Genomic DNA, 57671 nt, shown 5'->3' with positions numbered 1-57671 from the left:
CCCGGGCGAGGCGGTCGTGCTGCGCATGTACGGCCGGCTGGCCCTGCACGCGGAGTCCGTCGTCCTCCCCCTGCTCGCCGCCGACGCGCCCGTCGTCGCCTGGTGGCACGACGCGGCCCCTGCCCGGCTGGCCACCGACGCGTTGGCCGTCTTCGCCAACCGCCGGATCACCGACAGCTCGCTGACCGACGACCCGCAGGCCGCGCTGCGCATCCGCGCCGAGGACTACGTCCCCGGCGACACCGACCTGACCTGGACGCGCAGCACCGCCTGGCGAGCGACCCTGGCCTCCACCGTCGACTCCGTCGCCGGCCGCCGCGGTGACGCCGTGCGGATCTCCGGCGGCCGGATCGAGGGCGATCCGCACAACGCCACCGCGCAGCTGCTGGCCGGGTGGATCTCCTCCCGGACCGGCTGCCCCGTCGAGGTCGTGGCCAGTGCCCGCCACGCCGGGCCGAGCGGGGTCGACGCCGTGTTCCTCCACCTCGACGAGGGCGAGGAGCTGCGGATCGCCGCCGACCGCCGGGGCGGTGCGGTCATCTCCCAGCCCAACCGGCCCGACGGGACGGTGGCGCTGCCCGACCGGTCCCTCGGTGACCTGCTCAGCGAGGAGCTGCGCCGACTGGACCCGGACGAGCCCTACAGCGACGCGCTCGAGGCGGCGACCGGGCTCGCTGGGCTCACCGAGCGCCCCGCGGAGCGCGAGCACGTGTGGGTCGACCCGGCGGACGACGGCGACCGGGCACCCACCGTGCCCCGCGACCCCGGCGACGAGGGAGCCCCCAGCGGTGAGGACGGCAGCTCGTCCGACGAGGCCCCGCCGAGGGTTCGCTGAGGTCGTGAGCCTCTCCCCCGGTGACCGCGTGGCCGGCGAGCTGGCCGACTCCGGCGTGCCCGTACCCGACATCGTCATCGAGCCCGACGCCGACCAGCTGGCGCGCGCCGTGGCCGAGGCGCTGGTCGCCCGGCTGGCCGCGGCGCAGACGCTCCGGGGGACGGCGTCGGTCGTCCTCACCGGGGGCACCATCGGCATCGCGGTGCTGGAGCGGGTCGCCGGTCTGGCTGCCGAGCCGGTGCGCGAGACGGTGGACTGGTCAGCGGTGGACGTCTGGTGGGGCGACGAGCGCTTCGTCCCCGCCGACGACGACGACCGCAACGAGAAGGCGGCACGGCGGGCGCTGCTGGACGCCGTCGGGGTGGACCCGGCGCGGGTGCACGCCATGCCGGCGTCCGACAGCGGGTTCGCCACCCCCGAGGACGCCGCGGCCCGGTACGCCGACGAGCTGGCGGCCGCGGCGGGCGACGGCGGCACCGTGCCGCGCTTCGACGTCCTGCTGCTCGGCATGGGTCCCGAGGGCCACGTGGCCTCGATCTTCCCGGACTCCCCCGCCATCGACGACGAGCGCCCGGTGTTCGCCGTCCGCGACTGCCCGAAGCCGCCGCCGACGCGGATCAGCCTCGGGTTCGGCGCCATCGCCGCGGCCGACGAGGTGTGGCTGGTCGTCTCCGGCGAGGGCAAAGCCGAGGCGGTCGCCCGGGCGGTGTCCGGGGCCGACCCGCGGGAGCTGCCGGCCGCCGGCGTGCACGGCACCCGGGCGACGCGCTGGCTGCTCGACGCCGCCGCGGCCGCCGACCTGCCCGGCCCGGGTGCCGGGACCTAGCGGGGGTCCTTCCTACATCCCGCGGCGGGCCCGCAGGCGGGTGAGCGCCTCCTCGAGGAGGGCGTCACCGTCGGCGTCGGTGCGGCGCTCCCGCACGTAGGCCAGGTGCGTCTTGTACGGCTCGGTGCGCGGCGCCGGCGGGGGGTTGGTCCGGTCCTGACCGGCGGGCAGCCCGCAGCGGGGGCAGTCCCACAGCTCGGGGACGTCGGCGTCGCTGGCGAAGGCGATCCGCGTCTCGTGCCCGTTGGTGCACCAGTACGGCAGCCGGAGCCGCGGGGCGGTGTCGCCGCGCTCCGCCTCGCCCACCGGACCTGCGCCGACCCTGCTGCCCCGGATCGCGTTGCCACCAGCCACGAGCACTCCCTGATATCCGCGCGTCAGACGTGTGGCAGATCACCACAGCGCGCGAAGTCTAGAGCCTCGAAGGACCTCGTGCGGTCACGATTCGTGCGCCACTTCGTGACGTACTGGAACGGCCCTCCTGCAGGGACCCGCCGCGAGCTCGCGAGCGGTGTCGACGGCCTCGGCGCAGGGTCCCGTCGCGAGCGTGCGAGCGGCGGGGGGCGGCGAGGTCCTTCTCGGGTCCTTGTTCAGCCGACCTTGACGAGGATGCCCAGGCCGACGATGCAGACGGTCCAGATCAGCGCCGTGAAGATGGTGAGCCGGTTGAGGTTCTTCTCGACCACCGAGGAGCCGGACAGCGATGCCGAGGCGGCGCCACCGAACATCGAGGAGAGGCCGCCACCCTTGCCGCGGTGCAGCAGGATCAGCACCACGAGCAGCGTGCTGGTGAGCACCAGCAGCACGTTCAGGACAACCTCGATCATGACCTCTCCAGCCTCACGCCCAGCGCCGGGCGCCGGATCTCGTGCACGAGCCTATCCGACCGGTCAGCCGATCCCGGCCGTGGCGAGGTCGTAGCCGCTGTAGGGCCGCATCACCACGCCGTTGCGCAGCCGCTGCCCGGCGATCAGCTGCACCCGGGTCTCGGCCAGGGGCACGTACGCCGCCGTCCCCTGCACGGCGGAGGCCACCGCGGCCCACGCCTCGCGCGCCTCGTCGCCGGTGCCGGCGGCCCGGGCGGCGTCGATGAGGCCGTTGATCTCCCCGTCGTCGAGCCGCGCGTAGTTGGTGTTGCCCACCGCGCGGATGCCGCGGCCGTCTGCGAGCGGGGCCAGCAGCGACGCAGGGGTCGGGAAGTCGGGGGTCGTGGTGGCGAGCACGAGCCCGTACCCGTTGGCGGCGACGCTGTCGGGGTTGCCGACCTCGGTGGCGTAGAAGCTGGCCGCCTCCAGCGGGCGCACCTCCACCTCGATGCCGATCTCCGCCAGCTGCTCGGCCACCACCGCGGCGACCTCCACCCCGGCCCCGCCCTCGGGCACCGCGAGCACGGTGGCGAACCCGTCGGGCTGCCCGCACTCCTCCAGGTGCTCGCGGGCGGCGTCCAGGTCGCGACCGGGGTCGGTGTCCTCGGGCCCCCCGCCCAGCGGCCGGGTCCACAACCGGGCGGTGCGCAGGGCGTCGCCCGCGCCGCCGAGCGCGTCCTGCACCGGGTGCCGGTCGATGGCCGCCGCGACGGCGGCCCGGCACGCGGCGTCGTCGAGCGGCGGCACGTCGGTGGGCAGCGCCAGCAGCCGGAGCGCGCCGGTGGAGACGTCGTCCACCCGGTTGCGCAGCTCCTCGCTGCCCTCCCCCTCCAGCCGCGCGCTGGTGGGTGCCTGCGCCCCGGACCCGGAGATGTCGACGTCGGCCGACCCGGCGAGCAGCGCCTGGTCCCGCTCCACGCCGGACAGGCCGGTGCGCACCACGACGCGGTCGGGCAGGGCCGTCCGCACGTCGTCGGTGGCCGGGTCCCACTCGGGGTTGCGGTCCAGCTGGATGCCCATCGCGGCGTCGACGGAGGTGATCGCGTACGGCCCCGAGGAGACCGGGTCGATGGCGTAGTCGCCGCCGGTGTCGGCCTCCGCGGGCACCGGGCTGCTCGAGGGCAGCGCCAGCACGTAGGGCAGGTCGGGCTCGGGCGCGCGCAGCCGGAAGACGATGGTGCGGTCGTCCGGGGTCTCCACGGAGGTGAGCTCGGGGTCGTCCTCCTCGGTCGAGTACGGCCCCGGGTAGCGGTTGACCGGGTCGTCGAACAGGTCGACGACGTAGGTCGGCCCGCCGACGACGACCTGCGCGTCGAAGGACCGGGAGATGCCGTACTTGACGTCCTGGGACGTGATCGGCCGGCCGTTCTCGAAGCGCACGCCCTCGCGCAGGGTGAACGTCCAGCTCAGCCCGTCCTCCGACGGCGTCCCCAGGTCGGTGGCCAGGTCCGGGACGAGCTCGTCGGTGCGGCCCGGCTCGGACGAGTAGGTGACCAGGGTGCGGGTGTACAGCCGCATCAGGTTCCAGACGCCGGGCAGGTAGGAGCGCTGGGGGTCCAGGCTGTCGATCTCCGGCGCGACGACGCGCAGGGTGCCGCCAGTCGCGTCGGAGGGCGCTCGGACGCCCTCGATGCCCGCGTCGGGCTCCCCCTCGACGACCGGCACGTCGGCGCGGCCACCGGCGCCGCCGAGACAGCTGACCGCGAGGACCAGGACGACGACGGCCAGCGCCACGGCGGCGAGGATCCGCCGCCCCTGGCGCCCCTGCGCCCACGCCGGCAGTCGCCGGCCGAGCCGTTCGAGCGTCTCGTTCACGACGTGCTGTTCAGCCCCCGGTGATGCGGCCGGCGGCGGTCAGCAGGAACTAGCTGGCCTCGGCGGCGGTCCGACAGATCTGCGCGAACTCGTCGGCGTCCAGGCTGGCGCCACCGACGAGCGCACCGTCGACATCAGGCCCGGCCAGGATCCCGGCCGTGTTCGCGGCCTTCACCGACCCGCCGTAGAGGATACGGACGCTCGAGCCCGTCTCGGGTCCGAACCGCTCGGCGAGCCGCGCCCGGAGTGCGCCGCAGACCTCCTGCGCGTCCTCGGGGGTGGCCACCTCGCCGGTGCCGATGGCCCACACCGGCTCGTAGGCGACGACGATCCCGCCGCCGGCACCGGGCTCGCCGGCCACCTGCTCGGCGCTGAGCCCCTCGAGTGCGGCGTCCAGCTGGGCGGTGCAGTGCGCCACGTGCTCGCCCGCCTTGCGCACCTCCAGCCCCTCCCCCACGCAGAGGATCGGCACCAGCCCGTGGCGCAGGCTCGCGCGCACCTTCGCGGCCACGACCTCGTCGGTCTCCGCGTGGTAGGCGCGCCGCTCGGAGTGGCCGACGACCGCGTACGTGCAGGCCAGAGCGCTGAGCATCGCGCCGCTGACCTCGCCGGTGTAGGCGCCGGAGTCCTGCGCGGAGACGTCCTGGGCGCCGTACCCGACGGCCAGCTTGTCGCCGGCGACCAGCGTCTGCACGCTGCGCAGCGCCGTGAACGGCGGCACGACGACGACCTCGGCCGCGTCGAGCTCAGCCGGCTTGAGCGAGAAGACGATCTTCTGCACCAGCCCGATGGCCTCGAGGTGGGTCAGGTGCATCTTCCAGTTGCCGGCGATGAGCGGCCGGCGACCGGACTGCTGGGTGGCTGCCATGCGTCGTCCCCTGCTCAGTCGGTCAGCACCGCGAGACCCGGGAGCTCCCGGCCCTCGAGGTACTCCAGCGACGCCCCGCCGCCGGTGCTGATGTGTCCGTAGGCGTCCTCGTCCAGGCCCAGCTGGCGGACGGCGGCGGCGGAGTCGCCCCCACCGACCACCGACAGGCCGTCCACGGCGGCGACGGCCTGCGCCACGCCCCGGGTGCCGGCCTGGAAGGGAGCCAGCTCGAACACGCCCATCGGCCCGTTCCAGAACACCGTGCGGGCGGCGCCCAGCTCGGTGCCGAAGATCTCCACCGTGCGCGGGCCGACGTCCAGGCCCATCAGGTCGTCGGGGATCTCGGTCACGGGCACCACGCTGACCTCGGCGTCGGCGCTGAACGCCGTCGCCGCCACCACGTCGACCGGCAGGACGATGCGGTCACCGGCAGCCGCGAGCAGCCGCCGGCAGGTGTCGACCTGGTCGGCCTCGAGCAGCGAGCTGCCCACGCCGTGGCCCTGGGCGGCGAGGAAGGTGAAGCACATCCCCCCGCCGACGAGCAGGCGGTCGACCTTCGGCAGCAGCGCCTCGATGACCGCCAGCTTGTCGCTGACCTTGGAGCCGCCGAGCACGACCACGTAGGGCCGCTCCGGGTCCGACGTCAGCCGGGTGAGCACCTCGAGCTCGCGGGCGACCAGCCGGCCGGCCACGTGCGGGAGCCGCTGCGCCACGTCGAACACCGAGGCGTGCTTGCGGTGCACCGCGCCGAACGCGTCGTCGACGTAGACGTCGGCGAGCGCGGCGAACCGGTCGGCCAGCTCGCCCCGCTCGGCGTCGTCCTTGCTCGTCTCGGCTGCCTCGAAACGCACGTTCTCCAGCAGGAGGACGTCGCCGTCGCCGAGGGCGTCCGCCTTGGCGCGGGCGTCGTCCCCGGCGACGTCCGCGGCCAGCGGCACCGGCGTCATCAGCAGCTCGCTCAGCCGCGCCGCGACCGGCGCGAGGGAGAACTGCGGGTCCGGCGCGCCCTTGGGGCGGCCGAGGTGCGCGGCGACGACCACGCGCGCTCCGGCGTCCCGCAGGGCCTGCAACGTGGGCAGGCTGGCGCGGATCCGGCCGTCGTCGGTGATCGTGCCCGAGAGCTTGTCCAGCGGGACGTTCAGGTCGGCGCGCAGGAACACGCGCCGACCCGAGACGCCCTCGCTGATGAGGTCGTCGACGGAGCGCATCAGAGCTTGTTGCCGACCAGCGAGACGAGGTCGACGAGGCGGTTGGAGTAGCCCCACTCGTTGTCGTACCAGCCCAGCACCTTGGCCATCGGGCCGAACACCTTGGTGAGCTTGGCGTCGTAGATGCACGACGACGGGTCGGTGACGATGTCGGAGGAGACGATCTCGTCGGACGTGTAGGTCAGGTACTTGCCCAGCGGGCCGGCCGCGGCCTCGCGGTAGGCGGCGTCGATCTCCTCGGCGGTGGCCTCCCGGCTGAGCTGCACGGTGAGGTCGGTGGCCGAGCCGGTCGGGACGGGGACGCGGATGGCGTAGCCGTCGAGCTTGCCCTTGAGCTCGGGCAGCACCAGGCCGATGGCCTTGGCCGCACCGGTGGAGGTCGGCACCATGTTCAGCGCCGCGGCGCGGGCGCGGCGCAGGTCCTTGTGCGGCCCGTCCTGCAGGTTCTGGTCGGCGGTGTAGGCGTGGATGGTGGTCATCAGGCCGCGCTCGATGCCGAACGCGTCGTTGAGCACCTTCGCCAGGGGCGCCAGGCAGTTGGTCGTGCAGGACGCGTTGCTGATGACGGTCTGCGAGCCGTCGTAGAGCTCGTCGTTGACGCCCATGACGATCGTGATGTCGTCGTCGGTGGCGGGCGCGGAGATGATGACCTTCTTGGCCCCGCCGGCGTCGACGTGCTTGCGGGCGTCGGCGGCCTTGGTGAAGAAGCCGGTGGACTCGACGACGACGTCGACACCCAGGTCGGCCCACGGCAGGTTCGCCGGATCGCGCTCGGAGAGCACCTTCATCTTGGTGCCGCCGATGGTGATGCCGTCGCCGTCGGCGACGACCTCCTGCGGCAGCCGGCCCAGGATGCTGTCGTACTTGAGCAGGTGGGCCAGGGCCTCGTTGCTGGTGAGGTCGTTGACCGCCACGATCTCGATGTCCTGACCACTGGCGGCGGCCGCGCGCCAGAAGTTCCGGCCGATCCGGCCGAATCCGTTGATGCCTACCCGGACCGTCACTGCAGACCTCCACGTCGAGTTGCTGTCGCGCCAACCGGACCGCGCGCAGCGCGCGGCCTTCCTGCCGCAGACCCTAGCGGGCGCGGCCGTGCCCGGCTGCCGGTCACCCGCCCGGGCGTCACACCGCGGGTGCGGGCTCCGGCACCGGGGCGTCCGCCGGACCCGGCAGCGCGTCGTCGGCGGCCACGACCCGGTCGCGGCCGGTCGCCTTGGCGACGTAGAGGGCCCGGTCGGCGGCCTCGAGCAGCGTGCCGGCCGTCGGCCCGGCACCGGACCGGACGGCGACCCCGGCGCTGACCGTCACCCGGATGCGCTCGCCGCCGAAGGCGTGCACGACGGCCGCGACACCGCGTCGCATCTCCTCCGCCCGCAGCACCGCCTGCTCCCGGTCCGCGCCCGGCAGCAGCACGAGGAACTCCTCGCCGCCGAGCCGGACGGCCGTGTCGCCGTCACGGACCGATGCCTGCAGCAGCCGGGCCACCGCGGTGAGGACGGTGTCCCCGGCCGCGTGCCCGAACCGGTCGTTGACCGCCTTGAAGTGGTCGATGTCGAGGGTGATCACCGCCAGCCCGTGGTCGGCGCCCGCGGTGTCGAGGCCGCCGGCCAGCACCTGGTCGAGGTGACGGCGGTTGTGCAACCCGGTGAGCGGGTCCCGGACGGCCTCCTCGGCCAGCTCGGCACGCAGCCGGTCGATCACCCGCACCTGCTCCGCCAGCTGCCGGTTCAGCTCCTCGACCGCCGCCTGCCGCGCCTGCTGCTCGCTCACGTCCCGGACGACCAGGATCCGCCCGAGGGCGCGACCCCGGGAGTCCTCGACGGGGGTGTCCCGGATGTCGATCCACACGCCGTCGTCGACCTCGGCGAGGCGGTGCCCGTCGAGCTCCTCGGCCCGGGCGAACCCGGCCCGCGCGCGGTCGCCGGCGATCTCGGCCAGGGGCCGGCCGACCAGGTCGCCCGCATCCAGCTCCGGCCGGAGGAGCGCCACCAGCCGACGGCCCGCCGGGTTCAGGTCGATGAGCACGTCGGCCGGGTCCACGACCAGGACCGCGTCGGGCACCGTGTCCACGACCTGCTCCCGCGCGACGGGCACCAGCCGGAGGAAGCCCAGCCGCAGCACCGCCCAGCAGTCGACCAGGCCGGTGACCAGGAAGAACAGCGGCGTGAAGTCGGCGCCGTGCCCGTCGAGCTGCTGCACGATGGTGATCACGTTGCCGACCGTCGCGACCACCGCGGAGAGCAGCAGCACACCGAGCTGCCGCCGGAACAGGCCGACGGCGGTCCGCCACCGGCGGGCCAGGCGCAGGTAGGAGACGCCGATGACGGCGTAGCTGTACAGCGTGTGGACGCCGAAGGCCGGCCCAAGGGTGGCCTGGTGGTCGACGCCCATGCCACCGGCGCCGTGACCGTCCAGCACCAGGTCCCGGGTGGCCGGCAGGGCCCCCAGCACCACCATGACGACCGGCTCCACGGCCAGCAGCCCGAGCAGGCGGGGGCGGGGACGCCAGGACGGGTCGACGACGCCCCGGGCGAGCGCGTAGGTGCCGGCGACGGCCAGGCCGACCGCGGCCATGAGCACCGCGGGGTAGCCGTCGTGGACCACGACGGAGGCGGACGAGTTGACCAGCGCGCTGGAGGCCGACCACAACGCGACGCCGGACATGGTGACCGCGAGCCCGGTTGCCGCCGGGGTGCGCTCCCGCCGGCGCCACACGAGCAGGGCGGTGACGACGCCGATGACGGCGGCTCCCGCGAACAGGACCACCCATCCCTCTGGCGTCATGCCGACTCCTCCGCCGTGGGCCGGACGTCGTCGTCGGCCGCTCCCGAGGAGATCGGGTGGAGGGGTGCCCCCCTGTAGCCGTCGCTCCCCCCGAAGGGGGAGCGACGGCGGGCAGCGCTACTGCGTGAGCATGTCGTCGGTGACGACGGACTCCGTGTCCGGGATGCCGAGGTCCTTGGCGCGCTTGTCGGCCATCGCCAGCAGCCGCCGGATGCGCCCGGCGACGGCGTCCTTGGTCATCGGCGGGTCGGCCCGCTGGCCGAGCTCCTCCAGGGAGGCCTGGCCGAACTCCAGGCGCAGCCGCCCGGCCACGAGCAGGTGCTCGGGGGCGTCGTTGGCAAGGATCTCCATGGCCCGCTCCACGCGGGCGCTGGCGGCCACGGCGGCGCGGGCCGAGCGGCGCAGGTTCGCGTCGTCGAAGTTGGCCAGCCGGTTGGCCGTGGCCCGGACCTCGCGGCGCATCCGCCGCTCCTCCCAGGCCATGACGGCGTCGTGGGCGCCCATGCGGGTCAGCAGCGCGCTGATGGCGTCGCCGTCGCGGACCACGACCCGGTCGGCCCCGCGGACCTCGCGCGCCTTCGCGGCGATGCCGAGCCGGCGGGCGGCGCCGACGAGCGCCATCGCCGCCTCGGGGCCGGGACAGGTCACCTCGAGGGAGGACGACCGGCCGGGCTCGGTGAGCGACCCGTGGGCGAGGAACGCGCCACGCCAGGCCGCCTCGGCGTCGTTGATGCTGCCCGACACGACGGCGGGCGGCAGGCCGCGCACGGGGCGGCCGCGCTGGTCGACCAGGCCGGTCTGCCGGGCCAGGCCCTCGCCGTGCTTGGCGATGCGCACGAGGTAGCGCACGCCGCGGCGGATGTTCCCGCCGGCGAGCACGCTGACCCCGCTCGTGTAGCCGTAGACCTCGCTGATGTCCCGCCGCAGCCGCCGGGCGACCGAGCCGGTGTCCAGCTCCGCCTCGATGACCACCCGGCCACCGACGATGTGCAGGCCACCGGAGAACCGCAGCAGCGCGGTCACCTCCGCCTTGCGCTCGGAGGTCTTCGTGCACTCGACCCTCGAGAGCTCGTCCTTGACCATCGCGGTCATCGCCACGTCGTCCACCCCCATGTAGCTACGGGGCTACCTGTCGTCGTCCGGGTCATCGCCATGCGCGGCGTCCCCTCTTCCCCCTCGTACCGGCCAGCTCTGCTGGTTCGGATACCCGGCCTGAGCCCTTCACTCGTTCAGCGCCGCCCGACCACGGAGGCCAGGGCGGCCGACAGGCGCCCGGGATCGTGCCGTGGCGCGCCGTCGGTGTCCGCGACCGGCGCCAGGACGAGCTCGGCGCCGCACGAGCGCACCGCAGACAGGAGACCACGGCGGTCAACCACCGAGTCAGCATCCGCGATCACGCTGTGCAATGCCACTCCGCCGAGGTGGGCCTGCAGCACCGTCACATGCTCCTCCGGCGAGAAACCGTCGGTCTCCCCGGGCTGCGGCTCGAGGTTCAGGACCACCACCACCTTCGCCGCCGCCTCGGCCAGCGCCGCTCGGAGCTGGGGCACCAGCAGGTGCGGCAGCACCGAGGTGTACCAGGAGCCCGGGCCCAGCGAGACGATGTCGGCCCGGGCGATCGCCTCGAGCACCGCGGCGTTCACCGGAGGGTCGGGGGGTGCCAGCCGGATGGAGCGGACCCGGCCCGGTGTGGTCGCGATGGCGACCTGGCCGCGGATGGTCCGCACCTGCGCCTGGTCCTCCCGGTCGACCGGCTCCACCCGGGCCACCAGGTCCAGCGGCACGTCGGCCATCGGCAGCACGCGCCCGGAGACGCCCAGCAGCTCCGCGAGGGCGTCGAGGGCGCGCACCGTGTCCCCGCCGTGCAGCTCCACCAGGCCGGTCAGCAGGAGGTTGCCCACCGAGTGGCCGGCCAGCCCGCCGGTGCCGCCGAGCCGGTGCTGCAGCAGCGCGGCCAGGCCCTGCTCCCGCTCCCCCGGCGAGGCCAGGGCGGTGAGCGCCATCCGCAGGTCCCCCGGCGGCAGCACGGGCAGCTCGCGGCGGATCCGCCCGGACGAGCCCCCGTCGTCGGCGACGGTGACCACGGCGGTGACGTCTGGGGTGAGCTGCCGCCACGCGGCCAGCGCGGCGGCCAGGCCGTGGCCGCCGCCGAACGCGACCACGCGGGGCCCGCGGGCGCCCTCCCCCGGATGCGTGCCCACTACTCGCGGCCCAGGTCGCGGTGCCGGGCGACGGCGGCGATGCCGTCGGACGTGAGGCGCCGGGCGAACTCCTCGGCGATGGCCACGCTGCGGTGCTTGCCGCCCGTGCAGCCGACGGCCAGCGTCAGGTAGCGCTTGCCCTCGCGCCGGTAGCCGGGCACCAGCAGCCGCAGCACCTCGGTGTAGCGGTCGAGGAACTCGGCGGCGTCCTCCTGGCCGAGGACGTAGTCCCGGACGCCCGGGTCGCGCCCGGTGTAGGGCCGCAGCTCGGGGATCCAGTGCGGGTTGGGCAGGAAGCGGGCGTCGACGACGAGGTCGGCGTCCAGCGGCACCCCGTACTTGAACCCGAAGCTCATGACCGTCGCGGTGAGCGGTGGGGTCTGGCCTTCGCGGGCGAAGGCGTTCTCGATCGTCGCGCGCAGCTGGTGGACGTTGAGGTCGCTGGTGTCCACCCACAGGTCGGCCTCGCCGGCGATCCCGGTGAGCAGGTTGCGCTCGGCGGTGATGCCGTCGACGAGCGTGCCGTTGCCCTGCAGCGGATGCTCCCGCCGGTTGGACTCGTACCGCCGCACGAGCACCTCGTCGCGGGCGTGCACGTACATCACGCGGGGCCGGTGCCCGGCCTCGGACAGGACCCGGATCGCCTCCCGCAGGTCGCTGGTGAACGCCCGGCTGCGCACGTCGACGACGGCGGCGAACCGGCGGAGGTCACCGCGGGCGCCGAGCTCCACCATGGGCAGCAGCAGCGCCGGAGGCAGGTTGTCGACGACGAACCAGCCGAGGTCCTCGAGCACCCGGCCGGCGCTGTTCTTGCCGGCGCCGGACAACCCGGTGACGACGACCACCTCGAGGGGCTGGGTCTCGGTGCTGGCCCCGTCCAGCCCCGGCACGCCGCCGGCCGCCAGGTCGGGGCCGGGCAGCCCAGCGCCCGGTGCGCTGGTCAACGGGTCGCTCACGACGCCACCCGGCCGACCTCGGCGGTGCGCCCGGCCCCCGTCCGCGGGGTGCCGCGGACGGCGGGCCCCTGGGGCGCGGTGGTCGTCTCCTCGGCAGGATCGGCGTCGGTGGCCGCGCCGGCGGGGTCGGCCGGCTCGGCGATCGCCGCCTGCACGGCCTCCGCGGTGCGCCGGCCGATGCCCGGGACGGCCATGAGCTCGTCCACGGTGGCGGCCCGCAGCCGCTTGAGGGATCCGAACTGCTTCATCAGCGCCTTTCGCCGCGTCTCCCCGAGGCCGGGGACGTCGTCCAACAGGGAGACCAGCATCGTGGTGGAGCGCTTCTGCCGGTGATAGGTGATCGCGAACCGGTGGGCCTCGTCGCGCACCCGCTGCAGCAGGTAGAGCGCCTCGGAGGTGCGCGGCAGGATCACCGGGTCGCTCTCGCCGGGCAGCCAGACCTCCTCCATGCGCTTGGCCAGCCCGCAGATCGCCACGTCGACCACGCCGAGCTCCTCCAGGGAGCGTGCGGCGGCCGCGACCTGTGGGGCGCCGCCGTCGACGACGAGCAGGTTCGGCGGGTACGCGAACCGGCGCGGCCGCCCCTCGTCCGCCGCGATGCCCTGCTCGTCGCGGCGGTCCTGCTCCTCCTTGACGTGCCGGGCGAAGCGGCGGCGCACGACCTCGGCCATCGCGGCGGTGTCGTCGGTTCCGTTCGTGACGGAGAAGCGGCGGTAGTCGGACTTCTTGGCCAGGCCGTCCTCGAACACCACCATGCTGGCCACCACGTTGGTGCCCTGGACGTGGCTGATGTCGATGCACTCGATGCGCAGCGGGGCGTCCGGCAGCTCCAGGGCCTCCTGCAGCTCGCTGAGCGCGAGCGACCGGGCGGTGAGGTCGCTGGAGCGCTTCACGCGGTGCCGGGCGAACGCCTCCTTGGCGTTGCGCTCGACGGTCTCGAGCAGACTGCGCTTGTCGCCGCGCTGCGGGACCCGGAGGGAGACCTTGCCGCCCCGGAGCTCCTCGAGCAGCTCGGCGTAGACGTCGGCGTCCGCCGGCAGCTCGGGCACCAGGACCTCGCGGGGCACGGCCTCCCCCGCCTCGCCGACGCCGGTCTGCTCGTCGACCCCGCCGTAGACCTGGAGCAGGAACTGCTCGACGAGCTCGCCGGTGGTGACCGCCTCGACCTTGTCCACGATCCAGCCGCGCTGACCGCGCACCCGGCCGCCCCGGACGTGGAAGACCTGCACCGCGGCCTCCAGCTCGTCCTGGGCGAAGGCGACGACGTCGGCGTCGGTGCCGTCCCCGAGGACGACGGCCTGCTTCTCCATCGCCCGGCGGAGGGCACCGAGGTCGTCCCGCAGCCGGGCGGCCTTCTCGAACTCGAGGTTCTCCGAGGCCTCGGTCATCTCCCGCTCGAGCCGCTTCATCATCGACTCGGTGCGCCCGGCCATGAAGTCGCAGAAGTCGTCGACGATCTCCCGGTGCTCCTCGGCGCTGACCCGGCCGACGCACGGCGCCGAGCACTTGCCGATGTAGCCGAGCAGGCACGGCCGCCCGATCTGGCCGGCCCGCTTGAAGACGCCGTTGGAGCAGGTGCGGGCCGGGAAGACGCGGGTGAGGGTGTCCAGCGTCTCGCGGATGGCCCAGGCGTGGGCGTAGGGCCCGAAGTAGCGGACGCCCTTCTTCTTCGGGCCGCGCATGACCTGCAGGCGGGGGTACTCCTCGTTCAGCGTCACGGCCAGCGACGGGTAGCTCTTGTCGTCGCGGTAGCGGACGTTGAACCGGGGGTCGAACTCCTTGATCCAGTTGTACTCGAGCTGGAGCGCCTCGACCTCGGTGCCGACGACGGTCCACTCGACCGCCGACGCGGTCGTGACCATCTGCCGGGTGCGGGGGTGCAGGCCAGCGACGTCCGCGAAGTAGCTGTTGAGCCGCTGGCGCAGGCTCTTGGCCTTGCCCACGTAGATGACGCGGCCGCCCGAGTCGCGGAACTTGTAGACCCCGGGGCTCTCGGGGATCGAGCCGACCGCCGGGCGGTACGTCGAGGGGTCGGCCATGCGTCCAGATTAGGTCGATGGGGTGACACGCCGCCCGGGTCGGGGCACGAGCGTCACAACCGTCACAGCGGATGCGGGCGCACGAGGACGGGAGCCGCGGGGAACGGCTCCGGTCGCGTCGCGCAGCGCCGTCAGCCGACGGGCTGCGAGCGCCGCACCGCGACCGTCGTGGGGACGCGCGCGGCGAGGGCCTTGAGACCGGGCGCGGCGGAGCGGGCGACCCGCCGCACCAGCGAGACCGCGGCGAAGAACGCGACCGGGACGGCGACGAAGTCGAAGGCGTCGGACACCGCGCGCGTGGCCACCACGGCGAGGGAGACCCCCAGGAGGGTCAACAGCACGGCGACGGACAGGATGCTGGCTCCCGGTCCGCTCTTCCCCTGCCAGGGCTGACCGCAGTGGCTCATGTCGGGGTCGCAGTCGGGCGTGAGTGCGCTCATCGCGGCCTCCTCGTCGGCCGTGCGGACGGCCTCCAGTGACGTCTCTCACAGTCAGGGTAGCCCTGCGTGACCTCGATCACAAGGCGGCCGGTCGCGGTCACCGGGGTGGCGCCCTGACGGCGAGGATCGGGCCCTCGACGTCGAGCCACCCGGCGGGTCAAAGCACGAGCCCGAGCCCGCCGTCGACGAGCAGGGTCTGGCCGGTGGCGTAGCGGGCGCCGATGATCCCCACGCAGGCGTCGGCGATGTCCTCGGGCGTGGCAACTCGGTGCAGCGGGGCCATCGCGGTCACGCCCTCCTTGACCTGGTCCCACGTCTCGGTCCACGGCGTCGCCACCAGGCCCGGAGCGACCGCGTTGACGCGCACCCCGCCGCCGGCGTGCTTGGCCAGCAGCGTCGTCAGGTGGTCGACGGCCGCCTTCGACACGGCGTAGGGCAGCGAGCTCCCCGTCTGGCGGATGCCGGCGATCGACGTGATGTTCAGGATCCAGCCGTCCTCGGCCTCCCGCAGCAGCGGGAGCGCGGCCTGCGACACGAGGAAGGTCCCGACGACGTTGACGCCGAGCACGCGGTTCCAGTGGTCGACGGTCACGGCGTCGATGTCGGCGAGCGGGACGTCGGCGGTGACCGCGGCGTTGTTGACCAGCCCGTCGAGCCGGCCCCAGCGTTCCCGGGCCGCCTCGACCAGCGCGTGGGCCGTGCCGGGCGCCGAGATGTCGCCCTGCACGTAGCAGGCCTCTCCCAGTTCCTCGGCGAGCCGCTCCCCGGCGGCGACGGAGGAGGCGGAGTTGACGACGATGCGGGCGCCGGTGGCCGCCAGCCTGCGGGCGACGGCCTCGCCGATGCCGCTGCTCGATCCGGTGACGATGACGACGTGGCCGGTGAGGTCCACAGGAGGCTCCTTGGGGGGTCGTGTCCTGCGCGAGGTCGAGAGCCGAGTCTGCGACGACGGCGTCCTCGCGGCCTGTGGACGAGCCGATCCCACGGCGTCGCGCGCAGGCATGCTCGCCCTCTCGACGACGAACGCGGAGGCGCGGAGTGCGACGGACGGTGACCGACCAGTGGGGTGCCGGGTGGAAGGTGCGGGCGCGCGCCCTGCGCGGGGCCGGGACGGCGCCGCCGCATCCCGGCCCGGACGCCGACCGCATGCTCCGGCGGCTGGAGGCGGCGCTGGGGCGGTACCCCGCTCCGCTGGTGGCGTCGGCGAGCACCGACGTGTGGGAGGCGGCCGCACCCATCAGCGACCCGGTCGACGCCGAGCTGGCGGAGTTCCGGCGCCAGTGGCACCGGCCCGGCACCACCCTCTGGGTGGCCACCGAGGCCGGCCCCGGGCTCGTGCGCGACGGGCTGACCTGGTTGTTCACGCCGAGATCGGGCACGTGGGAGGTGGAGCTGGTCGCCCGCGGGCGGTTCCGGCGCTGGGCCCGGTGGCAGGTGTCCGGCGAGGAGGCGGCGGAACGGGTGCTCGCCACGGTGACGAGCGAGGTGGCCGCCGGCCGGGTGCCGGTCCCGTCCGGAGCGGCGCTCGTGGAGGTCGTCGACCACCGGCCCCCGCCGCGGCCGCGCTCCATGCCCTGACCTGGGCGGACGGCGGGCCTCGACCGGTCGTGAACGGCCGGCGGCCCGCACCCCGGTAGGGGATGCGGGCCGCCGCGCCGGACCTCAGCTGGCCTTCTTGCGCGCCCTCTTCTTCGGCGCCGCGGCCGCGGCGACGGCGTCCTCGTCGAGGATCTTCGCGAGGTACCGGCCGGTGTGGCTCTCCGGGACCGTGGCCACGAACTCCGGCGGCCCCTCGGCGACGACCGTGCCGCCGCGGAACCCGCCCTCGGGGCCCATGTCGATCAGCCAGTCGGCGCTCTTGATGACGTCGAGGTTGTGCTCGATGACGATGACCGAGTTGCCCTTGTCGACCAGGCCCTGCAGGACCAGGAGCAGCTTGCGGATGTCCTCGAAGTGCAGACCGGTGGTCGGCTCGTCGAGCACGTAGATGCTGCGGCCGTTGGACCGCTTCTGCAGCTCGCTGGCCAGCTTCACCCGCTGCGCCTCACCGCCGGACAGCGTCGTCGCCGGCTGACCCAGGCGGACGTAGCCCAGGCCGACCTCGGTGAGCGTGCGCAGGTAGCGCGCGATCCCGGGGATGGCGGCGAAGAACTCGGCCGCCTCCTCGATCGGCATGTCGAGGACCTCGGCGACCGTCTTGCCCTTGTAGTGCACCTCGAGGGTCTCCCGGTTGAACCGGGCCCCCTTGCACACCTCGCAGGGCACGTAGACGTCCGGCAGGAAGTTCATCTCGATCTTCAGCGTGCCGTCGCCGGAGCAGGCCTCGCAGCGGCCGCCCTTGACGTTGAAGGAGAACCGCCCGGGCAGGTAGCCGCGCATCTTCGCCTCGGTGGTCTGGGCGAACAGCTTGCGGACCTGGTCCCACACGCCGGTGTAGGTGGCCGGGTTGGACCGCGGGGTGCGGCCGATCGGCGACTGGTCGACGTGCACGACCTTGTCCAGCTGGTCCAGGCCGGTGATGGTGCGGTGCCGGCCGGCCACCATCCGGGCACGGTTGAGCTGGTTGGCCAGCGTCGTGTACAGGATGTCGTTGACCAGCGTGGACTTGCCCGAGCCCGAGACGCCGGTGACGGCGGTCAGCACACCGAGCGGGAACGTCACGTCGATGCCGCGCAGGTTGTTCTCGCGGGCACCCTTGACAACCAGCTCGCGGCCCGGCGTCAGCTCCCGGCGCTTCTCCGGGATCTCGATCGCCTTGCGCCCGGACAGGTACTGGCCGGTGAGCGAGCGCTCGCTGGCCAGCAGCTCCTCGACGGTGCCGCTGACGACCACCTCGCCGCCGTGCTCGCCGGCGCCCGGACCGATGTCGACGACCCAGTCGGCCTCCTTGATCGTGTCCTCGTCGTGCTCGACGACGATCAGGGTGTTGCCCATGTCGCGCAGCCGGACCAGCGTCTCGATCAGCCGGGTGTTGTCCCGCTGGTGCAGGCCGATGGAGGGCTCGTCGAGCACGTACAGGACGCCGACCAGGCCGGACCCGATCTGGGTGGCCAGCCGGATCCGCTGTGCCTCCCCGCCGGCGAGCGTCGCGGCCGGCCGGTCCAGCGACAGGTAGTCCAGACCGACGTCGACGAGGAAGGACAGCCGGGCCTGGATCTCGCGGAGCACGCGGTCCGCGATCGCCTTCTCCCGCTCCCCCAGCTCCAGGGCGCCGAGCCACTGGGAGGCCTCCCCGATGGAGAGGTTGGTGACCTCGGCGATCGACCGGCCGTTGAGCTTCACGGCCAGGATCTCGGGCTTGAGGCGGGTGCCGTGGCACACGGGGCACGGGACGTCGCGCATGTAGCCCTCGTACTTGTCCCGCATGTAGTCGCTGTCGGTGTCGTCGTGCCGGCGCTCCAGGAACGGCAGCACGCCCTCGAAGGCGGCGTAGTAGCTGCGCTCGCGGCCGTACCGGTTCTTGTAGCGGACGTGCACCTGGTCGGGCGAGCCGTGCAGGATCGCCTTCTGCACCTTGGCCGGCAGCCGCTCCCACGGGTCGTTCATGGAGAAGCCGATCTGCTGGCTCAGGCCGGTGAGCAGCCGGGTGAAGTACTCGTTGCTCATCGAGCTGGACCACGGGGCGATCGCGCCCTGGGCCAGGCTCTTCTCCGGGTCGGGGACGACCAGCTCCGGGTCGACCTCCTTGCGGGTGCCGATACCGGTGCACTCGGTGCACGCACCGAAGGGCGAGTTGAAGGAGAACGACCGCGGCTCGAGCGCCTCGAAGGACAGCCCGTCGTCGACGCAGGCGAGGTGCTCGGAGAAGGTGCGCTCCCGCTGCGGGTCGTCGTCCGGGAGGTCGACGAACTCGAGCACGACCAGCCCGCCGGCCAGCCCCAGCGCGGTCTCCACCGAGTCGGTCAGCCGGCGCTTGGCGCTCTCCTTGACGGTGAGGCGGTCGATGATCACCTCGATGGAGTGCTTCTCCTGCTTCTTGAGCTTCGGCGGCTCGGTGAGCGAGTGCACGACGCCGTCCACGCGGACGCGCGAGAAGCCCTGGGTCTGCAGCGAGCTGAACAGGTCGACGTACTCGCCCTTGCGCGCCCGGACGACCGGGGCCAGCACCTGGAAGCGGGTGCCCTCCTCCATGGCCAGCACCTGGTCGACGATCTGCTGCGGCGTCTGGCGGGAGATCGGCTTGCCGCAGTTCGGGCAGTGCGGCTGGCCGGCGCGCGCGTAGAGCAGGCGGAGGTAGTCGTAGACCTCGGTGATGGTGCCGACGGTCGACCGCGGGTTGCGGTTGGTCGACTTCTGATCGATCGACACCGCCGGCGACAGGCCCTCGATGAAGTCGACGTCCGGCTTGTCCATCTGCCCCAGGAACTGCCGGGCGTAGGCCGACAGCGACTCCACGTACCGGCGCTGGCCCTCGGCGAAGATCGTGTCGAAGGCGAGGCTGGACTTGCCGGAGCCGGAGAGCCCCGTGAACACGATGAGCGCGTCACGGGGGAGGTCGAGGTGGACGTCCTTGAGGTTGTGCTCACGGGCGCCGCGGACGACGAGCCGGTCCATGTGATCCCTGTCGGTCGCTGGGTGGATGTCGCGAAAGGTGCTGGTGGGTGCGGTGCGTGCCGGGGACGCCGCCGTACTGCTGTCTGCAACGCCTCGGCCCGCCGTGGTCGTCCGCCTCCGCGGTGTGACGTGTGCCCGGCCACGGTGCCCGGCACACGGGTCAGGTCGCGGCTGCCGGGCTCCGGGTGGGACCGGTCGCGGTGGGGTCGAAGACGGGCGCGTGACGGCGCCACGGGAGCCGGCGTTCCAGCTCTCCGGCCAGCCAGAGTAGCCGTCCCTCGGCACCCGGGGGGCCGACGAACTGGACGGCCACCGGAGGCCCGCCGGGGCGGCTCGCGACCGGCAGCACGGCCGCGGGGAGGCCAGCCAGGTTCCACGCCGCGGTCCACGGCGCCCAGCGCGCGTTGGCGGTGATGTTGGCCAGGAACGAGCGCTCGTGCCAGAGGCGGGCGGGCAGCGGCGGGCCGGTGGTCACCGGGGTGAGCAGCACATCGAGGACCTCCCCGCCCCCCGACCCTCGCGAGCTCCGGCCGGGCCCCTGCGCGGAGGCCTCTGAGCCGAAGAACGCGACCATCCGGGCGCGGAACCGCTCCTGCGTGCGCGGGCGGACCAGCCCCAGCCGGCGGGCCAGGCGGCCCAGCCGGGCGTGGGTGCGGCTGCGCGGTTGGAGCTCGGCGCGGTCGATGCCCAGGACGGCGGCGTCGTCCTCGGCGCCGGCCAACCAGCGGACCAGCGCGCCGGCGGCTGCCCCCGGCGTGATCGGCGGGTTGCGCCGCACCACGGTGTGGCCGGCGGCCTCGAGCTCGGCCACGACGGCCGCGACCGCCGCCCGCGTGGCGGCGTCGGCACCCACGCCGGGCAGCGGCGACCGGGTGCTCACCGCGATCCGCAGCGGCCGCTCCGGCGCCGCGGGCGGTTCCGGCGTCTCCCCCGCCAGCACGGCGTGCGCGATGGCCAGGTCGGCCACCGTGGTGGCCAGCGCACCGTTGACGGCCATGCCCGACCAGTCGTCGGCGCCGATCCCGCCGGGGACGACACCGCGGCCCGGCTTGAGGGTGACCAGCCCGCACGCGGCGGCCGGCAGGCGCAGCGAGCCCATGCCGTCGTTGCCGTGGGCGATCGGGACCGCGCCGGAGGCCACCGCGGCCGCGCTCCCCCCGGAGCTGCCCGCCGGGGAGAGCGCGGTGTCCCACGGGTTGCGGCTCACCGCGCCCGGCGCGTCGGTGGCGGCGTAGAGGCACAGCTCCGGCACGCGGGTGATGCCGACGACGACGGCGCCGGCCTTGCGCAGCCGGGTGACCACCGGGTGGTCCCGGCGCTCGACCTCACCGCGGTGCGCCGGGGAGCCGTCGGTGCAGGTCTCCCCCGCGACCGCCACGTTGTCCTTGATCGCGACCGGCACGCCGGCCAGCGGGAGGGCGAAGCGGGTGAGGCTGGAGTCGACGGCGGCGGCCTCGGCCAGCGCGGCGTCCCGGCGGACGACGCGGAAGGCACCGATCCGGCCGTCGACCGCCTCGATGTGGTCGAGGTGCGCACGGACCACCTCGACGGCGGTGATCTCCCCGGAGCGCACCCGGGCGGCGATCTCCGCGGCGGACAGGCCCACCAGCGACGGGTCGCTCGGCCCGTCGAACTCCCCGGCCCAGGGCACCGGCCGCCCCGTCGTCCCGTTCCCGGCCCGCATGACGATCGGGGGGAGGCCGAGACCTCCGCTAGCGTCCATGCCTGGACCGTAACGGCGCATGCCGACACTTTTCGAACGGAGGCCGGAGATGAGCTCCTACACCGGGAACGTCGAGGTCGGCGGAGCACCCGACGTCCGCGAGCTGCCGGGCCTCACGATCCGCAAGCTGGCGGTCAGCGACATGGCGAACAACGCCTACCTGCTGACCTCCACGGCCACCGGCGAGGCCCTGCTCGTCGACGCCGCGGCCGAGCCCGAGAAGCTGCTGGCGCTGGTGGGCGACGACCCGCTGCGCACCGTCGTCACCACGCACGGGCACTGGGACCACCACCGCGCGCTGCCCGATGTCGTGGCCGCGACCGGCGCCGTCACCGTCGCGCACCCGGCCGACGCCGCCGACCTGCCCGTCCCGGTCGACCGGCCGGTCGAGCACGGCGACACCGTCGCGGTCGGTGACCAGGTGCTGGAGGTCGTGCACCTGCGCGGGCACACGCCGGGCAGCATCGCGCTGGTCTGGCGCGGCCCCGGCGACGCGGGCACGCACGTCTTCACCGGCGACAGCCTCTTCCCCGGCGGCGTCGGCAACACCCAGCAGGACGCCGCCCGGTTCGCCAGCCTGATCGACGACGTCGAGGAGCGGCTCTTCGGCACGCTCCCGGACGACACCTGGGTCTACCCCGGTCACGGCGCGGACACGACGCTGGGTGCCGAACGCCCGAACCTCCCGGAGTGGCGCGCCCGCGGCTGGTGAGCGGCCCCGCCCCGGCCGCGACTGCGGGGTTGCGGTCGGCGACACGCGCGGACACGCCGCGGCGGGCGGCGCCCACCCAGCACTCGGCGGGGCGGCGACCGTCAGGCGGGGGCGGTGCCCGCGTCGTCGTCCTCGTCGTCCTCGTCGTTGAAGGCGGCGGCCAGCTCGTCCGGTGTGCCCGGCTGGTACAGCGGGAGGATCGAAATCTCCCAGTCGGGACGGCGCTGGTCGACGCCCACCGCGAGGTCCCAGGCGGCGCGGGCGCTCAGCGGGCCGAAGCAGCCCTCGTCACCGTCCTCCCCCACCGCCACCTCGACGAGCCACTGGTCGGAGAGGTCGGCCGCGAGCTCGGCGAAGTCGGGCAGCGCCTCCTCGTCGGGGTCGGGGGCATCCGAGAGGACCGGGTAGATGAGCGCCATGCCTCACCTTAGTGGTCCGCGGACGGGGGCGGCCCGCTGCCCGACCTAGCCCCGCACGAGGCGCGGCGGGAACCCGGCGTCGGCGGCTCGGAAGGGCGTCCACCAGCTCCGGGAACCGCGTCCTGGTGCGCCGATGCGTCATTCCAGTGACTGGAACGACGCATCAGCGCACCTCGTCGGCGGGCGGGCCCGGGTTCTGCGGGGTCGGCAGCCAGCGCGCCCACCAGCGGAGGATGTGCTCGAACCGGGCCAGCCGGTGTTTCGGCCGGCCGGACCGGGACAGCTCATGCCCCTCGCCCGGGAAGAGCAGCAGCTCGGCGGCGACGCCCCGGCGCTTGAGCTCGACGTACAGGCGAGTGCCCTGCTCCACCGGACACCGCCAGTCCTCCTCGGAGTGGATGACCAGGCTGGGTGTGGTGATCGCGCCGGCGCCGGCCAGCGCGCTCTGCGCGGCGATCCGCGCCGGGTCGGTGCCCAGGTGCTCGTCCGGGAAGTACCAGCCGATGTCCGAGGAGCCCACGAAGCTCACCGGGTCGACGAACGACCGCTCGGCGACCGCGGCGGCGAACCTGTCGGTGCGGCCGATCAGCAACGCGGTCAGGTACCCGCCGTACGACCCGCCCTGGATGCCCACCCGGTCGCCGTCGAGCGCCGGATCGGCCAGCACGGTGTCGAGGAACGCGACGACGTCGTCGGCGTCCAGGCCACCCCATCCGTGCCGGATGGCCCGCCCGTGCGCCGCGCCGTAGCCCGACGAGCCGCGCGGGTTGCACTGGACCACCGCGTAGCCGGCCGAGACGAGGACCTGCGTCTCGTCGAACAACGTCCAGCCGTACTGGGTGAAGGGGCCGCCGTGGATCAGCAGCACGACCGGGTGCGGCCCGGGGCCGGGCGGGGTGGTCACCCACCCGTGCACGGGATAGCCGTCCGGGGCGGTGGCCGTCCGCTGCCGCATCCGGTGCAGCCGGCCGGTGCCGCCGAGCTCCGCGCCGAACCCGGTGAGCAGCCGCCGCTCACCGCCGGACAGCGCGACCAGCTCACCGGCCGAGCGGTCGTGCGCCACCGTGGCGACGACGACCCCGCCCCCGGCCGCGACGCCGCGCACGGTGAACCGCCCGTCGACCAGCACCTCGGGCTCGCCGCCGTCGAGGGGCACGCGCATCAGCTCCACCGCGCCGCGCCGCTCGAACCCGACGAGGACGGCGCCGTCGGCCACCACCGTCGTGGGCGTCTCGTCCCCCCGGTGGTCGGACTCAGGGTCCAGCAGCGGGTGGAGCTCCCCGCCGGGCCCCACGCGGCAGGGCACGGACTGGCGCGCCATCACGTCGGTGCCCTCCGGCCCCAGGTCCGGGACGGCGGTGACGACGAGCGTCCCGTCCGGCGCGTAGGCCGGGCCGGTGCACAGCCCGCGGCAGCCGGTGACCCGGCGCAGCCCCGTGCCGTCGGCGCCGATCTCGTGGACGTCGCGCACCAGGTCGCGGTCGGCGCGCGGGTGGCGGGACGTGACGAACGCCAGCGCCTGGCCGTCGGGGCACCAGGCGACGTCGGTGCAGTCGCTGTCCCCGGGCGTGAGCTGCACGGGCTCGGGCAGGGGTGCGGCGTCGTCCCGCAACGCCGGCGGCAGGTCCAGGACGAACACCTGCCGCCGCCGGTCGGTGACCACGCCGACGCCGTCCTCCCGGAACTGCAGCGTGGTGATCAGGCGGGGCGCCTCGGCCTCGGGCCCGACGCCGTCGAGCGTGCCGTACCGGCCGGGCTCGGGGACGCGGGCGACGTAGGCCAGCCGCCGCGAGTCCGGCGACCACACCGGGTCCCCCGCGCCCAGCGGGTGGTCGGTGAGCCTCCGCGGCTCGCCCCCGGCGGTGGCCAGGAGCCAGATCTGCGGCCGGCCGCCGGGCTCGGCGCCCAGGTAGGCCAGCCACCGGCCGTCGGGCGAGAACGCCGGAGCGGTGTCCCGGTGCCCGGCGCTGATCGGCCGGGCCGGCGCGGAGGCGTCGGTGGGCACCGCCCACAGCTGGGCGCGGTACTCGTCGGCCCCGAGGTCGAGCCGCTCGACGGCCACCACCGCCATGCGGCCGTCCGGCGAGACGGTGGGCACGCCCGGGGTGCGCAGGCACGCGAGGTCGTCGGGGCGCATGGCCTGCGACGCTAGTCGGTGCGGGTCCGGCGCTCCGGACCGGTCAGGAGGCCACGCGGGCGGCGCGGATCGTGCTCACGAGCGCCAGGCTGCCCAGCAACGGCAGCGCCGCGAGCAGCAGCAGGCTGCGGTCGACGCCGAGCGCCTCACCGATCCCGCCGACGACGGCGGAACCCACGCCACCGCCCACGAGGAACACGAGCGTGGCGATGCCCAGGGCCACGCCGCGGACGTCGGGCGGGACGGCGTCGCCCACGGCGGCCATGAGCGCCGGCTGCCCGAGCCCGAAGGCCAGGGTCACGAGGACCACCGCCGTCACCAGGATCGCCGCCGACCCGCGGGCCGCGCCCAGGGCGGCAACCACGAGCGCCAGCGCGGCGGTGGCGTCGGAGGTGACCAGGGACCGGGCCGGCCCCAGGCGCGCGAGCAGCGGCCCGGCCAGCCGGGGTGCGAGGAACCCGGTCAGCGCGCTGGGCACCAGCGCCAGCCCCACCTGCAGCGGCGTCCAGCCGCGCGCGGCCAGGACGGCGGGGACGGCGATGAGCAGCGCGAACCAGGCGGCCGGCACCGCGGAGGCGGCCAGCGCGCTGCGGACGACCACGGGCTCCCGGACGACCCGGCGCGGCAGGAAGCCCTCCGGGCGGCGGTGCACCCACGCCGCCACCGCGGGGATGCCGAGCGCGAGCAGCAGCGCCCCGGCCGTGGCCACCACGACCCCGGACGCCGGCGACTGCACCAGCAGCACCAGCCCGGCCGCCGTGCCGGCCACGAGCCCCGCGCCCAAGAGGTCCAGCCGGGCGCCGGTGCCCTGCGTGGGCAGCGCCCGCCACAGCGCGGGCACGAGGAGCAGGCCGAGCGCGGGCAGCGCGACGACCGCCCGCCAGCCGGCGAGGTCGGCCACCAGGCCACCCGCGAGCGGGCCGAGCGCGCTGACCGCGGCCGCCGTCCCGGCGACCTGCCCCAGGGCGGTGGTGCGGACGGCGCCGTCGTAGCGGGCGCTGACGATGGCCATGCCCAGGACGGGGACGGCGGCCGCCCCGGTGCCCTGCAGCACCCGGGCCGCCAGCAGCACCTCGATGCTCGGCGCCAGGCACCCCAGCAGGGCGCTCCCGGCCATGAGCCCGACCCCGACGAGCAGCGGCAGCCGGATGCCCGCGAGGTCGGCCGCGCGGCCGTAGACCGCCGTCGCCACCGCGAGCATCAGCGCGTACAGGCTGATGACCCAGGACACGCCCCCGGTGGTGAGGTCGAGGTCCTCCGCGATGGCCGGCAGCGTGACGGCGACGGCCGCGCTGCCCATCCCGGCGAGGCCGAACAGCAGCCCGACCAGTGCGGCTACGCGACCGGCGCCCGTCCGTTCACCCACGAAGGCGGGGCAACCCGTCCGCGCCGGTGGATGTTCCGCCGGGGGTCATCGGCGGGCGCGGTCCTCGTCCTGCTCGTCGGCGATCCGGCTCTCGGCGGCCGCTGCCGCCTCCGGGCCCCCGGTGGGCACGGACCGCGCCGTGCCGGGGTCGACGTCGGGGGCGCCGGGGGCGGCGAACTGGCCGCGGGTCTTGAGCAGGCTGGCCACCGTGGCGATGATCAGCACGCCGAGAATCACCGACAGCGACAGCCAGATCGGGATCTCCGGGACGCTCGAGATCGGCTCGCGCTCCCCGGCGAACGGCAGCTGGTTCTCGTGCACCGCCTCGAGGATCAGCTTGACGCCGATGAAGGCCAGGATGACCGCCAGCCCCAGCGACAGGTAGACCAGGCGCTTGAGCAGGCCGCCGAGCAGGAAGTACAGCTGGCGCAGGCCCATGAGGGCGAAGACGTTGGCCGTGAAGACGATGAACGGCTCGCGGGTGAGACCGAAGATCGCCGGGATGCTGTCCAGCGCGAAGATCAGGTCCGTCGTCCCGAGCGCCAGGATGACGACGATCATCGGCGTCCACATCTTCTTGCCGTTCTCGCTCACCCGGATCTTCGCGCCGTGGAAGTCCTGGGTGATCGGCAGGACCTTGCGCATCCGCCGGATGAACGCGTTCTCCTCGTAGTCCTCGTCCTCGTCGCGGTGCCGGACGAGGTTGATCGCGGTGTAGATGAGGAACGCGCCGAAGACGTAGAAGACCCACACGAACCGCTCGATCACCACGGCACCGAGCAGGATGAAGATCCCGCGCAGGACCAGCGCGATGATGATGCCGATCATCAGCGCTTCCTGCTGGTACTTCCGCGGCACCTGGAAGCGGGCCATGATGATCACGAAGACGAACAGGTTGTCCACCGAGAGCGAGTACTCGGTCAGCCAGCCCGCGTAGAACTCCGTCGCGTAGGTGCTGTTCGTGAACGCCAGCATGGCCAGGCCGAAGAGCAGCGCCAGGCTGACGTAGAAGGCCACCCAGAGACTGGCCTCCCGGATGGAGGGCTCGTGCGGGCGGCGGGCGACGATGGCGAGGTCGGCGAGCAGCAGGACGGTGAGTCCCACGAACGTCGCGACCTCGAACCAGACGGGAAGTTCCATGCGCTGAGTTCCTCCGGGGACAGGCGTCGGCACCGGAGGTCTCTCCCACCGCCGGTTCGGGACCGGCGACCGGCAGCACCGGGAATCGCGGGATCCCGTGTTGACGACGCTGCCGCGGGGGGATACTCCCCTCCATCGTGCGACCCCGTCACCGTGCGGGCGTCACTGCCTGCGGGCACCGGGGCTCGTGGCGCTCACCGTACCCCGGCGGCGACGGCGCCACGACGCGGCGCGGCCGCCTCGGCCGACCTGCCGGAACCCCTTCTCGCCGGCGCCGGTGGAGGCGCCGGCGAGAAGGCGCGGCGGGGTCAGCGCGGGTCGAGCACGTCGGCGGACCGGCTCGCGGCCTCGCCGGCGGAACGCCCCTCGACCTCGTCGGCGGCGCGCACCGCCCGGGTGGTCCCGGCCGCGGCGTCGTCCACCGGGCCCGGGGCGCCGGCGGCGAGCTCGGAGCGCTCGGCACGGTCACGCCGGTTCTTCGCCAGGCTGGCGACGGTCGTCACGGCCAGCGTCACGAGGATGACCGACAGCGACAGCCAGGTCGGGATCTCCGGGATCACCGTGATGTGCTCACCACCGTTGACGAACGGCAGCTCGTTGGTGTGCAGGGCGTGGATGACCAGCTTGACGCCGATGAAGCCCAGGATCACGGCCAGGCCGTAGGAGAGGTAGACCAGCCGGTCGAGCAGCCCGTCGATGAGGAAGAACAGCTGGCGCAGCCCCAGCAGCGAGAAGGCGTTGGCGGCGAAGACCAGGTAGGTCTCCTGGGTCAGGCCGAAGATCGCCGGGATGGAGTCGACCGCGAAGAGGATGTCGGCGCTGCCGATGGCGATCAGCGCGATGGCCAGCGGCGTGATGTAGCGCTTGCCGTCGATGCGCACCGACAGCTTGTCCGAGTGGTACTCGTCAGTGGTCGAGAAGACCTTCTTGGCCCCGCGCAGGAGCAGATTCTCCTTGTAGTCCTCGTGGTCGTCGTGCCCACCGGACCGGGCCTGTGCCCACGCCGTCCAGATCAGGATCGCGCCGAACAGGTAGAACACCCAGCTGAAGTTCTCGATGGCCGCGGCGCCGACGAGGATGAAGACCGTGCGCAGGACCAGCGCGAAGGTGATGCCGTAGAGCAGCACCTTCTGCTGCAGCTCCCGGGGGACGCCGAAGCTGGCCATGATCAGCACGAAGACGAAGAGGTTGTCGATCGACAGGCTCTTCTCGGTGATGTAGCCGGCGAAGTACTCACCGCCGAACTGCGCTCCGTAGAACCAGAAGATCAGCAACCCGAAGACGACGGCGATGCCGACGTAGACGCCGGACCAGATCGCGGACTCGCGCAGGGTGGGCGCGTGCGGCGTCCGCACGTGACCCACGAGGTCGAAGATCAGCATGCCGAGGATCAGGCCGACGGTGAGGGCCCAGACCCAGAAGGGGACGTCCAAGAAAGCCTCCGATGACTGGCGATTCGTCAGTACCGGAGGTCTCTCCCACCGCCACTGCTGTGGCGGCCGACGGGCCGGGGGTCATCGGACCCCGTATTGACGACCTCGCCGTGCGGGGATACTCCCCTCCCCGAGCGCCCCTGCGGGAGCGGCGCTCGTCATGGGCAGGAACGCCTCGACGGCTGATCGGGTTCCCGGGAACGCCCAGCTATGGCGCTGATCACGTTCCGACGTCGCGGGGTGCGTCAGGCCCCGGCGGCGAGGAAGGCGGCGCGGGCCCGCGCCAGCATCGGTGCCCGCTCGTCCGCGCGCAGGTACCCCGCCCGGACCTGCTCGTCCACCGCGGCGCCGTACCGGGTCAGGTAGCCCTCGACGTCGCCGTAGCGCGCCCGCAGCTCCTCGGCCGGGAACGGCTCCCACCCACCCCAGTTGCCGCACACGTCGGTGATCGACGACGTGCCCACGGGGCCCAGCGCCACCGGGAGCGGCCGGCCGAGCGGGACGACCGCGTCCGGGAAGCGGACACCGCCGAGCGGCTGGGCGGTGTCGTCGTCCACGGCCGGTACGGACAGCGGCACGCCGGGCAGCTCGTTCACGGCGGCCGACGGCGGCGGGGGCACCAGCTCGAACACCGCCGACGCGGGCAGCCCGGCACCGTCGGCGCCCGGCCCGCGGAGCACGGCGGCGAGGTCGGCGACCACGCTGCGGAGGTAGGGGTCGTAGGCGATCGGGTTCCGCGGCACCGCGACGCCGCCGTTGCAGCCGAGCAGGCCGAAGACCACCTCGTCCGGGTAGGCGGGGCCGGCGTGCGGGGCGGGCCAGTCGTAGCGGCGGACGTCGGCAGGCCGGTCGGCGTGCGCGGTGACGCTCGCCCGCAGCCGGTAGTAGTCGGTGTAGGTGGCGACGTCGACGTACAGCGGGTCGCTGGCCGGCCGGGTGAGGATCTGCTCGTAGGCCAGCGGCACCCCGTGCTCCAGCAGGTAGGGCCGCTGCGCCTCCTCCCCGGCCAGCGCGTTGATCGCCAGCCAGTTGCCGGTGCTGGAGACGGCGAGGGCGGCCGCGTAGACGCCGTCGCCGGTGTCCGGGTCGACGTTGAAGCCCTCGGCGAGGAACGTGGTGACGAACCAGGCGCTCTGGCTGATGCCGGTGAGGACCGCCGTCCCGAAGCGCGGCAGCACGGCGCCCTCCGGCGAAGCGACCGCGCCGGTCAGCAGCCGGCCGAAGTCGCGGACCACGACCTCCCCCACCCCCTGCGCCGTGGCGGGTACGCCGGCGGCGATGCCGGACTCCCACTGGACCCGGGCATAGCCGAGGTCCTGCCCGGCGAGGAAACCGGTGCCCCGCCCCGGCGGGTAGACCGCCCCGGTCGGGGTGCTGTCCGCGGACGCGGGAGCCAGCTGCTCCAGCGCCATCAGCGTCGCGGGCCGCCCCCGGTTCTCCATGTCGACGAGCACCAGGTCACCGGCGCCCCCGGGCTCGAGCACCTCGAACTCCGCGCTGTAGGCGTACCGGCCCTCGTCGTCGGTGGGGAGCTCCGCCAGACCGGCCACCCGCTCCCCCGGGCCGACGACGCCGTGCAGCGTGCCGGTGGTCCGCCGCCACTCCCGGTCGCCAAGGACAAGCGTGGTGCTGGTGGCCTCGACGCGGGTGACCGCCGAGCCCGCGCGCGAGACGGCGTTCCCGCTCCCGTCCGTGGCGGTCGGACGGGAGCCGGGCGTGCGGGTCATGGGGTGGCACTCCCGGGTCAGGCGTGGGCGGCGTCGAACTGGCGGAGCTCCTTCTTGAGCTCGGTCAGCTCGTCGCGCAGCCGCGCCGCGACCTCGAACTGCAGGTCCCGGGCCGCGGCGAGCATCTGGTCGTTCATCGTCTGGATCATGTCGGCCAGCTCCGCCCGCGGCAGCCCCTGCACGTCGATCGAGCCGGCCTTGGCCTTGCCCTTCGACGACAGGCCCGGCACCGGCGACTTCCCGCGGGACTGCTGCCGGCCGGAGCCGCCCAGCAGCTCGGTGGCCGCCTCGGTGTCCTCGGCGCTCCGGTAGATGCCGTCGAGGATGTCGACGATCTTCTTCCGCAGCGGCTGCGGGTCGATGCCGTGGGCGGTGTTGTAGGCGATCTGCTTTTCGCGCCGCCGGTTGGTCTCCTCGATCGCCTGCGCCATCGACGGCGTGATGGTGTCCGCGTACATGTGCACCTGGCCGGAGACGTTGCGCGCCGCGCGGCCGATGGTCTGGATGAGCGACTTGCCCGACCGGAGGAACCCCTCCTTGTCCGCGTCGAGGATGGCGACCAGCGAGACCTCGGGCAGGTCCAGGCCCTCGCGCAGCAGGTTGATGCCGACCAGCACGTCGTACTCGCCCTGGCGGAGCTCGCGCAGCAGCTCGACCCGGCGCAGGGTGTCGACCTCGGAGTGCAGGTACCGCACCTTGATGCCGAGCTCGAGCAGGTAGTCGGTGAGGTCCTCGGCCATCTTCTTGGTCAGGGTGGTGACCAGGATCCGCTCGTCCTTCTCGGTGCGCAGGCGGATCTCGTGCACCAGGTCGTCGATCTGCCCCTTGGTCGGCTTCACGACGACCTCGGGGTCGACCAGGCCGGTCGGGCGGATGACCTGCTCCACCACGTCGCCCTGGACCTTGCCCAGCTCGTAGTCGCCCGGCGTCGCCGACAGGTAGACGGACTGGTGGATCCGGTCGGTGAACTCCTCCCACTTCAGCGGGCGGTTGTCCATCGCCGACGGGAGCCGGAACCCGTGGTCGACGAGCGTGCGCTTGCGGCTCATGTCGCCCTCGTACATGCCGCCGATCTGCGGCACGGTGACGTGCGACTCGTCGATGACCAGCAGGAAGTCGTCCGGGAAGTAGTCGATGAGACAGGACCCGGCGCTGCCGGGCGCCCGGCCGTCGATGTGCCGGGAGTAGTTCTCGATGCCGGAGCAGAACCCGACCTGCCGCATCATCTCGATGTCGTAGGTGGTCCGCATGCGCAGCCGCTGTGCCTCGAGCAGCTTGCCCTGCCGCTCCAGCTCGGCCAGCCGGGTCTCGAGCTCGGCCTCGATGCCCCGGATCGCCCGCTCCATGCGGTCGGGCCCCGCGACGTAGTGGCTCGCGGGGAAGACGAAGAGCTCCTCGACCTCGCGCACGACCTCGCCGGTGAGCGGGTGCAGGTAGTACAGCCGTTCGACCTCGTCACCGAACATCTCGATGCGGACCGCGAGCTCCTCGTACACCGGGAAGACCTCGATCGTGTCGCCCCGGACCCGGAACGTGCCACGGGTGAAGGAGAGGTCGTTGCGGGTGTACTGCTCGGTGACGAGGGTCCGCAGCAGCTCGTCGCGGTCGCGGTCCTCCCCCACCTTGATCTTCAGCGCGCGGTCGACGTACTCCTGCGGCGTGCCCAGGCCGTAGATGCAGGAGACCGTGGACACCACGACGACGTCGCGGCGAGTGAGCAGGCTGTTCGTCGCCGAGTGCCGCAGCCGCTCGACCTCCTCGTTGATCGAGGAGTCCTTCTCGATGTAGGTGTCCGTCTGCGGGACGTAGGCCTCGGGTTGGTAGTAGTCGTAGTAGGAGACGAAGTACTCGACGGCCGCGTCGGGCAGCAGCTCACGGAACTCGTTGGCCAGCTGGGCGGCGAGCGTCTTGTTCGGGGCCATCACCAGCGTCGGCCGCTGCACCTGCTCGATCAGCCAGGCCGTCGTCGCCGACTTGCCGGTGCCGGTGGCACCGAGCAGCACCGTGTGCTCCTCGCCCGCGTTCACCCGCTCGGCGAGCGCCTTGATGGCCGCCGGCTGGTCGCCCGCGGGCTCGAACTCGCTGACGACGCGGAAGCGGCCCTGGGTGGGCCTGATGTCGGTGGACGTGCGCACGGGACGACGGTACGACGGAGGTGCGACAGAACGCCGGGCCGCGAGCGCAGGAGGTCCGGCAGGCACCCCCCGTGGGCGTGCGCCGGGGGTCCGGCGGGCCGCCGCCGAACCGGACGCAACGGTCCGGTTCCATGTACTTGCGGTCGCCCGCGTGCGGGCCCTAGCGTCGCGCCTCGCAGGAGCGCCCACGGGCCAGCGCCACCCGGATCCCTCCGGGCGAGGTCGGTCCGCCGCTCCGCGCACGGCGCCCCCGCGGCACGGCCGCGGGGGCGCCGTCGTGCCTCTCGCGGAGCCGTCAGGCTCACACCGTTCCCAGGTGTGCGGAGCCCGTCGGCAGGGCAGGGTCCTGCGGTCGCCCGTCCCGGCCTGCTCCCACACCGCGGAGAGGCCCAGTCCCCTGGGCGGGGCAAGCAGCAGGAGGAACCGGTTCATGACCCAGGTATGGCCAGGCAGTGCCTACCCCCTCGGGGCCACGTACGACGGCACGGGCACCAACTTCGCGATCTTCAGCGAGGTGGCCGACAAGGTCGAGCTCTGCCTCTTCGACGACGAGGGCAACGAGGAGCGCATCCGGCTCCCCGAGATGGACGGCTACGTCTGGCACGCGTTCCTGCCGGGCATCCACCCCGGCCAGAAGTACGGCTTCCGTGTGCACGGGCCGCACGACCCCGCCCAGGGCCTGCGCTGCAACCCGAACAAGCTGCTGCTCGACCCGTACGCGAAGGCGATCGACGGCCAAGTCGACTGGGACCCGTCGGTGTTCGGCTACGACTTCGAGACCAAGGAGCGCAACGACGACGACTCCGCGGCGCACATGCCGAAGTCCGTCGTCGTCAACCCGTACTTCGACTGGGGCGTGGACCGCCCGCCGCGGACGCCCTACAACAAGACCGTCATCTACGAGGCCCACGTCAAGGGCCTGACGATGACCAACCCGCGGATCCCCGAGGAGCTGCGCGGCACCTACGCGGGCGTCGCGCACCCGGCGACGATCGAGCACCTCACCGACCTGGGCATCACCGCCATCGAGCTCATGCCGGTGCACCAGTTCGTGCAGGACGACACGCTGCTGCAGAAGGGCCTGCGCAACTACTGGGGCTACAACACGATCGGCTTCTTCGCGCCCCACGACGAGTACGCGCAGTCGAGCAACGGCCAGCAGGTGCAGGAGTTCAAGGGCATGGTCCGGGCCCTGCACGAGGCGGGCATCGAGGTCATCCTCGACGTCGTCTACAACCACACCGCCGAGGGCAACCACCTGGGCCCGACGCTGTCGTTCAAGGGCATCGACAACCGGACGTACTACCGGCTGGTCGAGGACGACCCGCAGTACTACATGGACACGACGGGCACCGGGAACTCGCTCAACGTCCGGCTCCCGCAGTCGCTGCAGCTGATCATGGACTCGCTGCGGTACTGGGTCACCGAGATGCACGTCGACGGCTTCCGCTTCGACCTGGCGTCCACGCTGGCCCGCCAGTTCCACGAGGTGGACCGGCTGTCGGCGTTCTTCGACCTGGTGCACCAGGACCCGGTCGTCAGCCAGGTCAAGCTGATCGCCGAGCCGTGGGACATCGGTGACGGCGGCTACCAGGTCGGCAACTTCCCGGCGCTGTGGACCGAGTGGAACGGCAAGTACCGCGACACCGTGCGCGACTTCTGGCGCGGCGAGGGCGGCACGATCGGCGAGTTCGCCGACCGCATCTCCGGCTCCTCCGACCTCTACCAGCACTCCGGCCGGCGTCCGGTGGCCAGCATCAACTTCGTCACCGCGCACGACGGGTTCACCCTCAACGACCTCGTCTCGTACAACGAGAAGCACAACGAGGCCAACGGCGAGGGCAACAACGACGGCGAGAGCCACAACCGCAGCTGGAACCACGGCGTCGAGGGCCCGACCGACGACCCCGAGATCCTCCAGCTGCGCGCCCAGCAGCGGCGCAACTTCATCGCCACGATGATGCTGAGCCAGGGCGTGCCGATGCTCCTGCACGGCGACGAGCTCGGCCGCACCCAGTGCGGGAACAACAACGGCTACTGCCAGGACTCCCCGCTCACCTGGATCGACTGGGAGAACGTCGACGAGGGCCTGCTGGAGTTCACCAAGAAGGTCACCAAGCTGCGCACCGACCACCCGACGTTCCGCCGCCGGCGGTTCTTCAACGGCCGGCCGGTCCGCCGCGGGCTCGGCGACCCGGTGCCCGACATCGCCTGGCTCACCCCGGCCGGCGAGGAGATGGCCGACGAGGACTGGGACGCCGCCCACGCGAAGTCGCTGGCGGTCTACCTCAACGGCGTCGGCATCCGCGAGATGGACGAGCGCGGCGAGTACGTCAAGGATGACCACTTCTTCCTGGCCTACAACGCCTCCCCCGACGCGATCGAGTTCACGCTGCCCAACGACGACTACTCGCGGAGCTGGACCACGGTCCTCGACACCGCCGAGATGCACGAGGTCGAGCCGGTCGAGGTCAAGCCGGGTGACACCGTGACCGTCCAGGGCCGCTCGACCGTCGTCCTGACCGGGCCCGCGGAGTGACCGCGGCGCAGGGCCCCGGCGGCGACCGCCGCCGGGGCGTTCCCGCGGCGACCTACCGGCTGCAGATCCATGCCGGCTTCACCCTGGACGACGCCGCGGAGGTGACCGGCTACCTGGCCGACCTGGGCGTCACGCACGCCTACTCCTCCCCGCTGCTGCGCTCGGCCGAGGGCAGCACCCACGGCTACGACACGGTGGACCACGCGCACATCGACGAGGCGCGCGGTGGCCGCGAGGCCTTCGACCGGTTCGTCGCGGCGCTGCACGAGCACGGGCTGGGCCTCGTCCTCGACCTCGTCCCCAACCACATGGGCGTCGCGGACCCCGCGGCCGCGCCCTGGTGGTGGGACGTCCTCCAGCACGGGCAGCAGAGCGCGCACGCCTCGGCCTTCGACATCGACTGGGAGTTCGGGGGCGGCAAGGTCCGCATCCCCGTCCTGGGCTCGGCGGACGACGTCGAGAAGCTGGAGGTCGTCGACGGCGAACTGCGGTACTACGACAACCGCTTCCCGATCGCCCCGGGAACGGACGGCGGGACGCCGCAGGAGGTGCACGCCCGCCAGCACTACGAGCTGGTCGACTGGCGTCGCGCCGACTCCGACCTCAACTACCGGCGGTTCTTCGCCATCAACACCCTCGCGGGGCTCCGCGTCGAGGACCCGGCGATCTTCGACGCGACGCACGAGCTGGTGCTCCAGCTGGTCCGGGACGGCGCCGTCGACGGGCTGCGCATCGACCACCCCGACGGCCTGGCCGACCCCCGCGGCTACCTCGACCGGCTGGCCGAGGCGTCGGGCGGGCGCTGGACCGTGGTCGAGAAGATCCTCGAGCCCGGCGAGGAGCTGCCCGAGGGCTGGGCGACGGCGGGGACGACGGGCTACGACGCGCTGACCGAGGTCGACCGCGTGCTCGTCGACCCGGCCGGGGAGCCCGCGATGACGGCGCTGGACACCGAGCTGGCCGGCGGGCCGGTCGACTACGCCGAGCTGGTGCGCCGCTGCAAGCGCGAGGTCACCGACGGCATGCTCGGCTCGGAGGTCGCCCGCCTGGTGCGGGTGATCGGCGAGCTGCCCGGCGTCGACCGCGCGCAGCAGACCGAGGCGCTGGCCGAGCTGCTGGCCACCTTCGCCGTCTACCGCAGCTACCTGCCCGACGGCCGCGAGCACCTCGACGCCGCGGTGACGGCGGTCCGCGAGCGGCGGCCGGACCTGACGCCGGCGGTCGACGCGCTCTACCCCGTCCTCTCGCAGGCCGGCAGCGAGGCGGCGACCCGCTTCGAGCAGACCAGCGGCCCGGTGATGGCCAAGGGCGTCGAGGACAGCGCCTACTACCGGTGGCCGCGGTTCGTCGCGCTCAACGAGGTCGGCGGCGACCCGGCGCACTTCGGCGGCACCGTCGAGGAGTTCCACGCCGCGCAGGAGCACCGGCTCGCGGTCAAGCCGCTGGCGATGACCACGCTGTCCACCCACGACACCAAGCGCAGCGAGGACGTGCGGGCTCGCCTGGCCGTGCTCGCCGAGCTGCCCTCCGAGTGGGCGGCGCTGGTGCGCGGGTGGCTCGCCCGGCACCCGCTGGCCGACCGGCCGCTGGCCCACCTGGTGTGGCAGAACCTGATCGGCGCCTGGCCGCTGTCCCGCGAACGGGCGCACGCCTACGTCGAGAAGGCCGCGCGCGAGGCCGGCACCTCGACCACCTGGACCGACCCGGTGCAGGAGTTCGAGGAGCAGCTGCACGCGCTGGCCGACGCCGCCTTCGACGACCCGACGACGACGGCCGAGATCGAGGCGTTCGTCGCCCGGATCGCGCCCCTGGGCTGGTCGAACTCGCTGACCCAGAAGCTGCTGCAGCTGACGATGCCCGGCGTCCCCGACGTCTACCAGGGCACCGAGCTGTACGACTTCTCCCTGGTGGATCCGGACAACCGCCGGCCGGTCGACTACGCGCTGCGGCGCCGGCTGCTGGCCGATCTCGACAACGGCACCGTGCCCGCCGTCGACGGCAGCGGTGCGGCCAAGCTCCTGGTGACGTCGCGGGTGCTGCGGGCGCGCCGGGACACCCCGGAGCTGTTCAGCGGCTACGCCCCGGTGCAGGTGACCGGGTCGGCCGCCGAGTGCGTGGTCGCCTACGACCGCGGCAGCGCCGACCAGGCCGGCGTCGTCGTCGTCGCGACCCGGCTGCCGGCCCGACTGGCGGAGAACGGCTGGGGCGACACCGCCCTGAAGCTGCCCACCGGCGCGTGGCGCGACCTGCTCACCGGTGAGCGCGTCGTGTCCGACGTGGCGGGCGTGGCGGCCGACGTGCTGCTCGCCCGGCTGCCCGTGGCCCTGCTCGTCCGGGACTGACCCGCGCGCACTCCACCGGGTGCGCGGATGCGTCGTCCTCTACCGAGAGCTGACGCATCCGCGCACCCGGTCGCCCGCCGCTGTCGATCGGCGGTCTCGCCACGGCCCCGGGGGTCGTGGTCTGATGCGCCGTGCACATCGACGCGCTCTACCGCTTCCCGGTGAAGTCCATGCTCGGCGAGCGGGTGGAGCAGGCCTCGGTGACCGGTCGGGGGCTGCTCGGCGACCGCGCCTACGCGCTGGTCGACCCCGCTGACGGGACCGTGGCCAGCGCCAAGCACCCCCGCAAATGGGGCGCGCTGCTGGGTCTGTCCGCCCGCTTCGCCACAGAGCCCGACCCCGGCGCGGCCCCGCCCCCGGTGCTGGTCACGATGCCCGACGGCACCGAGCTCAGCAGCGACTCCCCCGCCACGGACGTTGCCCTGTCCGACCTGCTGGGCCGGCCCGTGCGGCTGACCAGCGAGGTGCCGCCCGGTAGCCGGTTCGAGGAGCAGTGGCCGGCCATCGACGGCCTGGCACCGGCCCAGTTCATCGCGGGGACGACGCACGCCTTCGAGGGTGAGGAGCCGGTCAGCGTCATCGATCTGGCCCAGATGGCCTCGCCGGGGACCTTCTTCGACCTCGCCGCGCTGCACCTGATGACGCAGGCCACCCTCGACGAGCTCAGCGGCCTCGGCGACGGTAGCGCCTTCGACGTTCTGCGGTACCGCCCCAACATCCTGGTCGCCGGCACCGACCCGGGGTTCGCCGAGGACGCGTGGGTGGGCCGGAGCGTCTGCCTGGGCGACTCCGCCCGGGCCGCGGTCCGGATGCTGACCATGCGCTGCGTCATGACGACCCTCGCCCAGGGCGACCTGCCCGAGGACCGCGGCACCCTGCGCACGGTGGCCCGGCACCATCGCCGCGAGATCCCCGGGCTGGGCACCTGGGCGTGCGCCGGGGTCTACGCGGACGTGACCGGCGAGGGCGTCCTCCGCACCGGCGACCCGGTCACCCTGGTCTGACCCGCGGCCGGCCGGACCCGCCGTCCCTCTACTGGGAGGACGGCGGCACGTCCCCCGGGTGCCAGTCGTCCCACGGCGCCCACCACCTCGTGCCCGCGTCCAGCTGCCCGGCGACGGCTGCCGCCTCGGCACGGATGCGCTCGCGCTCGGCCGGGGTGATCCGCCCGCTCGCAACCATGAGGTCCGGGTCGTCGGGTGCTCATCCACGCCCCGAATCATGCGAAGTCGTGGCGATCAGCAGTCCATGACCACGAGTTCGCATGGTTCGGCGGGCTCCGGCGCGGCATGCTCCGCGGATGGCGCTCTACGACCGGATCGGCCGCTCGTACCGGCGGACCCGCGTGCCGGACCCGCGCATCGCGGCGGCGATCCGGCACGCCCTCGGCGACGTCGGCAGCGTCGTGAACATCGGCGCGGGCGCGGGCGCCTACGAGCCGCCGGAGACGGTGCTCGCCGTCGAGCCGAGCCGGGTGATGATCGACCAGCGGCCCGCAGGCGCCGCCCCGGCCGTGGCCGCGGTGGCCGAGGCGCTGCCGCTGCCCGACGACGCCGTCGACGCCGCCCTCGCCGTGCTGACCGTCCACCACTGGAGCGACGTCGCCGCGGGGGTGGCGGAGCTGCGCCGGGTCGCCCGCCGGCGCGCGGTGTTCTTCACCTGGTGGCCCGACCGGGTGACTGACTTCTGGCTGCTCCGGGACTACCTGCCGGCCGCCGCCGAGACCGACGCGCGCCTGGCCGGGCGGATCGAGGAGCTCACCCGCCTGCTCGGCGCCGACGCCAAGATCCGGCCGGTGCCCGTGCCGCACGACTGCGTCGACGGCTTCGCTGCGGCCTTCTGGCGTCGTCCCGAGGCCTATCTCGACCCCGAGGTCCGGGCCGGCATGTCGGTGTTCGCGACGACGGACCCCGCGGCGCTGGCCGACGGGCTGCGGCGCCTCGAGGCGGACGTCCGTTCCGGCGCCTGGCACCGGGCTCACCCCGACCTGGTGCACGCCGACTCCCTCGACGTCGGGTACTGCACGGTCGCCGTCGACCTCTGACGCGGGGCCGAGCCGGGCACGCAGCGGTGTCACGCGGGGACGTGGCGCGGTCGCGACGCGGCGTGGCGGCGCCACGCCGGGGCGACCGGCCGGACACCGCTCGCTCCCCCGCGACGGCGCCGGGGTCCGCCCCTAGCGTCATCCGCGCCCCCGGCCTTCCGCGCCGGGCGCGAGGCTCCGGACCGCCGAACCCCGTCCGCCGGAGCCTGACTCCGAGTCACCCCAGGACGGGGGCGGGGGACCCACCACCGGCGCGCACGCGCGCCTCGGGGTGAAGCCGCCCCTGCCCCCTTCCCGGGCACGCGGCCGGGCACACCGATTCGCCCGAACCCGACAGCTCACCTCGCAGGCGGTGATCGGAGGATCACCCATGTCACAGCAGTCATCGACCACCCCTGCCCGCCGGCGCGTCCTCCGCGGGGGCGCCGTCCTCGCCGGGGCCGCGGCGATCGGCATCGGCGTGCTCGCGGCGCCCGCCTCGGCGGCACCGCACGACTGGTCCGGCGTCGCCCGGTGCGAGTCCGGGGGCAACTGGAGCATCAACACCGGCAACGGCTACTACGGCGGGCTGCAGTTCAGCTCGCCGACGTGGCTGGGCCACGGCGGCGGCGAGTTCGCCCCGCGGGCCGACCTCGCCACCCCCGCGGAGCAGATCGCGGTGGCGGAGCGGGTCCTGCTCACCCAGGGCGTCGGCGCCTGGCCCACCTGCGGCAAGCAGCTGCGGTCCGGCACCACGGCCGTCGCGGCGGCACCCCGGGCGGCGGCGCCGGCGCACCGGGTCGCGGCACCGGCCGCACCTCCGGCGCGCGCGTCGTCGGGGCACTCCTACACGGTCCGGCCTGGCGACACGCTGGCGAAGATCGCCCGGGCCCAAGGCGTCGACGGCGGCTGGCGGGCCCTCTGGGCGAAGAACCGGGACACCGTCCGGAACCCGAACCTGATCCGGGTGGGCCAGCACCTGAAGCTCTGACCCGGGGACGCCCACCGACGGCGTCCGGAGCCCTGCGCTCCGGACGTCGCCGGTCCGGCCCTCCGCAGGGATTGGCGGCGGCGGCTGCGGGCATGATCCGCTCTGGCCCACCCGCCGCACCGGGCCCGACCCGCCCGCACCACCCACCGTCCCGTTCCGGAGGCTCCCGCATGTCCGCACCCGTCGAGTTCACCGTCTGGGCACCCCTGCCGGAGCGGGTGCGCGTCCAGGTCGACGGCGCCGTCCACGAGATGACCCGCGGCGACGGCGGCTGGTGGCGTGCCGAGGTCGAGGCGGGCCCGGAGGCCGACTACGGCTTCCTCCTGGACGACACCGAGACACCCCGGCCCGACCCCCGCTCCCGGCGCCAGCCCGAGGGCGTGCACGGCCTGTCCCGCCGGTACGAGCCCGAGTCCTACGCGTGGGGCGACGGCGCCTGGACCGGGCGCCCGCTGGCCGGTGGCGTCGTCTACGAGCTGCACGTCGGCACGTTCACCCCGGAGGGCACCCTCGACGCCGCGATCGGCCGGCTCGGGCACCTAGTCCGCCTCGGCGTCGACTTCGTGGAGCTGCTGCCGGTCAACGGGTTCAACGGCACGCACAACTGGGGCTACGACGGCGTCCTCTGGTACGCCGTGCAGGAGCAGTACGGCGGCCCGGCGGCCTACCAGCGGTTCGTCGACGCCTGCCACCAGCAGGGCCTCGGCGTGATCCAGGACGTCGTCTACAACCACCTGGGCCCGTCCGGGAACTACCTGCCGGAGTTCTTCCCGATCTTCTCCGAGGGCGGGGCGAACACCTGGGGGAACTCGGTCAACCTCAGCGGCCCCGACTCCGACGAGGTGCGCCGCTACATCATCGACAACGCGCTCATGTGGCTGCGCGACATGCACGTCGACGGGCTGCGGCTGGACGCCGTGCACGCGCTGGTCGACGAGCGCGCCACCCACGTGCTCGAAGAGATGGCGCAGGAGGTGGACAAGCTGTCGGTCGCGGTGGGCCGGCCGCTCACTCTCATCGCCGAGAGCGACCTCAACGACCCGCGGATGGTCACCCCGCGCGCCGCCGGCGGCCTCGGCCTGACCGCGCAGTGGAGCGACGACTTCCACCACGCGCTGCACTCGACGCTGACCGGTGAGGGCCAGGGCTACTACTCCGACTTCGCCGAGGCGGGCATCGCGGGCCTGGCCAAGGTGCTGACCGGGGCCTTCTTCCACGACGGCGCGTGGTCGAGCTTCCGCCGTCGGCACCACGGCCGGCCGGTCGACACCGCGACGCTGCCCGGCTGGAAGTTCCTCGCCTACCTCCAGGACCACGACCAGATCGGCAACCGCGCCGTCGGCGACCGCATCTCGGCCACCCTCTCCCCCGCGCTGCTCGCCGTCGGCGCGACCGTCACGCTGACCAGCCCGTTCACCCCGATGCTGTTCATGGGCGAGGAGTGGGGCGCGAGCACCCCGTGGCAGTTCTTCACCAGCCACCCGGAGCCGGAGCTGGGCAAGGCCACCGCCGAGGGGCGGATCGGCGAGTTCGCCGAGCACGGGTGGGACGCCGACGTCGTCCCCGACCCGCAGGACCCGGAGACGTTCACCCGCTCGAAGCTGGACTGGTCCGAGCTCTCCCAGGAGCCGCACGACCGGCTGCTGGCCGTGCACCGCTCCCTGCTCGCGCTGCGCCGGGCGCACCCCGATCTGGTCGACCCGGACCTGACCGCGGTCGAGGTGGACTGGGACGACGCCGACCGCTGGCTGGTCGTGCACCGCGGCTCGCTGCGGGTGGTGGTGAACCTGGCCGAGGAGCCGCGCGAGATCGACCTCGACCGGCCCGTCGGCGAGGTGCTGTTCGCGACCGCCGAGCCGCCCGCGGTGGACCAGGGCACCGTCACCGTGCCGCCGGAGAGCGCCGCCGTGCTGAGCACCCGCTGACGATGCGCCGGCTGCTGCCCCCGCCCGCCGCGGAGCTGGACGACGCCGCGCTGGTGGACGCCTACCGGCTCCCGCCCGGCCGGTCGCTGCGGATGGACTTCGTCGCGTCGCCGGACGGCTCGATCGCCGTCGACGGGCGCAGCGCCGGCCTCGGCTCGCCCGGTGACAAGCGGGTGTTCCGCGTGCTGCGGGCGCTCGCCGACGTCGTCCTCGTCGGCGCCGGCACGGCGGGCGCGGAGGGGTACCGGCCGGTCGCGCCCGACTCCCCCGTGGGCCTGCTCCGGACGTCCATCGGCCGGCCGGCCGGGCTGCCGATCGCGGTCGTCTCCCGCTCGGCGTCGCTGGATCCGGGGTCGGCGCTGGCGGCGGAGCCGTCCACGCTGGTGGTCACCTGCGCGGCGGCGGACGCCGGCCGGCGCGCGGCCCTGTCCGCCGCGGGCGCCACGGTGCTGGTGTGCGGGGACGACGACGTCGACCTGCCCGCCGCCGTGGCCGCGCTGGCCGAGCGGGGTCTGGAGCAGGTGACGTGCGAGGGTGGCCCGCAGCTGCTCCGCGCCGCGCTGGGAGCGGGGGTGGTCGACGAGCTGGACCTGACGATCGCACCGGCGCTGGTCGGGTCGGCGCAGCGGCTGCTGCCCGGCGACCTGCCGGCGCCGGTCGGGCTGGAGCTGCGCCAGGTGCTGGAGGAGGACGGCGTGCTGTTCACCCGCTACCGGGTGACCGGCGGCGAGGAGGAGCTCCCGTGAGCGAGCCGGCACCGCTGGACCGGGCCACCGTCGCGGGGCGGGTCGGCGACTTCCCCCGGGTCGCCGCCGACCGCCCCGACCTCAAGCAGGCCGCCGTCGCGCTCTGCGTCACCGAGCGGGACGGCGCACCGGCGCTGGTGATCACCCGCCGGGCCGCCGGGCTGCGCGCGCACGCCGGGCAGTGGGCGCTGCCGGGTGGCCGGCTCGACGCCGGCGAGGGCCCGGTCGACGGCGCGCTGCGCGAGCTGCACGAGGAGATCGGTCTCGACCTCGACCGCTCGGCGGTCCTCGGGCTGCTGGACGACTACGTGACCCGCTCGGGCTACGTGATGACGCCGGTGGTCTGCTGGGCCGGCCCGGTCGACGGGTTCGCCGGCTCCGAGCCGGAGGTGGCCGCCGTCTACGAGGTGCCGCTGGCCGACCTCGACGTCGACCCGGTGTTCGAGACCATCCCGGAGTCCGACGCCCCGGTGATCAGGCTGCCGCTCATGGGCCGGTTCGTGCACGCGCCCACCGCGGCCGTCGTGCACCAGTTCGTCCGCATCGCCTGCCGCGGCGAGCTGCGGCGCGTGGCCCACTACGAGCAGCCGGTCTTCGCCTGGCGCTAGGCCAGAGCCTCCGACCTCCCCGGCGCCCGGTAGCCCACCCCTTGGGCTCGCTCCAGGGCCGCGATCGTCTCCTCGACGGTCAGGAGCACGGTCGTCTCGATGGCTCCCAGCGCGCCCCCGCCCCCGATGGCGAGGACCACGGCAGCCATCGAGACGTTGTCCGGAGCCTCCCAGAGGGTGACGCCGTCGTACTCGCCGAAGGCGTACCAGAAGCCGTGCAGCTGCCCGCCCACGGACTCGATGTAGGCGGAGGCGGCGCGCCGCCGGTCCTCGGGCTGCGCGATGAGCATCGCCCAGGTCTCCGGGGTGTAGCGGAACCGGGTCAGGTAGAGGGGCATGGTCGTGCCTCCTGGGTCACCCCCCGCGCGCCTCGAGGCTAGGGGTGCGGGCCGGACCGGGTCGAGAGCTGCGCACGCGCTTCGACCGTGCTGCTTGACTGACCGGCATGGAGCTGCCGCTGAACCCGCCGGTCAAGCCGATGCTGGCCAAGGCCGCCACGAAGCTGCCCACCGGCGACGGGCTGCTGTACGAGCCGAAGTGGGACGGCTTCCGGTGCATCGTCTTCCGGGACGGCGACGAGGTGGAGCTGGGCAGCCGCAACGAACGCCCGCTGACCCGCTACTTCCCCGAGGTCGTCGAGGCGGTCAAGCAGCACCTGCCCGAGCGCTGCGTCGTCGACGGCGAGATCGTCGTCCCCGCCGGTGACCGCCTCCACTTCGAGGCGCTGCTCCAGCGGATCCACCCGGCGGAGTCGCGCGTGAAGCTGCTCGCCGAGCAGACCCCGGCCTCCTTCGTGGCCTTCGACCTGCTCGCGCTCGGCGACGAGTCGCTGGTGGACCGGCCCTTCGGCGAGCGGCGGGAGCTGCTGCAGACGGCGCTGGCCGGCACGCGGCCGCCGGTCTACCTCACCGCGATCACCGAGGACGCCGACACCGCGCAGCGCTGGTTCGAGACCTTCGAGGGTGCCGGGCTGGACGGCGTCGTCGCCAAGAGCCCCGAGCTGCCCTACGGCCCCGACCAGCGGCTGATGACCAAGGTGAAGCACGTGCGCACCGCCGACTGCGTGGTCGCCGGGTTCCGCTGGCACAAGAGCGGGCCGATCGTCGGCTCGCTGCTGCTGGGCCTGTACGACGACGGCGGCCTGCAGCACATCGGCGTCGCGGCGTCGTTCCCGATGAAGCGCCGGGCCGAGCTGGTCGAGGAGCTCGAGCCCTACCGCGCGCAGGCGCTGGACGGGCACCCGTGGCAGGACTGGGCCAACGCCCGGGTGCAGGAGAACGGCGAGAACCGCATGCCCGGGGCGGTCAGCCGGTGGAACGCGAAGAAGGACCTCTCCTGGGTCCCGCTGCGGCCCGAACTGGTCGTCGAGATCAAGTACGACCAGCTCGAGGGCCGTCGACTTCGTCACACCGGGCAGTTCCTGCGCTGGCGCCCCGACCGCGACCCGCTCAGCTGCACGTACGACCAGCTCGACGTGCCGGTGCGGTACGACCTGGCCGAGGTGCTGGAGACCCCCTGACCGGGTGAACGGGCCCCAGGGCCCCGATGGCGGTCTGCGCGGGTGCCGGAGGGCTCCTACGCTCGTGATCATGCGTTCGCACCACCGCGGCCGGCGTGCCGTCGTCCCCAGCCTGCTCGCCGCGCTGACCCTGCTCGTCGCCGGCTGCACCTCCGGCGGGGGGTCCGACGAGGAGGCGGCGCCGACGACGAGCAGCGCGCCGGCCGAGCCGACCGCCGAACCCGTCGAGTGGACGCCGTCGAACGACCTGATCCAGCCGCTCGTCGCCGGCCGGCCCGGAAGCGAGCGGGGCCTGTCCTTCGACCGCGCCCAGGTCGAGGTCCCGATCACCTACGACGAGCCCGAGGGCGAGCGCCTGCCCATGACGGTGGTGCGGGCCGTGTTCCCCGGGCAGACCGACAAGATCGGCTCGCTGGTGGTCAACCCCGGCGGGCCGGGCGCCTCCGGTGTGGACGCCGCGATTGGGCTGGCCCTCACACTGCCCGAGGACGTGCTCCGCCGGTTCGACATCGTCGGCTTCGACCCCCGCGGCGTCTCGCTCTCCTCCCCCGTCGAGTGCATCCCCGACGAGACCAAGGACCGGCTGGTGGCCTCCGAGCCGCAGCCCACCAGCGCCGAGCAGCTGGACGAGGTCTTCGCGCTCGCCGACGAGGTGGCGCAGGACTGCGCCGACCGCTACGAGTCCCCGGAGGCCCTGGGCGCCTTCAACACCGTGGACACCGCCCGCGACATGGACCTGCTCCGCGAGGCCCTCGGCGAGGAGCAGCTGACCTACCTCGGGTACTCCTACGGCACCACGCTGGGCTCGACCTACGCGGAGCTCTTCCCCGACCGGGTGCGCGCCTTCGTGCTGGACGCGGCCGTCGACCCCGACGCCGACGCGCAGGCCGACGCCGAGGCGCAGGCGGCCGGCCTGGAGGCCAGCTTCGACGCCTTCGCGCAGAACTGCCTGGCCCTCATCGCCGGCTGCCCCGTCGGCCCGGACCCGCGCCGGTTCACCGACGAGCTCATGCTCCAGGCCGCCCTGGGACCCATCCCCAGTTCCGCCGAGGGCGAGACCCGTCAGGCGACGCCCGGTGTCGTCCTCACCGCGATCACCGCGGCGCTGTACGACACCGACACCTGGCCGCAGCTGTCGCAGGCGCTGGCCGCCGCCCGGAACGGCGACAGCGCCGGGCTGTTCTCGCTCGCCGACAGCTACGTCGGCCGGCTCGAGGACGGGACCTACTCCAACCAGCTGGACGCGAACGTGGCGATCAACTGCGCGGACACCGACCAGGAGATCGACACCGACGAGGTGCGCCGGCTGGCCGCCGAGTGGGACGCCCGGTACCCCCTGTTCGGCGCCGGCACGGCCGCGTCGCTCTACACCTGCACGCCGTGGGAGGCCGAGCGCACGCCGCTGCCCGAGCGCGACGCCGAGGGCAGCGCGCCGATCCTCGTCGTCGGCAACTCCGGTGACCCGGTGACCCCGCTGCCGGGTGCGGTCGACATGGCCGAGCAGCTGACCTCCGGCGTCCTGCTCACCTGGCAGGGGCAGGGGCACACCGCGTACCCGAAGAACCAGTGCATCAACGACGCGGTGAACCGCTACCTCATCGACCTGGTGGTTCCGCTGGACGGGCTGACCTGCCCTGCGTGAGACTCGGCCCCCGGCCGAGGAGCAGCTCTGCCGCAGACGGAACGGCAGGTAGATGGCGAGCAGCAAGGACGCAATGATCCTCGACGTCGCGGGGCACGAGGTGCGGATCTCCAGCCCGGAGAAGCCGTACTTCGCCGACAAGGGCATCCGCAAGATCGACGTCGTCGAGTACTTCGTCGCCGTCGGCGAGGGCATCCTGTTCGCCCTCAAGGACCGGCCGACGACGCTGGAGCGCTGGCCCGGCGGGGTGTTCGAGGGCGCCCGGCTGTCCACGCGCATGGACAACACCGGCGACGCGTTCTACCAGAAGCGGGTGCCCAAGAACGCCCCCGAGTGGGTGCCGACGGCGCACATCACCTTCCCCAGCGGGCGGACCGCCGACGAGATCGCGCCGGACTCCGTCGCCGTCGTCGCCTGGTGCGCCAACCTCGGCACGCTGACCTTCCACCCGTGGCCGGTGGGCAAGGCCGACGTCGAGTCGCCGAACCAGATCCGCATCGACCTCGACCCGCAGCCGGGCACCGACTTCGCCGACGCCGTGTGGGTGGCCCCGCACGTGCGGGAGCTGCTGCACGAGTTCGGCATGGAGGGCTGGCCGAAGACCTCCGGCGGGCGCGGCGTGCACATCTACGTGCCGATCCAGCCCCGGTGGACCTTCACCGACGTCCGCCGGGCGGTCATCGCGTTCGGCCGCGAGCTGGAACGCCGGCTCCCCGACCGCGTGACCATGTCGTGGTGGAAGGAGGAGCGCGGCGAGAAGATCTTCATCGACTACAACCAGATGGCCCGGGACCGCACGATCGCCTCGGCGTACTCCATCCGGCCCAAGCCGCACGCGCCGGTGTCCGCTCCGGTCGACTGGGACGAGCTCCCCGACGTCACGCCCTTCGACTTCGACGTCCTCACCATGCCGGCGCGCTTCCGGGAGGTCGGCGACAAGCACGCCGGCCTGGCCGACCACGCGTTCGGCATCGAGCCGCTGCTGGAGCTGGCCGAGCGCCAGGCGAAGGACGCCGGCCTGGGCGACCTGCCCTATCCGCCGGACTACCCGAAGATGCCGGGCGAGCCGATGCGCGTGCAGCCCAGCCGCGCGAAGAAGCCGGCCGCCGACGAGGCCTGACCGCGGCAGGGGCGTCCCCGACGGCAGCCCGCCCGCGTGTGGTCAGCCGCTGTTGCGCAGGGCGGTCGCGATGCCGTTGATGGTCAGCTGGATGTTGCGCCGGGTCAGGTCGTCGTCGTCACCACTGCGACGGCGACGCAGCATCTCGACCTGCAGGTGGTGCAGCGGCTCGAGGTAGGGGAACCGGTTCCGGATCGACCGGTTCAGCGACGGGTTGTCGGCCAGCAGGTGGTCGTCGCCGGTGATGGCCAGCAGCATGCGGACGGTCCGCTCGTGCTCTGCGGTGATCGGGTCGAACACCCGGTGCCGCAGGTCCTCGTCGGGCACGAGCTCCGCGTACCGGGCGGCCAGGCCCAGGTCGGTCTTGGCCAGCACCATGCCCATGTTGGACAGCATCGTGCGGAAGAACGGCCACGTGCGGTGCAGCTCCTGGAGCCGGGCGAGCCGGTCCTCCCGACCCGCTCCCCCGCCGTCCACCCAGCTCTCCAGCGCCGAGCCGGTGCCGTACCAGCCGGGCAGCATGATGCGGCTCTGCGACCAGCTGAACACCCAGGGGATGGCCCGCAGGTCGGCGATGGAGTCGCCGGCCTTGCGCGACGGCGGGCGGCTCCCGATGTTGAGCTCGGCGAGCTCGTTGATCGGGGTGGCGGCCCGGAACCACTCGACGAACCCCGGGGTCTCGTGGACCAGCGCCCGGTACGCCTGCTGCGCGCGGGCGGCCAGCTCGTCGAGCAGGGCGTAGGCGGCTCCCGCGTCGTCCCCGAGGCCCTCGATGTCGAGCAGCGTGGACTCCAGAGTGGCCGCCAGCAGCGCCTCGAGGTTGCGCCGGGCGAGGCCGGGGTCGGCGTACTTGGCCGCGATCACCTCGCCCTGCTCGGTGATCCGCAACGCGCCGGCCACCGCGCCCGGAGGCTGGGCGCGGATCGCGTCGTAGCTGGGCCCGCCGCCGCGGCCCACCGTTCCGCCCCGGCCGTGGAACAGCCGCAGCCGCACCCCTGCCTCCCGCGCGACCTCCACCAGATCGAGCTGCGCGCGGTACAGCGCCCAGTTCGCGGCGAGGCAGCCGCCGTCCTTGTTGCTGTCGGAGTAGCCGAGCATGACCTCCTGCACCTCGCCCCGGGCGGCCAGCAGCGCGCGGTAGAGCGGTTGGTCGAGCATCGCGGTCAGCGTGCTGCCCGCCGCCTGAAGGTCGTCGATCGTCTCGAACAGCGGGGAGATGCCGACCGAGCAGCGGGGGCCGTCCTCGGCGCCCGGGTCGAGCAGCCCCACCTCCTTGAGCAGGACGGCCACCTCGAGCACGTCGCTGACGGACTCGCACATGCTGATCACGTAGTTGGGGATCGTGCGGGCGCCGAGCACCGCCACCTGCTCGGCGGCGGCGACCAGCACGTCGAGCTCCTTGCGGGTGTCCTCCGACAGCTCGGCATCGGCCCGCACCAGCGGACGGCGCATCGTGAGCTCCCCGGCCAGCAGCCGCACACGGGCGTCCTCGTCGAGCGCGGCGTAGTCGTCGCACACGCCCGCCCACGCCAGCAGCTCGCCGACCACCGACTCGTGGACGGCGGAGTTCTGCCGCAGGTCCAGCCCGCACAGGTGGAAGCCGAAGACCTCGACCGCCTCCCGCAGCCGCTGCAACCGGTCGTCGGCCAGCGCGCCGGCACCGTGGCTGCGCAGCGACGCGTCGACGACGTCGAGGTCGGCACGCAGCTCGTCCGGGAACTCGTAGGGCGGCAGCGGGTGCTCCGGTGCGGCCGCGGGCACCCGGCCCAGGACGGCGTGCGCGGTGGCCGCCAGCCGGGCGTAGATGCCGATCAGGGCGCGCCGGTACGGCTCGTCGGCGCGGAACGGGGAGTCGTCCCGCGAGGCCTCGGCGAGCGCGTACAGCTCCGCCGTCGGGGTCACCAGCCGGTCGGACATCGACAGCTCGGCGCCGAGTGCCTGCAGCTCGCCCAGGTGGTGCTTCAGCGCCGTCTCGGCCTGCCGGCTGGTCGCCCGGCGCAGCGCGTCGGCGGTGACGAACGGGTTGCCGTCGCGGTCGCCGCCGATCCAGGACCCGGGCAGCAGCACGGGCCGCTGGAGCAGCCCGGCATCGGGCCAGCGCTCCGCGAGCGCCCGCCGCAGCTCGGCGTTGAGCGCCGGGACGACCTCGAACAGCGACAGGTCGTAGTAGCGCAGCGCCTCGTCGATCTCGTCGGTCAGCCGCAGCCGGGACAGCCGCAGCAGCGCCGTCTGCCAGAGGGTGAGCACCGAGCGCCAGAGCTCGGCGGACCACCGCGCGTCGTCGATCTCCCCGCCGGCGGTGCGGTCGCGCTCCCGGATCAGGTCGGTGATGTGCCGCTGCACCTGGGTGATGGTCCGGCGGCGCACCTCGGTCGGGTGGGCGGTGACCACCGGGCAGACCAGCGCTCCGGCCAGCTTGCGGGTCACCTCGTCGTCCGACAGGCCGGCCCGGTCGAGCAGCTGCATGCTGGCCGCGAGGCTGCCGGCCTGCGGTGGCGAGCCCTCCCGCCGGTGGAACCGGCGACGACGCTCGTGGTGGATGTCCTCCGCCAGGTTGGCCAGCACGGAGAAGTGGCTGAACGCGCGGATGACGTGGTTGGCCGACCGGATGTCCAGCCCGGAGAGCCGCTGCGCCAGCTCGGCGCGGTCGACCTCCGACCGGCGGACCCGGAACGCCTCCACCCGTGTGGACTCGACCAGGTCCAGCACGTCCTGGCCGGCCTGTGAGCCGATCACCTCGCCGAGCACCCGGCCCAGCAGGCGGATGTCCTCGCGCAGCGGCGCGTCGTCCGCCCGCTCGTCGGATCGGGCGGCGCCGTCGGAGCGGCGGAGGTCGGCGACGTCGACCGTGGCTTCGGACACAACTCATGCTAGCGACGGCCGCAGGCGGGAAGCAGGTCGTGCCGCCTCCGCCGTGAGGCTCCCGGCCCCAGGGTCAGGGTCGGAGCAAGAGCCGCAGCGCGCCCTGCGCCGTGTGGTTGGCCTGCGCCAGCATCGCGGTCCGCGCCTCGGCGAGCACCTGGTTCCGGCTGAGCTGCGTCGTCTCCGCGGCCACGTCGGCGTCGCGGATCCGCGAGTACGCCACCGCCGTGATCCCGGCTCCCTCGTCGAGCCGGGCGACGGTGTGCTCCAGCCGGTTCTGCAGGGCGCCCAGCTCCGAGCGGGCGTCGAGGACCCGGCGCAGCGCCGCGTCGATGACATCGAGCGCGCCCCCGGTGCCGGCCGACGGCGGCGCGGCGGAGCCGGTCGGTCCGGGAGGATCGGTCGGGTCGGCGGGTTGCGCGGGTTGCGCGGGTGCGGCGGCGGTGTAGGTGAAGCTCAGCTGCTGAGCCTCCGCAGCGGTCGACCCGTTGCGCGGCCGCGCGCCGGTGATGACCAGTTCGCTGCCGTTCGCGGTCACCGATCCGCTGCCGAGGCCGAACGCGGCCGCCACCGCGTCGGCGAACGTCGACCGGTGGTCCGCGGCGGTCACGTCACCGGTGTAGTCCACGCTCGCCAGGTCGAGGGTCTTCCCGTCGTAAGCGATGGTTCCGGCCAACCCCGCGTAGCTGGCCGCGAACCGGCCGGCGCCGGTGAAGTCACCCGCGATCGCGAGGACACCGGGTGACCGCGCGCCGCCGTGGCCGGGCACCGCGGCGGTCACCCGGACGGCGAGCGTCGCACCGTCGGCGGTCGTCACGGCCACGCCCGCCCCGGCCGCGGTGGCGGTCGCGGTCGCGGTGACGTCGATCCCCGCCACACCGAGGCCCACGGCGCCCAAGCCCCGTCCCGGTGCACCGATCACCAGGCCCAGCGTCTCGCCCACCTGGGCGCCCACCTGGAAGGTGCCGGCGTACGACCCGTCGAGGAGTGCGGTGCCGTCGAAGGTGGTCGTCGCCGCGATCCGGTCGAGGTGGCTGATCAGCTCGTCCACCTCGTGCTGCACGGCGCTGCGGGCCGCGTCCGGGTGGCCGTCACCGACGCTCCGCACGGCGAGGTTCCGCATCCGCTGGAGCACGGACGTCGTCTCGGCAAGGCCTCCCTCGGCGGTGCGCAGGACCTCGATGCCGTCCCGCGCGTTGCGCGCGCCCTGGCGCAGGCCGCCGGCCTTCGACCGGAGGCCCTCGCTCACGGACAGCCCGGCGACGTCGTCCGCCGCGTGGTTGATGCGCTGACCCGAGGACAACCGCTCCACCGACTGGGCGAGTTCCTGCCCGGTACGGCGGAGGCCCCGGTGGACGCCGAGGGCCGGGACGTCGGTGCCGATCCGCATGCCACCCCGCCCCTCGTGCCCCAACTGTCGCTCCAGCGACTCTTGCAACGGCAGGCAGAAGCAACAGTTGATGCGAAGCGGTCACGGATCCGGACGAGCCGAGCGGACTCCACCCGGAAGGGGGACCGACCCGGACTCGCGAGCTGGGCCCAGGCCTCAGCGGGACCGCGCGGGGTCGACGTCGTCCGGTGCTGCGGCGCCGACCTCGAACGGCGCCGGCGGCAGCAGGACGGTGAACACCGGCGGCGTCCTGCGGGTCAGCTCCAGGCGTCCCTGCTCGGCCTCGGCGAGGCGCCGGGCGAGCGCCAGCCCGATGCCGTGCCCGTCCCGTCGGTCGGCCCGCGCGCCGAAGACGACGCCGTCGGTGTTCTGCACGCCCGGGCCCTCGTCGGCCACGTCGATCCCCACGGCACCGGCCGCCTCGCGCACGGAGACCGTGACCGTTCCGCGGCCGTGCGTGGCGGCGTTGTCGACCAGCACGGCGAGCACCTGACGGACCGCCGCCGCCGATGCGTAGGGATCGGGAGCGGCGGGGTCGACGGACACCTCCAGGTCCCGGCCGCACAGCGCCAGGCGCGCGCCCCACTCCGGCGAGAGCTCCCCCAGCAGCGCCCGGAGGTCGATCCGGTCGGCCTCCCCGGCCTGGCCGGCGCGGGCGAGGGTGAGCAGTTCCTCGACGATCGCCTCCAGGCGGTCGGCGTCGGCCAGGCTCGCCGCGATGGCCGGGCGGGGATCCTCGTGCGGCTGGTCGAGGGCGGCCTCCAGGCGCAGCCGCAGACCGGCCAGGGGCGTCCGCAGCTGGTGGGAGGCGTCGGCGGAGAACGCGCGCTCCCGTGCCAGCAGGTCGTCCAGGCGCGCGGCGGTGAGGTCGAGCGCGTTCCCCACGGAGTCGATCTCGGCGATCCCGCCCGTGCGGCTGCGGACGCTGAAGTCACCGTCACCGAGCCGCCGGGCGCTCTCCTCCAGGTCTTCCAGCGGGCCCGCCAGGCGACGGGCCTGCCGGCGCCCGACCAGGTAGGCGATGGTCACCGCTGCGGCCGCCAGCCCGGCCATGCCCGCCCACACCAGGGCGACGTCGGCCGGCACGACCTGGCGGGGTTCGCCGACCACCGCCGCACCGATGACCTCGTTGCCGTGGGCGACCGGCGCCGCGGCGAGCAGCATCCCGTCGTGCGACCCGGACCTCACGTCGCCGTCGAGCGCCCGGTGGAGGACCCGCCCGTGCCGGCCCGGCACCTCGCCCGCCAGCAGGCCGCCGTCCTCGTCGTACACGGCCGTGTCCAGGTCGTCGCCGCGGTAGCCGACGTCCTCGAGGTCGTCGGGATCGATGCGGTCGCCCTCGTACACGTCGTCGGCGACGTCGATGGCCACCTCGCTGGCCATCCGCACCAGGTGGGCCCGTTCCTGCTGCTGCGAGTACTGCAGCACCGCCACCGCCAGCGGCAGACCGAACAGGCAGATGGCCAGCACCGAGGCCAGGACGGTCACGCCGACGATTCGAGAGCGCACCAGCCTCTCCGTTCCGCATCTGCCGCGGCACCGCGCTCGGTCCCGCCAGGATGCCGGGCACCCGAGCCGTTGTCACCGCATCGCCGAGCGGCAGCGACGCCGCGACCGAACCCGTCCCGGAGAGGTGCACGGGCTGCCAGCATGTCGGCATGGTCGACCGGATCCTCCTGGTCGAGGACGACCCGACGATCGGCGAGGTCCTGACCGCGAGCCTGCGCAGCCACGCCTACCAGGTGATGTGGGAGCGGACCGGGCGCGGCGCCCTGGCCCGCGCCGCGGCCGCCGAGGCCGACCTCGTCCTGCTCGACCTCGGCCTGCCCGACCTGGACGGCGTGGAGGTCTGCCGGCAGCTGCGCCGGCTCCAGCCCGAGTGCGTCCTCGTCATGCTGACCGCCCGCTCGACGGAGATGGACGTCGTGGTGGGCCTGGAGTCCGGGGCCGACGACTACCTGGTCAAACCGATCCGGCTGGCCGAGTTCCACGCCCGCCTCCGCGCGCACCTCCGACGGGGCGGATCGGCCCGGGTGCGTCCGGCCGTGCGCACCGTCGGCGACCTGACCATCGACCCACCCCGGCGCCGGGTCACGATCGCCGGGCAGGAGGTGCACCTGCGACCGAAGGAGTTCGACCTGCTGGCGCAGCTGGCCGCGGAACCGGAGGTCGCCCACAGCCGGGAGCAGCTGATGTGCGACGTGTGGGACGAGAACTGGTTCGGCTCCACCAAGACGCTCGACGTCCACATCGCCGCCCTGCGACGCAAGCTCCTGAGGAGCGGTACCGACGCCGCCGACCGCAGGCCTCGCATCGTCACCGTGCGGGGCCACGGCTACCGCCTGGAGGTACCGGCCCCCGACGGTCGCGGGTGACCAGGCCGGTCCGCGTCGGTGGCCCGCAGCGAGCTCCAGGTGAGCACCCGCTCGGCCGGACCCCGGCCGGCGAGCGTGCGCCAGGTGACCGCGAAGACGACGGCGCCGACGATGTAGAGCAGCCAGACGGTTCCGCCGTAAGTGCCGTCGGGGGGGCAGGACCGCCAGGACGACGATGTGCAGGCTGTAGACCGTCAGCGCCATGGCGCCCACCGACGCGAGCGGGACGCTCAGCCGGGGGAACGCGTCGGCGACCACCAGGCACACCGCGATCACGGCGACCGCGAACCCGGCCGAGGCCAGCAGCCAGAACGGCGTCCCGCTGTGCGGCTGGGCTCCGCTGAGCCAGGCCCAGTCCCACTGCCCGACGGTCTCCTCGTCCCACCCCGGCATCCGGTCGTAGGCGTCGGAGGGCTCCGGGTACGCGACGCCGTCGGCGAGCAGCTGGGTGCTCAGCCAGCCGAGCGCGTAGCCGGCGATCGCCGCACCAGCGCCGGCCAGCAGCAGCACGCTCCGCACCCGGCGTGCGGACAGGTCCAGCCGGCCGACGGCCAGGCCGACCAGGACGAACACCACCCACCACAGGGCCGGGTAGGCCCCGGTGAGCACCAGCGAGGCGAAGCTCTCCTCGGCGTCGGCGGCGATCGCCACCTGCGACAGCAGCAGGGACGCAGGAGGCGCCAGCACCACGAGGACGGCGGCCAGCACCAGCAGGCGGCGGGGCGGCCACCGCAGGAACGGCAGCGCGAGCACGAAGAGGACCGCGTAGACGCCGAGGATCACCAGGACCGGCGAGCCGAGCAGCTCCAGCAACCCGCCGATGAGGAACACCCACGCGGCGCGCACCATGATCCGCCCACGTGCACGGACCAGCGCAGCCCCCGACGCCGGGCGGGTGCCTCCGGACAGCAGGGCGATCGGACACCCCGGCCAGCAGGGCGAACAGCGCGGCGGACCGGCCGTAGACGAGGGCCTGCCAGCTCGACGGCGACCACGTCAGGTCCTCGGTGAGGTCGAGGTGGGCGCCCATCATCCCGACGACGGCGAGGCCGCGCGCCAGGTCCAGGCCGGTGATCCGCGCGATGCCGCCGGAGCCGTGGCGAGCGCGCCGCCCGCGCCCGGTTGCGGCAGGGCCGGCGACGGTCGCCGTCAGCTGCGCGGCGCTCATGAGCCGGCGCCCGGGACGCGGATGCCGCCGACGGTGAGATGAAGGTTCACGAGGTCCCCTCCGGAGCCGGTCGCCCTCCGGTGCGCAGGCGATCAGGCACCGGACGCTAGGGAGCAGCCGGCTAGCGCGAGGTGACGAGCACGTAAGCGGTTGGCAAAAATGCGCCGAGCCCGGGATGGACGCATCCCCGACTCACAGGGGCTCCCCATCCGGCGGTCAGCCGCCCTCCAGCGCGGCAGCAGACGGTGGTCCCGACGCCGACGACCGGCGGGCACCACCCGCCCGCCGTCACAGACGAGGAGCACCGCGTGCAGGAATGGGTCTTCGACCAGGACCGCGCCCGGACCCGGCAGGAGCCGCGGGCGGGAGCGGACCCCGCTCCGTCCGGTTCCCCGCGGCCGCGGCGCCGGATCCGCCGCTGGGTCGCCGCGGGCGGGGCGGCCGTCGCGGTGGTCGCCACCGGCGCGGCCGTGGCAGCCGGCTCCCCGGATCCGACGGCGACCGCCGCCGCGGCGCAGACGCAGCCGGCGCCGGTGGAGCAGCCGTCCGCCCCGAGCGAGCAGCAGCTGCCCGAGGCCCCGCCCCAGCGCGGCGCCGTCGAGCAGGACCCGTCGGCGCTGCACCTCGAGCGCCGGTTGCCGCAGGCCGACGGCAGCACGCTCACGGTCGGCATGCAGGCCGGCGAGGTGACCGCCCTGACCGCCGACTCCGTGACCGTGGCCAGCGCCGACGGCTTCACCCGCACCTACGCGGTCACGCAGGACACCCGCATCACCACACCGACCGGGAGCCTGGCCGACCTGCAGGCCGGCGACGCCGTGCTCGTCGCGTCGGTGATCGAGGGCGACACCGCCACCGCCACCCGCATCGCGTCCACCGCCAGCAGCGGCACGGGCGGCGCTCCCGCACCCGGCAGCACCGGCGACCAGCCCACGACCCCGTCCGACCAGGACGCCACCACCGGCGAGGCCTGACCCCGCCTCCGCACGACCGCACTCCCCCGATCCGGCCCACGCCGGACCGGGTCCCCGCCGACCCCACCGAGGAGATCCCCCGTGTCCGATCCCCGCAGCCTCCCCCCGAGGACCACCTCCGCACTCCTGGAGCACGCGCTGATGGAGGTGAAGAAGGTCGTCGTCGGGCAGGACCGCATGGTCGAGCGCATCGTCGTCGCGCTCCTGGCCCGCGGTCACTGCCTGCTCGAGGGCGTGCCCGGCGTCGCCAAGAGCCTGGCCGTCGAGACCCTCGCCGCCACGGTCGGCGGCAGCTCCGTCCGCCTCCAGTTCACCCCCGACCTCGTGCCCAGCGACATCGTCGGGACCCGGGTCTACCGGCCCTCCCACGAGCGCTTCGACGTCGAGCTCGGCCCCGTCTTCGCCAACCTCGTCCTCGCCGACGAGATCAACCGCGCGCCGGCGAAGGTGCAGTCGGCGCTGCTGGAGGTCATGGCCGAGCGGCAGGTCTCGATCGGCGGGGTCACCCACGCCCTGCCGGACCCGTTCCTCGTCCTGGCCACCCAGAACCCTCTGGAGAGCGAGGGCGTCTACCCCCTGCCGGAGGCCCAGCGCGACCGCTTCCTCATGAAGGTCGTCGTGCCCCACCCCACGATGTCGGAGGAGATGGAGATCGTCCGCCGCATGTCGGTGCGGGCGCCCCGGCCGGAGCAGGCGCTGACGATCGAGGAGCTCCGCGAGCTGCAGGCCGCGACCGACGGCGTCTTCGTGCACCACGCGATCGCCGAGTACGCGGTCGCGCTGGTCATGGCGACGCGGGAGCCGGCCGCGTGGCGACTGCCGGAGCTCGGCCGGCTGATCGCCGTGGGTTCCTCGCCGCGGGGCAGCCTCGGGCTGGTGCGCGCAGCCCGGGCCCTGGCGCTGCTCCGCGGCCGGGACCACGTGCTCCCCGCCGACGTCGCCGACCTCGCCGTCGACGTCCTCGCCCACCGGCTGGTGCTCTCCTACGAGGCGCTCGCCGACGGCGTGACGGCCGACGAGCTCGTCGCGCGGGTGGTCGCCACCATGCCGCAGCCGACGGTCGCCCCGTCGCAGCACAGCGCGGAGCCCCGCCCCGACCTGCAGCGGTACGTGGCATGAGCGCCCTCCCGCTCCCGCCGGACGCGCCGGAGGCGCAGGTGCGCCGACTGTCGCTGGAGATGTCGCGGCGCCTGGACGGCCTGCTGCAGGGCGAGCACGTGCGGCTCGGTCTCGGGCCCGGCAGCGAGCCGGCCGAGCCCCGGC

General features: G+C 74.0%; 47 protein-coding genes and 1 riboswitch (2 of these 48 cut by a window edge). Of the genes, 20 read left to right on the top strand and 27 right to left on the bottom strand.

The genetic code is table 11. From position 1 onward, the window contains the following. Both DQ239_RS17200 and pgl read left to right on the top strand, forming a co-directional pair. On the top strand, positions 1–835 hold the 3' portion of the coding sequence (locus tag DQ239_RS17200; protein WP_113835634.1) for a glucose-6-phosphate dehydrogenase assembly protein OpcA. The gene continues 260 nt to the left of window position 1, outside the view; the window shows 835 of its 1095 coding nt (coding positions 261–1095); the start codon falls outside the window, past its left edge; it ends in the stop codon at positions 833–835. Positions 836–839: 4 nt separating this feature from the next. Next, on the top strand, positions 840–1661 hold the full coding sequence (pgl, locus tag DQ239_RS17195; RefSeq protein WP_113835633.1) for a 6-phosphogluconolactonase: 822 nt from the start codon (positions 840–842) through the stop codon (positions 1659–1661). A gap of 12 nt (positions 1662–1673) precedes the next feature. On the opposite strand, the gene DQ239_RS17190 is transcribed toward pgl, so the two are convergent. The 13 genes from DQ239_RS17190 to DQ239_RS17130 all read right to left on the bottom strand — a co-directional run bounded on the left by DQ239_RS17190 (position 1674) and on the right by DQ239_RS17130 (position 15730). Continuing rightward, positions 1674–2015 carry an RNA polymerase-binding protein RbpA gene (locus DQ239_RS17190; RefSeq protein WP_113835672.1) on the bottom strand — a complete coding sequence of 114 codons (342 nt, stop codon included), beginning with the start codon at positions 2013–2015 and terminating at the stop codon, positions 1674–1676. Between the two features lie 236 nt (positions 2016–2251). Continuing rightward, complete coding sequence (gene secG, locus DQ239_RS17185; protein WP_218122230.1) at positions 2252–2488, bottom strand: preprotein translocase subunit SecG; 237 nt, start codon at positions 2486–2488, stop codon at positions 2252–2254. A gap of 63 nt (positions 2489–2551) precedes the next feature. Continuing rightward, positions 2552–4342 (bottom strand): ABC transporter substrate-binding protein, encoded by a 1791-nt coding sequence (locus DQ239_RS17180; RefSeq protein WP_113835632.1) that lies wholly within the window; start codon positions 4340–4342, stop codon positions 2552–2554. Positions 4343–4391: 49 nt separating this feature from the next. After that, positions 4392–5210: a triose-phosphate isomerase gene (gene tpiA, locus DQ239_RS17175; protein WP_113835631.1), complete on the bottom strand. Its 819-nt coding sequence runs from the start codon at positions 5208–5210 to the stop codon at positions 4392–4394. A gap of 14 nt (positions 5211–5224) precedes the next feature. Next, positions 5225–6418 carry a phosphoglycerate kinase gene (locus tag DQ239_RS17170; RefSeq protein WP_113835630.1) on the bottom strand — a complete coding sequence of 398 codons (1194 nt, stop codon included), beginning with the start codon at positions 6416–6418 and terminating at the stop codon, positions 5225–5227. Then, the gene (gene gap / locus DQ239_RS17165; RefSeq protein WP_113835629.1) at positions 6418–7422 is read right to left on the bottom strand and encodes a type I glyceraldehyde-3-phosphate dehydrogenase; all 1005 of its coding nucleotides are present in this window, start codon (positions 7420–7422) and stop codon (positions 6418–6420) included. Before gap ends, DQ239_RS17170 begins: the two co-directional genes overlap by 1 nt. Positions 7423–7540: 118 nt before the next feature. Then, on the bottom strand, positions 7541–9202 hold the full coding sequence (locus DQ239_RS17160) for a diguanylate cyclase (protein WP_113835628.1): 1662 nt from the start codon (positions 9200–9202) through the stop codon (positions 7541–7543). 117 nt (positions 9203–9319) lie between these two features. Next, the gene (whiA, locus tag DQ239_RS17155; RefSeq protein WP_091764095.1) at positions 9320–10300 is read right to left on the bottom strand and encodes a DNA-binding protein WhiA; all 981 of its coding nucleotides are present in this window, start codon (positions 10298–10300) and stop codon (positions 9320–9322) included. Between the two features lie 131 nt (positions 10301–10431). Next, on the bottom strand, positions 10432–11403 hold the full coding sequence (yvcK, locus tag DQ239_RS17150) for a uridine diphosphate-N-acetylglucosamine-binding protein YvcK (protein ID WP_113835627.1): 972 nt from the start codon (positions 11401–11403) through the stop codon (positions 10432–10434). Next, complete coding sequence (rapZ, locus tag DQ239_RS17145; RefSeq protein WP_233489426.1) at positions 11403–12359, bottom strand: RNase adapter RapZ; 957 nt, start codon at positions 12357–12359, stop codon at positions 11403–11405. The genes yvcK and rapZ overlap by 1 nt, the downstream gene beginning before the upstream one ends. Next, on the bottom strand, positions 12356–14398 hold the full coding sequence (gene uvrC / locus DQ239_RS17140; protein ID WP_113835626.1) for an excinuclease ABC subunit UvrC: 2043 nt from the start codon (positions 14396–14398) through the stop codon (positions 12356–12358). The genes rapZ and uvrC overlap by 4 nt, the downstream gene beginning before the upstream one ends. 131 nt (positions 14399–14529) lie before the next feature. After that, on the bottom strand, positions 14530–14838 hold the full coding sequence (locus DQ239_RS17135) for a hypothetical protein (protein ID WP_113835625.1): 309 nt from the start codon (positions 14836–14838) through the stop codon (positions 14530–14532). A 157-nt stretch (positions 14839–14995) separates the two neighbouring features. Further along, positions 14996–15730, bottom strand: a complete 735-nt coding sequence (locus tag DQ239_RS17130; protein WP_199583116.1) for an SDR family oxidoreductase — start codon at positions 15728–15730, stop codon at positions 14996–14998. 158 nt (positions 15731–15888) lie between these two features. On the opposite strand from DQ239_RS17130, the gene DQ239_RS17125 reads away from it, so the two are divergent. After that, entirely contained in the window at positions 15889–16416 is a 528-nt protein-coding gene (locus DQ239_RS17125; RefSeq protein ID WP_113835623.1) for a hypothetical protein, read from the top strand. A gap of 84 nt (positions 16417–16500) precedes the next feature. Here the strand turns inward: DQ239_RS17125 and uvrA are convergent, their stop codons facing one another. Both uvrA and DQ239_RS17115 read right to left on the bottom strand, forming a co-directional pair. Continuing rightward, positions 16501–19392, bottom strand: a complete 2892-nt coding sequence (uvrA, locus tag DQ239_RS17120; RefSeq protein WP_113835622.1) for an excinuclease ABC subunit UvrA — start codon at positions 19390–19392, stop codon at positions 16501–16503. Between the two features lie 160 nt (positions 19393–19552). Further along, the gene (locus DQ239_RS17115; protein WP_233489424.1) at positions 19553–21115 is read right to left on the bottom strand and encodes an amidase; all 1563 of its coding nucleotides are present in this window, start codon (positions 21113–21115) and stop codon (positions 19553–19555) included. 49 nt (positions 21116–21164) lie between these two features. On the opposite strand from DQ239_RS17115, the gene DQ239_RS17110 reads away from it, so the two are divergent. Further along, entirely contained in the window at positions 21165–21827 is a 663-nt protein-coding gene (locus DQ239_RS17110) for an MBL fold metallo-hydrolase (protein ID WP_113835620.1), read from the top strand. A 101-nt stretch (positions 21828–21928) separates the two neighbouring features. Here DQ239_RS17110 and DQ239_RS17105 read toward each other — a convergent pair whose 3' ends face one another. The 7 genes from DQ239_RS17105 to uvrB form a co-directional block, all read right to left on the bottom strand. Then, positions 21929–22246, bottom strand: coding sequence for a hypothetical protein (locus DQ239_RS17105; protein WP_113835619.1), 318 nt, complete (start codon positions 22244–22246; stop codon positions 21929–21931). 163 nt (positions 22247–22409) lie between these two features. After that, the gene (locus DQ239_RS17100; protein ID WP_113835618.1) at positions 22410–24383 is read right to left on the bottom strand and encodes a S9 family peptidase; all 1974 of its coding nucleotides are present in this window, start codon (positions 24381–24383) and stop codon (positions 22410–22412) included. A gap of 43 nt (positions 24384–24426) precedes the next feature. Next, complete coding sequence (locus DQ239_RS17095) at positions 24427–25749, bottom strand: MFS transporter (RefSeq protein ID WP_113835617.1); 1323 nt, start codon at positions 25747–25749, stop codon at positions 24427–24429. A gap of 45 nt (positions 25750–25794) precedes the next feature. Then, on the bottom strand, positions 25795–26889 hold the full coding sequence (locus DQ239_RS17090; protein ID WP_113835616.1) for a TerC family protein: 1095 nt from the start codon (positions 26887–26889) through the stop codon (positions 25795–25797). Positions 26890–27197: 308 nt separating this feature from the next. After that, complete coding sequence (locus DQ239_RS17085; protein ID WP_113835615.1) at positions 27198–28322, bottom strand: TerC family protein; 1125 nt, start codon at positions 28320–28322, stop codon at positions 27198–27200. Between the two features lie 245 nt (positions 28323–28567). Then, positions 28568–30049 (bottom strand): alpha/beta hydrolase domain-containing protein, encoded by a 1482-nt coding sequence (locus tag DQ239_RS17080; protein ID WP_113835614.1) that lies wholly within the window; start codon positions 30047–30049, stop codon positions 28568–28570. Between the two features lie 17 nt (positions 30050–30066). Next, a complete protein-coding gene (gene uvrB / locus DQ239_RS17075) occupies positions 30067–32184 on the bottom strand; it encodes an excinuclease ABC subunit UvrB (protein ID WP_113835613.1) in 2118 nt (705 codons plus the stop codon). A gap of 430 nt (positions 32185–32614) precedes the next feature. On the opposite strand from uvrB, the gene glgX reads away from it, so the two are divergent. From glgX to DQ239_RS17060, 3 genes are all read left to right on the top strand, one after another. Then, positions 32615–34723 (top strand): glycogen debranching protein GlgX, encoded by a 2109-nt coding sequence (gene glgX / locus DQ239_RS17070; protein WP_113835612.1) that lies wholly within the window; start codon positions 32615–32617, stop codon positions 34721–34723. Then, positions 34720–37065 carry a malto-oligosyltrehalose synthase gene (treY, locus tag DQ239_RS17065; protein WP_113835611.1) on the top strand — a complete coding sequence of 782 codons (2346 nt, stop codon included), beginning with the start codon at positions 34720–34722 and terminating at the stop codon, positions 37063–37065. The genes glgX and treY overlap by 4 nt, the downstream gene beginning before the upstream one ends. 131 nt (positions 37066–37196) lie before the next feature. Continuing rightward, on the top strand, positions 37197–38069 hold the full coding sequence (locus tag DQ239_RS17060; protein WP_113835610.1) for an MOSC N-terminal beta barrel domain-containing protein: 873 nt from the start codon (positions 37197–37199) through the stop codon (positions 38067–38069). A 28-nt stretch (positions 38070–38097) separates the two neighbouring features. On the opposite strand, the gene DQ239_RS20465 is transcribed toward DQ239_RS17060, so the two are convergent. After that, entirely contained in the window at positions 38098–38247 is a 150-nt protein-coding gene (locus DQ239_RS20465) for a hypothetical protein (RefSeq protein WP_158544880.1), read from the bottom strand. A 118-nt stretch (positions 38248–38365) separates the two neighbouring features. Here DQ239_RS20465 and DQ239_RS17055 point away from each other — a divergent pair, with 118 nt between their 5' ends. From DQ239_RS17055 to DQ239_RS17035, 5 genes are all read left to right on the top strand, one after another. Further along, positions 38366–39109 carry a methyltransferase domain-containing protein gene (locus tag DQ239_RS17055; RefSeq protein WP_113835609.1) on the top strand — a complete coding sequence of 248 codons (744 nt, stop codon included), beginning with the start codon at positions 38366–38368 and terminating at the stop codon, positions 39107–39109. A gap of 205 nt (positions 39110–39314) precedes the next feature. After that, positions 39315–39476: riboswitch (cyclic di-AMP (ydaO/yuaA leader) on the top strand. Positions 39477–39479: 3 nt separating this feature from the next. Continuing rightward, positions 39480–40079: a transglycosylase family protein gene (locus DQ239_RS21325; RefSeq protein WP_113835608.1), complete on the top strand. Its 600-nt coding sequence runs from the start codon at positions 39480–39482 to the stop codon at positions 40077–40079. Between the two features lie 170 nt (positions 40080–40249). Beyond that, positions 40250–42004: a malto-oligosyltrehalose trehalohydrolase gene (gene treZ / locus DQ239_RS17045; protein WP_113835607.1), complete on the top strand. Its 1755-nt coding sequence runs from the start codon at positions 40250–40252 to the stop codon at positions 42002–42004. Between the two features lie 2 nt (positions 42005–42006). Continuing rightward, the gene (locus DQ239_RS17040; RefSeq protein ID WP_113835606.1) at positions 42007–42750 is read left to right on the top strand and encodes a dihydrofolate reductase family protein; all 744 of its coding nucleotides are present in this window, start codon (positions 42007–42009) and stop codon (positions 42748–42750) included. Continuing rightward, positions 42747–43358 (top strand): CoA pyrophosphatase, encoded by a 612-nt coding sequence (locus tag DQ239_RS17035; protein WP_233489422.1) that lies wholly within the window; start codon positions 42747–42749, stop codon positions 43356–43358. The genes DQ239_RS17040 and DQ239_RS17035 overlap by 4 nt, the downstream gene beginning before the upstream one ends. Here the strand turns inward: DQ239_RS17035 and DQ239_RS17030 are convergent. Further along, positions 43355–43696, bottom strand: a complete 342-nt coding sequence (locus DQ239_RS17030; protein ID WP_113835605.1) for a GYD domain-containing protein — start codon at positions 43694–43696, stop codon at positions 43355–43357. The two genes, DQ239_RS17035 and DQ239_RS17030, sit on opposite strands and share 4 nt — an antisense overlap. Positions 43697–43803: 107 nt before the next feature. On the opposite strand from DQ239_RS17030, the gene DQ239_RS17025 reads away from it, so the two are divergent. The 3 genes from DQ239_RS17025 to DQ239_RS17015 all read left to right on the top strand — a co-directional run bounded on the left by DQ239_RS17025 (position 43804) and on the right by DQ239_RS17015 (position 47639). Beyond that, complete coding sequence (locus tag DQ239_RS17025; protein ID WP_113835604.1) at positions 43804–44877, top strand: ATP-dependent DNA ligase; 1074 nt, start codon at positions 43804–43806, stop codon at positions 44875–44877. 70 nt (positions 44878–44947) lie between these two features. Beyond that, complete coding sequence (locus DQ239_RS17020) at positions 44948–46519, top strand: alpha/beta hydrolase (protein WP_113835669.1); 1572 nt, start codon at positions 44948–44950, stop codon at positions 46517–46519. 52 nt (positions 46520–46571) lie between these two features. After that, entirely contained in the window at positions 46572–47639 is a 1068-nt protein-coding gene (locus DQ239_RS17015; protein WP_113835603.1) for a DNA polymerase domain-containing protein, read from the top strand. A 42-nt stretch (positions 47640–47681) separates the two neighbouring features. Here the strand turns inward: DQ239_RS17015 and ppc are convergent, their stop codons facing one another. The 3 genes from ppc to DQ239_RS17000 all read right to left on the bottom strand — a co-directional run bounded on the left by ppc (position 47682) and on the right by DQ239_RS17000 (position 53400). Then, positions 47682–50501: a phosphoenolpyruvate carboxylase gene (gene ppc, locus DQ239_RS17010; protein WP_113835602.1), complete on the bottom strand. Its 2820-nt coding sequence runs from the start codon at positions 50499–50501 to the stop codon at positions 47682–47684. Between the two features lie 73 nt (positions 50502–50574). After that, the gene (locus DQ239_RS17005; protein WP_113835601.1) at positions 50575–51891 is read right to left on the bottom strand and encodes a flagellin; all 1317 of its coding nucleotides are present in this window, start codon (positions 51889–51891) and stop codon (positions 50575–50577) included. 156 nt (positions 51892–52047) lie between these two features. After that, positions 52048–53400, bottom strand: a complete 1353-nt coding sequence (locus DQ239_RS17000; protein WP_113835600.1) for an ATP-binding protein — start codon at positions 53398–53400, stop codon at positions 52048–52050. Between the two features lie 149 nt (positions 53401–53549). Between DQ239_RS17000 and DQ239_RS16995 the strand changes: the two genes are divergently transcribed. The 5 genes from DQ239_RS16995 to DQ239_RS16975 form a co-directional block, all read left to right on the top strand. Then, the gene (locus tag DQ239_RS16995; protein ID WP_113835599.1) at positions 53550–54266 is read left to right on the top strand and encodes a response regulator transcription factor; all 717 of its coding nucleotides are present in this window, start codon (positions 53550–53552) and stop codon (positions 54264–54266) included. 202 nt (positions 54267–54468) lie between these two features. After that, complete coding sequence (locus DQ239_RS16990) at positions 54469–54669, top strand: hypothetical protein (protein WP_113835598.1); 201 nt, start codon at positions 54469–54471, stop codon at positions 54667–54669. A 1073-nt stretch (positions 54670–55742) separates the two neighbouring features. Beyond that, positions 55743–56408: a hypothetical protein gene (locus DQ239_RS16985; protein ID WP_147252152.1), complete on the top strand. Its 666-nt coding sequence runs from the start codon at positions 55743–55745 to the stop codon at positions 56406–56408. A 126-nt stretch (positions 56409–56534) separates the two neighbouring features. Further along, positions 56535–57527, top strand: coding sequence for an AAA family ATPase (locus tag DQ239_RS16980; protein WP_348519336.1), 993 nt, complete (start codon positions 56535–56537; stop codon positions 57525–57527). Then, positions 57524–57671 carry the beginning of a DUF58 domain-containing protein gene (locus tag DQ239_RS16975; protein ID WP_113835596.1) on the top strand. Its footprint extends 830 nt past the window's final position, so 148 of the gene's 978 nt are visible here — the first part of the coding sequence; it begins with the start codon at positions 57524–57526; its stop codon lies beyond the right edge, outside the window. The genes DQ239_RS16980 and DQ239_RS16975 overlap by 4 nt, the downstream gene beginning before the upstream one ends.

Source organism: Blastococcus sp. TF02-09 (assembly GCF_003319105.1).
Taxonomy (GTDB): Bacteria; Actinomycetota; Actinomycetes; order Mycobacteriales; family Geodermatophilaceae; genus Blastococcus.
The sequence above is the reverse complement of the archived record's forward strand: the minus strand, read 5'-3'. Positions and strand labels throughout refer to the sequence as shown.

Bases quoted from the DNA above. Each gene is read 5' to 3' on its own strand.
- DQ239_RS20465 (WP_158544880.1), bottom strand. From the start codon at position 38,247: ATGGTTGCGAGCGGGCGGATCACCCCGGCCGAGCGCGAGCGCATCCGT.
- DQ239_RS17100 (WP_113835618.1), bottom strand. From the start codon at position 24,383: ATGCGCCCCGACGACCTCGCGTGCCTGCGCACCCCGGGCGTGCCCACC.
- uvrC (WP_113835626.1), bottom strand. From the start codon at position 14,398: ATGGCCGACCCCTCGACGTACCGCCCGGCGGTCGGCTCGATCCCCGAG.
- DQ239_RS16990 (WP_113835598.1), top strand. From the start codon at position 54,469: ATGGCGCCCACCGACGCGAGCGGGACGCTCAGCCGGGGGAACGCGTCG.
- tpiA (WP_113835631.1), bottom strand. From the start codon at position 5,210: ATGGCAGCCACCCAGCAGTCCGGTCGCCGGCCGCTCATCGCCGGCAAC.
- DQ239_RS17015 (WP_113835603.1), top strand. From the start codon at position 46,572: ATGGCGAGCAGCAAGGACGCAATGATCCTCGACGTCGCGGGGCACGAG.
- uvrA (WP_113835622.1), bottom strand. From the start codon at position 19,392: ATGGACCGGCTCGTCGTCCGCGGCGCCCGTGAGCACAACCTCAAGGAC.
- treZ (WP_113835607.1), top strand. From the start codon at position 40,250: ATGTCCGCACCCGTCGAGTTCACCGTCTGGGCACCCCTGCCGGAGCGG.
- DQ239_RS21325 (WP_113835608.1), top strand. From the start codon at position 39,480: ATGTCACAGCAGTCATCGACCACCCCTGCCCGCCGGCGCGTCCTCCGC.
- DQ239_RS17040 (WP_113835606.1), top strand. From the start codon at position 42,007: ATGCGCCGGCTGCTGCCCCCGCCCGCCGCGGAGCTGGACGACGCCGCG.
- DQ239_RS16995 (WP_113835599.1), top strand. From the start codon at position 53,550: ATGGTCGACCGGATCCTCCTGGTCGAGGACGACCCGACGATCGGCGAG.
- secG (WP_218122230.1), bottom strand. From the start codon at position 2,488: ATGATCGAGGTTGTCCTGAACGTGCTGCTGGTGCTCACCAGCACGCTG.
- DQ239_RS17170 (WP_113835630.1), bottom strand. From the start codon at position 6,418: ATGCGCTCCGTCGACGACCTCATCAGCGAGGGCGTCTCGGGTCGGCGC.
- glgX (WP_113835612.1), top strand. From the start codon at position 32,615: ATGACCCAGGTATGGCCAGGCAGTGCCTACCCCCTCGGGGCCACGTAC.
- DQ239_RS17135 (WP_113835625.1), bottom strand. From the start codon at position 14,838: ATGAGCGCACTCACGCCCGACTGCGACCCCGACATGAGCCACTGCGGT.
- DQ239_RS17005 (WP_113835601.1), bottom strand. From the start codon at position 51,891: ATGCGGATCGGCACCGACGTCCCGGCCCTCGGCGTCCACCGGGGCCTC.
- DQ239_RS17115 (WP_233489424.1), bottom strand. From the start codon at position 21,115: ATGGACGCTAGCGGAGGTCTCGGCCTCCCCCCGATCGTCATGCGGGCC.
- DQ239_RS17030 (WP_113835605.1), bottom strand. From the start codon at position 43,696: ATGCCCCTCTACCTGACCCGGTTCCGCTACACCCCGGAGACCTGGGCG.
- DQ239_RS17090 (WP_113835616.1), bottom strand. From the start codon at position 26,889: ATGGAACTTCCCGTCTGGTTCGAGGTCGCGACGTTCGTGGGACTCACC.
- DQ239_RS17105 (WP_113835619.1), bottom strand. From the start codon at position 22,246: ATGGCGCTCATCTACCCGGTCCTCTCGGATGCCCCCGACCCCGACGAG.
- DQ239_RS17055 (WP_113835609.1), top strand. From the start codon at position 38,366: ATGGCGCTCTACGACCGGATCGGCCGCTCGTACCGGCGGACCCGCGTG.
- DQ239_RS17080 (WP_113835614.1), bottom strand. From the start codon at position 30,049: ATGACCCGCACGCCCGGCTCCCGTCCGACCGCCACGGACGGGAGCGGG.
- DQ239_RS17110 (WP_113835620.1), top strand. From the start codon at position 21,165: ATGAGCTCCTACACCGGGAACGTCGAGGTCGGCGGAGCACCCGACGTC.
- DQ239_RS17025 (WP_113835604.1), top strand. From the start codon at position 43,804: ATGGAGCTGCCGCTGAACCCGCCGGTCAAGCCGATGCTGGCCAAGGCC.
- DQ239_RS17160 (WP_113835628.1), bottom strand. From the start codon at position 9,202: ATGACGCCAGAGGGATGGGTGGTCCTGTTCGCGGGAGCCGCCGTCATC.
- DQ239_RS17020 (WP_113835669.1), top strand. From the start codon at position 44,948: ATGCGTTCGCACCACCGCGGCCGGCGTGCCGTCGTCCCCAGCCTGCTC.